The organism is Dactylosporangium sp. NPDC048998 (assembly GCF_043197855.1).
Lineage (GTDB): Bacteria > Actinomycetota > Actinomycetes > Mycobacteriales > Micromonosporaceae > Dactylosporangium.
The window spans coordinates 1-55029 of the sequence record NZ_JBICTV010000034.1; the positions used below are offsets into that span (position 1 = coordinate 1).

Consider the following 55029-nt stretch of genomic DNA (forward strand, 5'->3'; position numbering starts at 1 on the left):
GGGGGTTGCCGCTGCCGGTGTCGACCTCGTACCAGGTGCCGTTGCTGGGTCGGAACATCGCGATGTCGGTCTTGCCGTCACCGTTGTAGTCGCCGACCACCGGGATGTCGCCAGGGCCGCCCCAGCCCGAGGCGAGCGAATGCCCGCCACCCGACCCGTACACCGCCATCCACTCACCCGTGCCCGGCCGGAACAGCGCCGGATCCGACTTCCCATCACCATCGAAATCCGACGTGACACGCCTCGCCGACAAGTTGTCGATGATGTGGATGTACCGGCGGGCGACGTATTCGGAGTTCGGATGCCCGTCGAACTCCGCCGCGGAGATCGAGATGTTGGTCTTGAGCTTGACCGGCGTCGAGCCGAATGAGTAGTAGTCGAAGGCGGTGTGTGAGCTGTCGGTCCATCGCTTGAACAGGATCACGTGGTGTTGTTCGTCGTTGAGGATGTCACCGGGCTGCAGGTCGGAGCGGCTGATCACGTTTGAGATGTTGGCCATGTTGTATGTCGTGTTGTCCGTGCTGGTGTGCCAGGCCATGTCGACGTAGCCGGAGCAGTCACGGCGGTAGTTCCGGGAGCCGGTCGGATCGGGTGAGTATCCGCTTCCGTCGATCGTGTAGGGGCCGGGCTGATGGTCTAGCCAGTACTGTGCGCGTTCCATGACTTCCGAGCGGGTGATGTCGCCGCCGACGGTCGAGGTGAAGGAGGCCTGCGCCGGCGCGGCGAGCGCGGTGAGACCGGTCACCGCTACCACGCTGCCGAGGAGGGCGACGAGGCTGCGCCGGAGATACGAGGTTGGCATGGTTGGCTGACCTTTCGGTTGAGGGGTGGACAGCTGACCGCGGTGTTCACACACGGCCAGGGCTCGTGGGCGGCAGCGGATCAACCGCAGGCGGAGAGCTTCGCGGCGACATCGTCGGGCACGAAGCCCTCGCAGAAGTCGGCACTGCCGAGGTTCAGCGGATGCCAGTGGGAGGCGGCGGCGTCGAAGCTGAAGACGATCTGCGTGGTCTGGTGCTGCCCGTCGTAGACGGTGCCGGCGATGGCGTATCCGTTCGCGCAGGCCGCGTCCTGCAACGCAGCGGGCTTCGCCGCGCGTTGGTAGAACTCCGGACTGTCGCGCAGGGCGTTCAGCAGCGTGGTGACGGTGACGGGGCAGGGATCCGCGGTCGACCTGGTGGGTGGGGCGGCGGTCCCGGACGGATGGGCGGCGGCCGCGGTGCCGGTCGTCGGGTTGGTGATCGCGCCGGTGGGGGTGGCAGGGCCGGTGGAGGTGGAGGGGAGGGCCGGTGCCGTCGACGCTGCCGGGGTGGTCGCGGTGGTGGTGGCGGGTGCGGATTCGGCGGCCGGTCGGCTGTCGGACGAGCACCCGGCGAGGGCGGACAGGCCGACAACGGCCATGGTCAGGCCGGCGGTGGTGGCCAGGAATCGCAGCGAGGTCGGCATCGAGTGCTCCAGTTCATGCGGTGCGGACTGTTGGACGAATGGTCAGGAATTGCTGCCGGTGAGCCGCCAGCCGATGAATGACGGTTGACGTAGCGCATCTCGGCAGATGCGGCGCGCGTTTGTTTCGGCTGTTTCGCGATTGCGTGCCAGGCAGAAGAGTCCGACCTGCAGGCCATCCGGCCCGGCGCGGGCGCTGATGTGTTCCAAGCCGTCGCCCGGCGTCGCTTCCGCCCTGATCGCCTTGACCAGCAGGTTCGGTTCGAGGACCGGGAACGCGGCTCGGGCGGTCCGCTCGATTGCGACGGTGACCAGGAACATCACGTCACCCCCAGATCGCGCCGTCGGGGTGCGCGGGCGGGGTGGTCGACGGGGACGGAGCAGGGTCGGACGGGGTCACCGTGACGCCGTCAGCCCGCGCCGGCCCAGGTCCGGAGGCCGCCGCCGTCTGCAGCGCGAAAAACGCGGCCACGGCCAGGAGCATCGCTGCGATGATGCCGATCCGGCGGACTGAAAAAGACATGGCTTCGCCCCTGTTCGATTCTTGATTGATGTCACCGGAGGCTTTTCCGGTGCTTCACCCGGGGCGTTTTCTCCTCCGGTGAGGACTACTTTTCCGGAACCGGAAGCGGACGGGAAGGCTTTGCGCTTGTCCCCTTCCGGCCTGGCCGGAACCGTCCACGCCGGGGCGGGCGGGTCGACGAAATGCCGGGTAAACGAAGAATGCCGGAATGCTTCCGGCTCACACAGTGATCGACCTCTTGCTCTGCGCTTATGGCGATGGGATGATCATGTCGCTCGATCGGCGCCTGGGCGCCACAGGCAACAACGGGGCAGTGCATGCTCGAGCTTTTCGGTCTGGACACGACCGCAGAAGTTGTCTACCGCCTCATGCTGACCAAGCCTCCTGGGGTGTTGCCGACCTGGCCAACGAGCTGGCCATCGGGCAGGACCAGGTGCGCTCCGCGCCCGACGAGCTCTTCGAGCTCTCTCTGCTTCGCCAGTCGGTCGAGCGGGAGGGCCACCTTCGCGCGGTCAGCCCTCTGCTGGCGCTGCGCGCCCCTGCCTCCCTCACCCTTTCCCACCGGCGCCTGCGGCGCAGGGCGCGCCAGGCCGATTCCTAGCCTGGCGCGCGCTCCGCGCGGGCGCGGCCGGGGGGTTCCCACCCCGGACCCCCCATGCCCGCTCCGCGGGCACCTCTTGCCTGCGCTGCGCGCCCCTGCGTCGCCTCGCCGTGTCCTAACGGCGCCTGCGGCGCGGGGTGGCGGGTTTGCGGGTGGGCGGGTTTGGGGTTTGGGTTTCCGGCTTACGGTTGTGCCCGGCGGGTGGGATCGCCGTTAGGGTGGGGGCGTGATCTTCGGGCGGTCGAAGCGCAAGGCCGGGGACGGTGGCGCGATCGTGGATTTCTGGGCCTGGTGGCCGACCGTCCGGCCGGCCGTCGAGGCGGCTATCTCCTCCGGGGACTGGGGGCGGCTCACCCCGCAGTTCAACCGGCGGATCGAGGCGATCCACCCCGCCCTGCAGTGGGAGTTCTCCGGTGGTACGACCGCCAGGCACGCCCTCGTCGTGTCCGCCGCCGGCGATGCGCAGCTGCGGCCCGTTGCCGCCCGTTGGGGTGCCCTCGCGCCGGGCGCGGACACGACCTGGGAGTACCACACCGCCCGGCAGCCCAGCCCGGAGGTCTTCCAGGCCACGATCGAGCTGGGCCAGGGGGTCAAGCTCGACCTGGCGCGCATGCGGTTCGCCTTCTCCCGCGACGGCGAGGCGCCCGAGATCGACGTCGTGGCCCACCATCCGGGCTTCCACATGCTGGAGGAGCAGGCGCGCGGCCAGGTGACGTTCCTGACGCTGGACTGGCTGCTCGGCGAGGACGGCGTCGAGGAGTGGATCGGCGCGATCTCCTGGGAGACGGACGAGCCGCCGGGCGCGGCGGTCCCGGCCGAGCTCGCCGCGGCGGTCGAGGCGCTGCGGGAGGAGTACAGCACCCCGCAGTGGGTCCTGATGAGCGCCGACCTGCCCGACGGCAGCCCGGTGATCGTCACGGCGCAGCGGCCGCTGCGGCCGGTGCGCTGGCCGCGCTTCGACACGCACGTGGCGATCACGCTGCCGTACCGGCACCGCAACCCCGCCGGGCTGCCCGAGACGGAGTCGCTGGCGGCGCTGCGCGAGTTCGAGGACACCGCCCTGAGGACGGCGGCCGGCGACGACGGCGTGCTGCTGGCCCACGAGACCAGCCGCGGCACGCGGACGCTGCACTACTACGTCGACGCCGACTCCCCCGCCGCCGACGACCTCGCCGAGGCCGCCGGCTGGTGGCAGGACGGCCGCGCCCGCGTGGAGCGGCACTTCGACCCGTCGTTCGAGCGGATCATGCGGTTCCGCTGACCGCCGCGTTCACCCCCCGGCGCCGCCGCTGCTCACCGCGCTAGCCGGTCGCCAGGCCCAGGGCCAGGGTGGCCGCGGCCAGCGCCAGGTACGCGCCGGGGAAGGCGATGTTGTGGTACACCCAGGCCCGCGCGTGCGTGGCGAGCGCGCCCACGAAGAAGAGCACGAGGCCCACGGCGGCGGCGAGGCCGATCAGCGGTACCCAGGCCAGACCCAGCACGAGCCCGGCCGCGCCGGCGGCCTTCAGCGCGCCGAGGCCCGGCACCCACGAGCGGGGCACGCCCACCTCGGCGGAGTTGGCGAGCACGAACCGGGCGCCGGCGAGGTCGGCGACGGCCATGCCGGCGTTGGCGAGCACGCTCGCCAGCGCCACGGTGACGTAAAGGGCCTGTAGGCTCATCGGACGGTCTCCTGTCCTGCGGCGGCACACGGGTATCGGCTTGGTCGCCCCCCATGACGTCCGGCAAGTGGGAAAGGTGACCTGTGGACGGCGAAGTGCTCGCGGCGCGGTTCGCGCACGACCGGCCGCACCTGCGCGCGGTCGCGTATCGGCTGCTCGGTTCCCTCGACGACGCCGACGACGCGCTGCAGCAGGCGTGGCTGAAGGCGGCCCGCGCCGACCTTCGCGGCGTGCACAACCTCGCCGGGTGGTTCACCACCGTGACCGCGCGCGAGTGCCTCGATCTGCTGCGCGCACGCGGGCGGATCGCGGCCGTCGACGTGGTGGCGGGGCGGGGAGTGCCGATCGCGGTCGGTAGGGTGCTGCGGTGAACAGGCAGCGGGTCGCCAGGTGGCTGACCGAGGCGTTCGCGCCGGCGGTGCTCGTTTCGGTGCTGCTGGTGCTGCTCGGGGTACACAGCGAGCCGGGACTCGCCCGGGGCCTGGCGCTCGGCGCGGTGGCGGCGCTGTTCGAGAGCGTCCTGCCGTACCTCTACATCCTGCGCGGGGTGCGCACCGGCAGGCTCACCGACCACCACATCGGCGACCGGCGGCAGCGGCTGGTCCCGCTGCTGGTCGGGATGGGCTCGGTGCTGGCCGGGTTCGTGGTGCTGCTGCTCGCCCACGCGCACCGGCAGCTGGTGGCCGCGGTGGCGGCCGGCGGGGTCGGGCTGGTCGTCGCGGCGGCGATCAACCACTGGTGGAAGATGTCGATCCACGCGGCGGTCACGGCGGGTTCGGTGGTCATCATCGCGCTGGTGTACGGCTGGCCGCTGCTCGCCGCCGCGCCGCTGGTCGGCGCGGTCGGGTGGTCCCGGGTCGAGCTCAAGGACCACACGTGGGCGCAGGTCGCGGTCGGCACCGTCGTGGGCGCTCTGGTGGCCGGTGGGGTGTTCTCCGCGCTGCGCTGAGCGGGTGGATAGCATCGGGGTGAAACCGACCTACCGAACCCTGGGAGCAGCCCGTGTCCGCAGCGCGCTCGAATACCGAAGCCCCACCGCGCATCGTGGTCACGGCGGGCACGACGGCGGCGGCCGCGGTCGCCGCGGCGGGGCTGCCCACCAGCGGCCCCAAGGCGATCGTCGTGGTCCGCGACGGCGAGGGCCGGCTGCGCGACCTCGACTGGGCGCCGGAGGCCGACGCCGAGGTCGAGGCCGTCGACATGTCGAGCCCTGACGGGCTCAACGTGCTGCGCCACTCGACCGCGCACGTGCTCGCCCAGGCGGTGCAGGACATCTTCCCCGAGGCGAAGCTGGGCATCGGCCCGCCGATCGAGAACGGCTTCTACTACGACTTCAAGGTCGACAAGCCGTTCCACCCGGACGACCTCGGCAAGCTCGAGAAGCGCATGCAGGAGATCATCAAGTCGGGCCAGCGGTTCCGCCGCCGTCGCTTCGACTCGGTGGAGCAGGCGAAGACCGAACTGGCCGACGAGCCGTTCAAGCTCGAGCTCGTCGACGTGAAGTCCGACGGTGGTTCCGGCAGTGGCCAGGCGCTGGACACCTCCGAGGTGATGGAGGTCGGCGGCGCCGAGCTGACGATCTACGACAATCTCGACGCGCAGTCGGACAAGGTCTGCTGGTCCGACCTGTGCCGCGGCCCGCACCTGCCCACCACCCGGCTGATCCAGGCGTTCAAGCTGACCCGTAGCGCCGCCGCCTACTGGCGCGGCTCGGAGAAGAACCCGCAGCTGCAGCGCGTCTACGGCACGGCGTGGCCGACCCGGGACGCGCTGAAGGAGTACCAGCGGCTGCTGGAGGAGGCGGCCCGGCGCGACCACCGCAAGCTCGGCGCCGAGCTGGACCTGTTCAGCTTCCCCGACGAGCTCGGCTCCGGCCTCGCGGTGTTCCACCCGAAGGGCGGGATCATCCGCCGCGAGATGGAGCAGTACTCCCGGCATCGCCACCACGAGTCGGGGTACGAGTTCGTCAACACCCCGCACATCACCAAGGCCAACCTGTTCCAGACCTCGGGCCACCTGCCGTACTACGCCGACACGATGTTCCCGCCGATGGAGCTCGAGGGCGCGGAGTACTACCTCAAGGCCATGAACTGCCCGATGCACAACCTGATCTTCCGGGCGCGCGGCCGCTCCTACCGCGAGCTGCCGCTGCGGCTTTTCGAGTTCGGCACGGTGTACCGCTACGAGAAGTCGGGCGTGGTGCACGGCCTGACCCGTGTGCGCGGCATGACGCAGGACGACTCGCACATCTACTGCACCAAGGAGCAGATGCCCGGCGAGCTGCGCTCCCTGCTGCAGTTCGTGCTCGACCTGCTGCGCGACTACGGCCTCGACGACTTCTACCTCGAGCTGTCCACCCGCGACGACTCGCCGAAGTTCATCGGCGACGACGCCGACTGGGAGGAGGCGACCGAGGCGCTGCGCGCCGCCGCCGAGGCCTCCGGCCTGGAGCTCGTCCCCGACCCGGGCGGCGCCGCCTTCTACGGCCCGAAGATCTCCGTGCAGGCCAAGGACGCGATCGGCCGCACCTGGCAGATGTCGACCATCCAGGTGGACTTCAACCAGCCCAAGCGGTTCGGGCTGGAGTACCAGGCCTCCGACGGCTCCCGCCAGCAGCCCGTGATGATCCACCGGGCGCTGTTCGGCTCGATCGAGCGCTTCTTCGGCGTGCTGACCGAGCACTACGCGGGCGCCTTCCCCGCCTGGCTCGCCCCGGTCCAGGTCGTCGGCATCCCGATCCGCGCCGACCACACCGACTACCTGTTCGACTTCGCCGACCGCCTGCGCAAGGAGGGCATCCGGGTCGAGGTCGACCACTCCGACGAGCGCATGCAGAAGAAGATCCGCAACGCGCAGCAGCAGAAGATCCCGTTCATGGCGATCGCCGGCGACGACGACGTCACGGCGGGTACGGTCAGCTTCCGCTACCGCGACGGCTCGCAGCGCAACGGCGTCCCGCTCGACGAGGCGGTGGCGCACGTCGTGTCGGTGGTACAGTCCCGCGCCAACGCCGGCCCGTCCGCCGCCGCGGATGCATCCCCGGACGGTGCGCCGGGCGCTTCCGCCGACTCGGCCGACTCGACAGCACTCGGCTCGCCGCCCGCCGCTGCCGGCTCGGCCTCGCTCGGGTCGCCGGCGTGACGAACCCCGGTGAACCGGACGAACTGGAGCGCTTGTGGACGCCCCACCGGATGGCGTACATCAAGGGTGAGGACCGCACCGACGACCACGACCAGCCGGCCGGGTGTCCGTTCTGCCGGGCGCCGGGCCTGCCGGAGGACGAGAGCCTTGTGGTTGCGCGGGGCTCGGTCGTCTACGCGATCCTGAACCTGTACCCGTACAACCCCGGCCACCTCATGGTCGTCCCGTACCGGCACATCGCCGACTACACCGACCTGACCGGCCCGGAGACGGCCGAGGTGGCGTCGTTCACGCAGACGGCGATGCGAGTGATCCGCAAGGTCAGCGGCGCGCACGGGTTCAACCTGGGCATGAACCAGGGCGCGGTGGCCGGGGCCGGGATCGCGGCGCACCTGCACCAGCACATCGTCCCGAGGTGGGGCGGCGACACCAACTTCATGCCGGTGGTGGGCCGCACGAAGGTGCTGCCGCAGCTGCTCACCGACACGCGCAAACTCCTGGCCGAGGTCTGGTCGTCGACCTGAGCGTGTAGATCAGTAGATCAAAGGTCCGGACCTCTTCCTCGAAGGTCCGGACCTTTGATCTCTACACGCGGGCCGAGCGGCGGCCTGCCAGAACGGGTCAGCGCTTCCAGAACGCGCCGCGCGACGGCTGCGACGCGGCGCCCGCGGCCTTGTCCAGCTCCTCCAGCACGAACTGCCACAGCTCGGCGAACGGCCGGGCCGCGATCGCCTGCGGGGTCAGGGCCTCCGCCAGGGCCCGCAGCTGCGGGAGCCCCAGCGCCGCCAGCCGCGAGCCCAGGTCCTCGAGCAGCTCGCGCCGCTCGTACTCGGGCCGGCCCTCGGCCTCGCGCAGCCGCGCCGCCTCCTGCGCGGCGAGGTCACGGGCGTCGACGGCCGCCGGGCGTTCCTCCTGGAGGCGCGCCCGGGTCGCGGGGGGCATCATCATGCGCGAGCTGCCGCGCCCGACCGACATACGGCCGCCGGCGCGCCCGCCGTACGACTGCGGGGCCGGCGCGGCCTTGGGCGCCGCCATCGGGGCGGGCATCGCCGGGTGCGGGGGCCCGCCGGGCGCCGGGGGCAGCGCGGCGCTCGTCAGGGTGTACGCGGACGCCGGGTGCAGGGGCGGCGGCGGTACCGGCGTGGGCATCCTCCAGCCCGCCGGGCTCTCCACCGGCTGGGTCACCTTCCGCGGCTCGTCGCCGTCGGTGACGATCCGGCTGTCCACCGCGACGAACGCCGTGAACCGGCACAGTACGCCGAAGCGCAGCGACGTCTCGGTGATGCGGGTCTCGAGCGGGACCGTCTCGTGGGTACCGGTGACGTACTGGTCCTCGAGATCGCGCAGCAGCGCCCGGGCCCACACCGCGCTCAGCGCCGTGGAGTCGTGCCGCTCCGCGGTGACCGTCGCCGACCACGCCCGGCCGTCGCGGGTGGTGCCGGCGACGGTGAGCGCGCCGGCGACCGGGCCGCGGTACCGGCCGGCGACCACGAAGGGTACGCCCGGGAATACGTCCGGCAGGCGCGCCGGGGTGCGGGTGCCGTCGAGCAGTTCGAGGCCCTCGGCGTCGATCGTCACCGCGGTGACGACGGGCGCGCCGATGCGCCGGTGGATGTGGTCCATCGCCTCGTCCAGCCGGTCCTCGCTCTCGACGAGCTCGCACCGGCCGCCGCCGGCGATCGCGAGCCGGCCGAGGAACCCAGCGTTCACCGCCTGGTCGATGCCGACCGTGTGGACCCGCACGCCGCGCAGCGCCGTCGACACGGTACGCAGGATCTGGTCCTCGTTGCCGACCTGCCCGTCGGTGACGAGCACCAGCACGCGGTCCCGCGTCTCGTCCTCGCCGAGCAGGCGCAGGCCGTCCAGCAGCGGCTGGAGCAGCTCGGTGCCGCCGCGCGCGTCCATCCGTGCCAGGTGCTCCACGGCTCGGTAGCGGTTCCGGTCGGTACCGCCGGACAGCCCCGCCCCCAGCGACTCGGGCGTCTCGACCCGGTCGTCGAAGGCCAGGACGGCGAAGCGGTCGTGCGCGTCGAGCGTGTCGACGATCCGGGCCGCGGCGCGCCGGGCGGCGACCATCTTCCAGCCGCCCATGCTGCCGGAGCGGTCGAGCAGCAGTACCACGTCCTTGGGCCGTGGCGGGGCGTCGACGGCCGGCGGGAGCACGGTCAGCCGGTAGGTGCCCTCGTCGCCCTCGGCGTCCGGGGCGAGCGCGAGGCTCTGCGTGCCCGCCCCGTACGCCAGGCGCAGCACGAAGTCGCGGTTGGCACGGTCTCCCGGCAGTACCGACACCTGGTTTTCGGTTTTGGAGACGGCGTGCAGGCTCGACCGCACGTCGCCGAGCGGCAGGCCGGCCGGGTCGATGTCGACGTCGATCGACAGGCGCAGCGGGTTGGGGAATCCGGGCAGCAGCACCGGAGGGCTGATCCGCGAGGCGTCCGGCACGGCGTCGGTGTCCAGCGCGAACCCGTCGCCGACACTGTCACCGTCGAGCAGGCCACCCGGGATGTACCGCGGGGCGACGACGAGCGGGAAGCGGTACGTCGCCTCGCCGTCCTCGAAGGCCAGGGGCCCGACCAGCGAGAGCCGCACGCTGACGCGCTCGCCCGGCAGGATATTGCCGACCCGCATGGTGAACACGTCGGGCCGCTCCTCCTCGGCGATCGAGGCGCGCTGCCCGGCGGCGATGGCAGTGTCGTACGCCTCGCGGGCGGCGCCGCGCTCCTGCAGCTCCGCCTCCACGACGCGCTCGTCGGCCGTCATCGCCATCCGCACCACGGCGGCGCGGTCCGGCAGCGGGAAGATGTAGGTCGCCTCGAGCGGCTCGCGGTGTACGTTGACGAACTCCTGCGTGACGTCGGTGCGGGCGACCAGCCCGGTGATCGAGGCCCGCACCTCGAGCCGGTCGAGCGGAAGGTTGCCGCGCTCGGTGCGCAGCGCACCCAGCCCGGCCTCGTCCGTGGGCGCGGCGACCACTCGCGCCTCGTCGTCGGTCATCGTCGCGAGTCTCATGCGGCGCTTCCTCTCTTCTGCGTCGGACCGGCGGGTTTCGTGTCTTCGTCGGTGTCGTCCCGTTGCGTACCGCTTTGCTGTCCCACCCTGCTCTTCCGCGCCGTCCCGGCCTTCTCGGCCGTTGATTTCGTGCCCGGCGGCGGCTGGGTCTGTGCCTCCGTGGGTTCTTTCGTCTGTGTCGCCTCTTTCGCCTTTGTCGCCTCTTTCGCCTTCGGTGGCTCTTTCGTTCTCGTCGGCCGCTCGGGGGTCTGTTCGGGTGTCACTGCGGCGAGGCCGCGGGCGGCGAGGAGGTCCATCAGGTCCCGGGCCGCGGCCCGGATCAGCGGCAGGTCTTCCGGGGTTGGCGTCGCAGGCAGCAGCAGTACCGCTCCCCCGCCGAGCGGCACCCCGGTCAGCAGCCGTTCCGTGGTGCCCCCGGTCGCCGTGTCCATGTCTCCGGCCGCGTCTCCCGCCGCTGGGCCCGTGTCCTCGGTCGGCGCGTTCGGCGCCGGCTCCGGTTGCGGCCGCACGTACTCGCTCGGCGGCTCCGTCCAGAACCGCCGCGGCGGCGAGTCGACGGAGTGCGGCGCGATGGCCGCCAGCCGGTCCGTCGCAGTGCGCGGCACCCGGAAGGAGACCCCCGGCGGCAGATCCGCGATGCGCAACAGCACGTCATCCGGCGCTTCGGCGAGCTCGGCCTGAATCTCGGCGATCTTGTACCCTTGCGACTGCCGCCGCTTGATCGCCACGAGCTGCAACAGGTGCCGCGGGCCGTACAGCGCGGTCCGCCCGCGCATGTAGGGTCGATCGACGAGCCCGATGGTGGAATACCATCGGACCGCTCGGGCGTCGGGCACTTCTCGCACCCGCCCGTTCGGCGCCCCCGCGTAGGCGGTGCCATCGAGCAGAGCGGCAACCCTGCCGATCAACTCCTCGAGAGTCCATCCCGTAGCGGCCATACCTCCGATACTGACACTGTCACCGTGACACTGTCAACGTTATTTGGGGGGCCCGCCGTTGGGCGGCGACACCCCACGACCGGCAACAGCGCACTGCCCCACAGCAACATCACGTGACACTGTCAGATAACAGTGTCACGTGACGGTGTCGGATGGCCCTGTGGCGTGGTCATCGGGGTGGCATGTTTCCGGGAGCAAACGCGTTCTCGCGGGTCCTAACGTTCTTGGCAACGGCGACAACGAAGACTCAAGGGGATACAGATGAGCGACATCGACACCGGCTACGACGGCGGGCACGACGCGGACTACGGCCACTACGAGGCCAGCCAGGAGCACGACGCCCTTGACCAACTGCACCAGGCCCACGGCTCCGAGGCCGACTACGGCAGCCAGTACGGCGTCTACGAGAACGACCACCACGCCGCCGAGTCCACCGACTTCTCGCAGGGTCACCACGTCGAGTACGACCAGCCGGGTGCGGTGCACTTCGAGTCGGACGACTACACCAACTACAGCCACAACGCCGAGGTCGACGACCACGTCTTCGCCGCCGAGGGCAGCGAGCACGCCCACCAGGCCGACTTCTCCCAGCTCGACGCCCTGCAGCACCGCTTCGACGCCGCCTTCGCCGAGGGCACCCAGTTCCACGGCGGCGCCGGCGAGCTCGGCATGGCCTCCAACTGACTCGGCCTGGCCTCCAATTCCACAGGCGCTTCGACGGCCGGTCACCCGCTGCGGGTGGCCGGCCGTCGCGCGGATTGCGCAGAGCTCAGCTGGCCAGCGGGAGGGTGATCGACGACGGGGCGATGATCTCCTGGCGGACCGGACGCAGTTCCAGCTCGTGGCCCAGGGGCGCGCCGGTGCCGGGGTTCCTCGAGAAGCGCGGGTGGGCGCCGCCGCTGATCTGGACCCTGACACTGCGGCCGGGTGCGAAGCGGTGGGCGGTCGGCCAGAGCTCGACGCGTACCGGGTCGTCGGGGTCGTGGTTGTTCGCGGCGCGGGCCAGGCCGTCGCAGATGTTCCACGAGCGGCCCTGTTCGTCGACCTCGCACAGGCGCACGAAGACGTCGAAGTGGGGGGAGGGTGTCCGCGCGGTACCGTGGCGGGCCAGGCTGGTGGCGCGGACCCGGATGTCGGCGTGCACCGGGCCCACCACGTCCAGCGGCTCGGTCAGCGGGGCGGACGTGAAGGTCAGCACGTCCGGGCGGGCCTCCAGAGGGCGGTTGTCGCGGCGACCGGCGATCTTGCCGACCAGGCGCGGGCCGCCGAGGGCCGGGGTCGGGTCCTTGGGGTTGTACACGAACGAGTCGAGCACTCGGCCCTCGGCGCCGGGTTCCGGGGTGAGTCGGGCGCCCTGTTCGAGGTACCACCGCTGGGGTTTGCTCTTGGGCGGCGGCCAGTCGGCCAGTTCGTGCCAGCCGTCGGCGCCGCCGACGTGCACGCGGACCGGGCGCTCGCGGATGCGCTCGGGGCCGCCGGTGTGGGCGCGGAACCAGGCCACGGCCTCCGCCGCGGACTGCTGGAACAGGCCGGCGCTGCCGTGGTTCCAGGGGCCGATCGTCAGGTACGGCTGCTGGCCCGCCGCTCGTAACGCCGTGTAGTCGGCCAATTGCCAGGGCAGGAAGATGTCGTACCAGCCGCCTATCATGAGGACCGGAGCGGTGACGTGCGGCAGGCGGTGGGCGTGGCCGCGCTGCGTCCAGTAGGGCGATGCGGGATCGGCCTCGGCGAGCCAGCGCTGGTAAAACTCGATCTCGACGCCCGTGGTGATGCGGTCGGCCTCCGCCATCGGCACGCGGGCGAGGCCGCGCTGCAGCCTGGGCTGGCCGCGGAGCAGTTCGACGGCGTTGTCCAGCCTCGGGCCACGCTGCGCCTCGATCAGCGCCGACCAGGTCAGCACAGTGTCGAGCGAGAACGCTCCGCCGGCATAGGTCGGCGGGCCGAAGTCCGACGCAGTCACGATCGTGGCCATCGCCTTGAGCTCGTCGCCGGCCTCGGCGGCGAGCGCCCACTGCACGAAGCCGACGTAGCTGGGGCCGTAGGTGAGCAGGCGCCCGTCGTACCACGGCTGGCGGCGCAGCCAGTCCAGCGTGTCGAGGCCGTCGTCGCGCTCCTGCAGCAGCGGCTCGAACGTGCCGCCCGAGTCGCTGGTGCCGCGGCAGGACTGGATGAGCACGTTGAAGCCGCGCTGGGCGACCGCTCGGCAGAGGACGCTGACGGGAGCGCCCCGGCCGTACGGGGTGCGCACCAGCACGGTCGGGATCTCGGCATCCAGGGCGGGCGTGTAATGGTCGGCTCGGAGGATGGCGCCGTCGCGCATCCGGACCGGGATCGTTCGCGTCACCCTGACCCGGCCGGCCACCGCGGGTGGCAGTTTGAGTAAGCGACCAACCGGATCAAGCCTCATGCGTCCCGAGCGTAGCCGTTTGATCTCCGCACGGCGGTCGGCCCCGATCCCCGGCACGGCGCACTGCGCCGATCCGGCCGCCGCGACCGTGACGGTGATCGGGGCGGTGCTAGTCCAGGCCCTTGACGTCCGCGGAGTCCAGGCCACGGGCCGCCGCTACCGTCTGGGCCTCGGAATCCACGCAGCGGCGGGTCGCGGCGGTCAGCGGCAGCCACGGTGTCACTGTCAGCTCGAGGCGGCTGCGCACCAAGCGGGCGCGCCACGTTCCGGAGATCTCGCCGTCCAGCAGGAGTACGCCGGGGTTGCCCAGGATGCGCCACACCTCCTTGGCCTGGGCCTTGTCCGGCACGAGCACCGAACGGTCGCGGGCCTGCAGGAACGGGTCCGACGGTGGCAGCAGGCGTACGCCGCGGATCGGTGGCGCGGCCAGCAGTGCGTCGACGTCCTCGGGCGGCAGCCACGCCTTGCGGCCGTCCACGGAGACCTCGGCCAGGTCGCCGGGCCAGGCGGGCCTGAGCGCGCCGACCGTCGTCCCGATGTACTTGGCCGCGTCGCCGGGGGTGGCGGGGCCGAGCAGGCGCAGGTAGGCGCGGACGAATCCGGCCGTACCGAACGGGAAATCCGGGATCGAGGGGCGCGGGTGGGCGGGGACGAGCACGGTCTTGGCCGCGTCCTCGTCGAGCGCCACGCCGCCGGCCAGGCCCGCCTGCTGGAACAGGCCGCCGGAGATGTGGCGGGCGCCGCAGGGGCGGCAGTCGTACGTGAGCTCCGCCGGGACCTGGGCGCTGACCGCGCGGCTGACGTCGCCCTTCGCCGAGGGGGCGCGTACGACCGCTTGGAAGGCGGCGGCCGTGGCGCGGAAGGCCTCGACGCCGAGCTTGCCGGCCTCCGGCGGCAGCTGGCCGGTAGCGAAGCGGGCGGCGGCGTCAGTGTCGCCGAGCGGCCACAGGGCCGCGGCGAGGGCCGGCAGGTCGGCGGGGCGGTGCAGGTGCAGGGCGCCGCGGGTGGACCAGGCCAGGGCCAGGTCGCCGTCGAGCGGGCGGGTGCAGCGGGCGGCGAGCGCCTGCCGGGCGGCGCCGGCCGGGACGTTGGGCACGCCCAGGTCGAGTACGCCGAGGGTGTCCGGGCCGCCGTCGAGGCGCTCGTGGAGAGCGTTGGCGATTCTTCGGTACGCCAGGACCTGCCCCCGCCCGACCTTCGGCGCGCTGCTCATGACCGTCATTCTCGCCAGTGCCCGGTCTTCTTGCGCGCTTTGGCGCGGCGGGTGCACGATCGGTACATGGCGGAAGAGCGGTTCACGGATGCGGAGCTGGCGTTCCTGCGCCACGTTCGCTTCGGCGAGCTGCCGGAGCGGGTGCTGCCGGAGGACCGGGTCGAGCTCGCCGAGACGGAGTCGGCGCGCAGCTGGCCCGACCTGGCGCCGAGCCGGGAGCAGCAGCAGGCGTTGTACCCCAACGGGGCCTGAGCGTCCCGTTCAGATCTCGTGGCGTGAGCCGTCGGGATCGGGCATCTGCGTCATGTCGGGCGGCGTGTCGCCCGGGGGCGTCCACTCGGAGTCCCGCTCGGCCTCGAGGGCCTCGTCGATCTCCCCGTCGGTGGCGCGGCCGGCGGCGCCGGAGCCGATGGTCGAGTGCTTCGCGACGTACTCGTCAGCGTCCGTTTCCATTTTTATTGCCTACCCCGGGCGCTGAGGGGCAAACCCGCACAGCCTGTGCGACCGGCGGCGCCGCATGCCTGGCTGAATCGAGCCTTGTGAGCACGGTGCAGCAATTCGCGTACGGCTGGATCACGCCGTCGCTGGCCCTCGTCCTGTCGATCCTCGGCTGCCTGCTGGGCACGTACCTGGCCGGTCGCGCCCGGGCCTCGACCGGCGGCAGCCGGGCCCGCTGGCTGACACTGTCAGCCGTCGCGATCGGCGGCTCCGGCACGTGGGTACCGCACTTCATGGCGATGCTGGGCGTCGACGTGCCGGGGACGGTCGTGCGGTACGACGTCGCCACCACGGCGCTGGGCCTGGGCGTCGCCGTGGCCGTGTACTGCCTGGGCCTGTACATCGTCGGCTTCGGGCGCCCGAGCGCCTGGAAGATCCTCCCGGCGGGGGTACTGACGGGGCTCGGGCTGACCACGGTGTACGCAACCGGGCCACTGGCCATGCGCGTCGCCGGGACCGTGGCGTACGACCCGCGCACCCTGCTGGCCGCGGCCGGCGCGGCGATTGTCGGGGCGACGGTGACACTGTGGTGCGCCGGTGTCGTGCGCGGCGGGCCGGCGATGGTGTGCGCGGCGGCGATCATGGCACTGGCGGTGTGCGGCACCCATTACACGGTCATGGCGGCGGTACGCGTGCAGCCCGCCCCGATCGGCGCGCAGGTCCCCGGCGTCACGCTGCTCGCACTGCTGACGCCGGTGTGCGTGCTGGCCTGCCTGCTGCTGTCCGGCCTGGCGTACAGCACTGTCGGCTTCTCGGTGCGCCAGGACACCGCGACGGAGGAGGCGCTGCTGCGCCGCGCCCGGGACATGTACTCCGTGGCGACCCTCGCCCGCGCGGCCGAGCACCGGCGCCGGGAACGGGAAGGGGACCGTGGCGCGGCGGCCACGGTCCCCTCCCGGCGTTGAGCCTGAGCGGCGACTACTTCAGTGCGGCGGCCGGGTCGGCGGCCACCTGGGTGAGCCGCTCCGGCGTGACCGAGCCGATGAGCACCCGGCCGTCACCGGTGAACAGGACGCTCACCAGCTTGCTGTTGAACGTGCGGCCGCCGCTGCCCTGGGGCAGCTGAGCGATCGCGTCCTGCGCCTTCTTCTGCTCCTCGGCGCTGGCGCCCTGCGCGCCGTCCGAGGTCCGCAGCACCAGGACCGACGTCCATCCGGTACCGATGACGGTGCTCTTCGGCTTGTCGGCGGCGCCGCCGTTGTGCTGCTGCGCCTTGTCCTGCTGCTCCTGGTGCGTCTTCGCCGGGTCCTGCTCCGTGACCTTGGTCCCGGCCGGCGGGTTGAACGTGAATTCGGCGTCATCCGGGCGGGCGAAGCTCACCTGCGTGAACGCGACCTCGAACGCCGGGTTGGCCGTGCCGCGGGGCAGGACCTGCACCCGCAGCGGCAGCTTCTGCTGTGCGTCGATCGCCAGGCGCACCTCACCGACGAGCGACGAGGTGTCGCGCGGGCGGAGGATGAGCTCGTAGGCGTTGCGTCCGGCGATCTTCGCCGAGTTGCCGGTTGTGACCTGCGTCGTCGGGTCGATCGCCTTCAGCGCCAGGTCGGCGGCCTCCTGCGGCGACTTCGGCAGGTCGGACGGGGACGCCAGGACGCCCGGAACACCCGGAACGCCCGGGCCGCCCGTCTTGTCCTTCTCCGGCTGCCCGGTGAAGTGCTGCGCCTCCTTGGTCTGGCTGTCCCAGATCCAGGTGTCGTTGCCGTTGTGGATGACGTCGCTCTGACCCTGCGTGCCCAGCAGTGACACCCGGCCCTTGTCGGGGCCGGAGTACCACACGCGCAGGGTGTGCTTGCCGGACACCAGCGACGTGAGCTTGGCGCTCTGGTCGCCGGTCAGCAGCGGGATCGCCGGTAGGCCGAGATCGGCACGCTCGACGACCGTGCCCGACAGCCCGTCGAGACGGGCGGTCTGCAGGTCGACCAGCAGCTGCGCGGCGGTGCGCGGCGGCAGGTCGGGTTCGGCCGCGACGGCGAGGGTCTTCGCTGCCACGCCAGCACCGACCACAGCGACCGCAGCTGCCGCGGGCACCGCCCACCGAAGGACGGGTCGTGACGTGAAGTTGGACATTGGTACACCTCCTGACGACCATGGTGCTCGGAGCCGCCTGTGACATCGCTGAGACTGCCTGTGCCGCAGCACAGGCCGGCGTGCCACGCTGTATCGCGTGCGGCTGCTGGTGGTAGAGGACGAGATTCGCATGGCGAACGCGCTGCAGCGCGGGCTGCAGGCGGAGGGTTTCGCCGTGGACGTGGCCGGCGACGGCCCGAACGGCCTGGAGATGGCCCGGCACGGGGGCTACGACGCGGTGATCCTGGACATCATGCTGCCCGGGCTGTCCGGATACCGCGTGGTGCAGACGCTGCGCGCGGAGAAGAACTGGGTGCCGGTGCTCATGCTGTCGGCGAAGGACGGCGAGTACGACCAGGCCGACGGGCTCGACTGCGGCGCCGACGACTACCTGACCAAGCCGTTCTCGTACGTCGTGCTCGTCGCGCGCCTGCGCGCCCTGCTGCGCCGCGGGGCACCGGAGCGTCCCAGCGTGCTCACCGTCGGTGAGCTGACCTTGGACCCGGCCCGCCGGCGGGTCACCAGCGTCGGCGAGGAGATCGTGCTCACCGCGCGGGAGTATGCGCTGCTGGAGTACCTCATGCGCCGCCCCGGCCAGGTCGTGTCCAAGACCGAGCTGCTCGACCACGTCTGGGATGCCAGCATCGACACCGCCCCCAACGCCGTCGAGGTGTACGTCGGCTACCTGCGCCGCAAGCTCGGCCGCGACCTGCTCGAGACCGTCCGCGGCGCCGGATACCGGCTGCGCACATGAAGTGGTGGGCCTCACTCTCCCTGCGCGGGCGCCTCGTCCTGCTCGGCACCAGCGGGCTCGTCGTCGGCCTGTTCATCGCCGGCATCGCCATGGCGACCGCGATGACGTACAGCTTCCGCGGCTCCCTCGACCGCTCCGCCGACGGCACCGTGACGGAGATCGCCGCCCTGCTCGACGAGGGCGGCCGGCTGCCCGAGACCCTGCCGGCCCCGTCCAACCAGGTCGTGCAGATCCTGGACCCGCAGAACCGGAGCGTCCTGGCGGGCGATCGAAGTGCCGATTTATTGGTACCGCTGTTGCGTGGCTCCGAGGTCGACCGGGCGCTGGACGGCGAGCGGATCGAGGTCCCCGGCGACCGCGCCGTGCAGCCCGACACGCTGCGGGTCACCGCCCACCGGGTCCCCGACGGCCGGATCATCCTCGTCGGCGTGCCGCTCGGCGACTTCCACCGCAGCCTGGATCTCCTGCGCAACGCACTGTGGGTGACGTACCCCGCGCTGGTCTTCGTCCTCGTCGTCATCGCCTGGCGCGTCGTCGGCGCCGCCCTGTCTCCGGTCGACCGCCTGCGCCTCGGCGCCGAGCGCATCACCGGCGCCGCCACCGACGAGCGCCTGCCCGTGCCCCCGTCCAGCGACGAGATCCAGCGCCTGGCGATCACGCTCAACCACATGCTCGACCGATTGGCCGTTTCCCGGGCCCGGCAACGCGCGTTCATCGCCGACGCCGCGCACGAACTGCGCAGCCCGCTCGCGTCGATCCGCATCCAGATCGAGGTGGCGCAGAAGCTCGGCGACTGGGCCGCGGTCTCCGACGACGTCATCGCCGACCTGGACCGCCTGAGCCGCCTGGTCGACGACCTGCTCCTGCTGGCCCGCGCGGACGCGTCGGACCCGCGCCGGGCCGCGCTGGAGCCGGTCGAACTGCGCACGCTGCTGACGTCGCTGGCGAAGCGGTACGACACTGTCACGGTCGAGCCGGGCGAGTCCCTGTGGACCGAGGGCGACCCGGACGCGCTGCTTCGCATCGTGCTCAACCTGGTCGACAACGCAGTGCGCCATGCCCGGACACGCGTGGTCCTGGCCGCCTCCCCCGAGGGGTCGTCGGAGGTCCTGGTGACAGTGACGGACGACGGCGAGGGCATCCCGGCCCCGCTGCGCGAGCGCGTCTTCGACCGCTTCGCGCGCCTGGACGACGGCCGCGCCCGGGACGCGGGCGGCAGCGGCCTGGGCCTGGCGATCGTCCGCGAGCTGGTACGCCGCCACAGCGGCACGGTCCGCCTGATCGACGCCCGCCCCGGCATCCGCGCCGAGGTCCGCCTGCCCCGCCTCCCGGACAGCACAATGTGACACCGCCACGGTCCCCGACCCCGACACTGTCACCGTCCGGCCGACTGCCACTGTCACCGTCGGCCACCGCCACTGTCACTGTCCGGCCCACTGTCACTGTCACCGTCGGCCACCGCCACTGTCACCGTCCGGCCGACTGCCACTGTCCGACCCACTGGTCACTGTCACCGTCCGGCCAAACCGTCACTGCCACGGTCCCGGCCAAACGGTCACTGCCACCGTTCCGGCCAAACGGTCACGCGGACGCGGGCCGGGGGCTGGCCGGGGGCTGGCCGCCGCCGCGGTCACGGCCGGCGGCCGGGCGGACTCGGGTCGGACCGATCAGGGCACCTCGGCCGGGGCGAAGGTGACGTCCTTCGTCTCAACTGTGCCGCCGCGGCGGCCCGGGGCGGTCTGCCAGTCCCAGTACATGTTGGTGTGCGCGATGACTTGCTCCGGGGACGGGGCGCCGTACTCACGAAGGTCCTCGGTCGTGTGCGCGTCCCCGACAAGGGTGGCGTCGTAGCCGCGTACGAGGGCACCGTGCAGCGTCGAGCGGATGCACGCGTCGGTCTGGGCACCGGCGACGATGATCCGGCCGACCCCGCGCTCGGCCAGGCGCTCTTCGAGGTCCGTATCCTCGAACGAGTCGAAGTAGCTCTTGTGCACGAGGGGCTCGGACTCCCGGCGGACCAACTCCGGCACGTACTGCCAGTTCTCGCTGTCCCGGGGCAGGTTCTCGTCGGAGTGCTGGACCCACACGACCGGCACGTCCTCGGCGCGGGCCTTGTCCAGCAGGGCGTTGATGTTGGCGATCACGCTGTCCCGGTTGTGGGTGCCGTTCACCGTGCCGTTCTGGACATCAATGACGAGCAGCGCAGTGTTGGGTCGATCGGGCAGGTTCGTCACGATATCTCCCAGTTTTCGTCGCGTGTCTGACCACCTTAGAGCGACCGTCAACTGGCTGGCAGCGGCAGTCCGCGGGCGATTCTCCGTAATCATGCGCGAGGCGGCGGCGGTGCGCGGGGTTCGTCATGATCATGGAGTGAACGTGCTGCTCCTTGTACATTTCCACTCCGTGATCATGGAAACCCGGGGTGTTCGGCCGTCGACTGCTGCATAATCGCGGAAACGTTGTGCCGAAACCCCATGGCGCCGATGGCTTCCAGATCCAGTCCCAGCACAGGCGGAAATGGGGCAAAGCCCATGATACGGAACGACATGGACAAACCCTACGGCGGAAGTGCCCGGCACAACGCCCACGCCGCCGGGCCGGGCCGGGACGGGACGGGACGGGACGGGACGGGGCTGGGCCAGCCCGGGGCCGGGGTCGGGCGGGGCGGGGTCGGCTGGGCCGGGGCCGGGCCAGCCCGGGGCCGGGGTCGGGCGGGGCGGGGTCGGCTGGGCCGGGGCCGGGGTCAGGTTTGGATCAGGGGGCGGTACTCCTCCTCGGTCAGGCCGAACGTCCATGCCACGCCCTCGCGGGCGGTGCGGGTCTGGGGTGGTACGCGCAGCCAGTAGACGCGGCTCGTGCCGTCCGGCTCCGGGGTGCTGTTGATGACCTCGACCATCGTCAGCGGCTCGTCGTCGGCGAAATTCAGGCGCCACAGGATGCCGCACTCGTCCTGGGCCACCTTGTGGGCGCCGGCCTCGCGCAGGTAGCGGTCGTAGCCGAAGTGCTCCAGCATCACGCGGCGCAGCTCGGCGTTGCGCTCGTCGGCGATCTGGCGATATGTCAGGTGGGCCAGCCGGTCGACCAGGTCCGACGGGATCGGCATGCCGCGCCACGCGTGCAGGGCATAGCCGTCGCTGTAGTGCAACGCCGGGGCGTCGGCGGCGTGCAGGCGGCCGATGTTGTCGCGGTGCAGGGTGTCGGGGCGGTCGGTGAGGATCGCCACGTTGGCGTAGGGCCACCACCACGACGAGGAGCGCGCCACCCCGGCCAGGCCCGCCAGCCGCTGGACGGCGTGCAGCGCCGCCTCCCCCGCGCCCAGGTTCGCCCAGACCGCGCCGACCGGCCCTGCACTGAAGACCGGGGCCGCGCCGCCGGGGCCTACACCCAGGCCCGATCCCGCGCCGACCGGACCCGCGCCGATGCCCGAAGCCGAGCCGGAGGCGGCATCGGCGCCGCCGGAGCCTGCGGCGGAGACCCACGCGGCGGCCACCGGGCCGGCGGTGAAGACCGGACCTGCGGCGGGGGTGCCGCCCGCGGCGGCCGGGGGCGCGCCGGGCACCGGGGCGGCGGCGTCGAACGCGGCCAGCCACCCGGCGTCGTGCTGGCCGCCGACGGCGTCGAGCAGGACGGCCCGGGCGTGGACGGGCAGCTCGCCGCGCAGGTGGGTGCGCAGCGGGGTCGCGATGCGGTCGTTGACGAGCCGCCAGACGTCGGCGCCGCACGCCGCCCACAGGCCGGCCCAGCCGTCGGGGCCGAGCAGGTCGTGGGCCTCGGCCCGGGCCGCGGCCCAGGGGGCGGTGCGGACCGCGGCGCGCACGGAGGCGCCGGCGCTGCCGATCACCGGCGGGCAGCCCTGCCCGCGCAGCTGCGCGGCGATGGCCTCCTCGGCCGGGTCGGGGGCAGCGCCGGGCAGGTCGCGGCGGCCGGTGAGCAGCGCCGCGGCCCGCGCGCCCGCGAGGGGCGAGGCGAACCAGACGACGTGCCGGGGCTCGGGCAGGCCGGCCGAGCGGTAGGCCAGCCGGGCCGCCTCGGCGGCGGCCTGGCGGTCGGCGCGGGCGGTCGAAAGGCCGGCGGCGAGCCACTTGGCGGAGACGGCGCCGAGGGCGGCGGCCCGCGACTCGGCGGCGGTAGGGGCGGCCATCAGTCGGCCACGTACCGGTAGGCGCCCGGCACGTATTCGCGCTGGCGGACGATGCGGTAGGCCCCGGCGGGGACGGTGATCGTGCCGTGCTCCTCGTGGACGACCCGGGCCCGCGTAACGATCTTCACGAAGAGCCGGTCGACGTCGTCGCGGTCGGCGAGCAGGACGGTGTCGGGGCCGACGATCACGTGGGCGTGGCCGGTCGCCTCGCCGCGGGCCAGCACCATGCGGCCCGCCCGGTCGCGCGGGGCCGGGACCGCGGTCGCCGGCACCTCCGCGACGGACACGGGAATCAACAGAACGTCACCTTGCCGATACACGATCGCACTCCCCTCGGCGGCCTGGCGTGAGTGAGCGTTGAAAGAACGCCCGATCAACCGCTGTCGAGCAGCACGATAGACGGGGGGTACGACAATTTTTCGGCCCCGCGCGTTCAGACGCGGCAACCTGATGGACAATGGTTGCCGAGCAACAGGAGGGGAGTATTCCCTCGCGACGGTTGTCGTCAGCACGGTGCCCCACGGTGACGCGGGGATCACACCCGGCGCCGTCGGTCACCCGGTAACCATGGGTGGCGGAAGAGACCTCCGGTGTCAACTGCACAGTCCGCGCGTCCCTGTAGGGTCGGCGCGGCCTGTGGTGTGTCTACCGGAGGTTTCTGCACGTGGACGTTGCCGGCTGGATCTGGACAGCGACTCTCGTCGGTCTGGGCGCCATTCTCCTGTTCGATCTCGCGATCGTGGCCCGCCGCCCGCACGAGCCGTCCATCAAAGAGTCGACGATCTGGGTCACGGTGTACGTCGGGCTCGCGCTCGCGTTCGGACTGTTCGTCCTGCTGCAGTGGGGTGGCACCTACGCCGGGCAGTTCTACGCCGGGTGGCTGACCGAATACAGTCTGTCCGTCGACAATCTGTTCGTCTTCGTGATCATACTGTCGCGGTTCAAGGTGCCGCGGCAGTACCAGCAGAAGGTCCTGCTGATCGGCATCGTGCTCGCGCTGGTCATGCGCGGCGGGTTCATCGCGGTCGGGTCCGCGGCGATCAGCCGGTTCTCGTGGGTGTTCTACATCTTCAGCGCGTTCCTGATCTACACCGCGGTCAGGCTCGCCGTGCAGGGCGAGACCGAGCAGAGCGACTTCAAGGAGAACGCGCTGATCCGGTGGTCGCGGCGGGTGCTGCCGATGACCCCGCAGTACCAGGAGTCGCGGCTCACGGCGCGTGACGAGCGGGGCCGCCTACACCTGACGCCGATGATCGTGGTGCTCATCGCGATCGGCACCACCGACCTCATCTTCGCGCTCGACTCGATCCCGGCGATCTTCGGCCTGACCTCCGAACCCTATCTGGTGTTCACCGCGAACGTGTTCGCGCTGATGGGCCTGCGCCAGCTGTACTTCCTGATCGGGGGCCTGCTGGACCGGCTGGTGTACCTGTCGATCGGCCTCAGCCTGGTGCTCGGCTTCATCGGCGTGAAGCTGTTCCTGGAGGCGCTGGCCGACAACAACCTGCCGTTCGTCAACGGCGGCGAGCACGTCGAGTGGGCCCCGCACATCAGCATCGAGCTGTCACTGGCCGTCATCATCGGCACCCTCGCAGTCACGACCGTCGCTTCGCTGGTCAAGTCGAGGCACGATGCGCGTGCACAGAACGCACAACCGGATAAAACTCACAACGCGTCCTAATGCCGTGTCGGGGCTCGCGCTGAGCGTGAATCAGCGCGAATATGAGGTACCACGGCGGGCGGGTGATGCATCTTGCACGAAATGACGCAGCGGGGCCTACTGGCGTCCCCGGCGGTGCTGTGCCCGTTCGCACCGCGGATCTCACCGCACGCCGGCGCGGTGCAGCGCTGGTCGCTGCAGTGGGCGACCCGGCACGGCCTGCTCGAGCGGCCCGGGGCCCGCGCGGCCTTCGCCCGGGCCCGGTTCGCCAACCTGATGGCCCGGGCGCACCCGGACGCCGGCGAGGCCGAGCTCCGCCTGGCCACCGCCTGGCTGATCAGCATCTTCGTCCTCGACGACCTGCTGGAGCGCGCCCTGGTGCGCGACCCCGAGCCGGCCCAGGCGGCGGTCACCGAGGTCGTACGGCTGCTGCGCGACCAGCAGCCGGCGCCGATCCTGTCCACCGCGCTCGGCCGGCCGCTCGCCAGCGCGCTGCGCGAGGTGTGGCGGCGCACCGAGCCACGGGTCGGCCCGGCGTGGCGGGAGCGCTTCGTCGCGCACGTCGCGGACTACCTGGCCGGCACGCTGTGGGAGGCCGGCAACCGGGCCGCGGACCGCCCGCCGCTGCTGGAGGAGTACGGCCGGATGCGCCACCACAGCGCGGCGACGGACATGTTCTTCGACCTCATCGAGCCGATGCACGGCATCGAGCTGCCGCAGCCGCTGCTCGACGACCCCGACTTCGTCACGGCGCGGCGGACCGCCGGCACGGTCATCGGGATCTTCAACGACCTGATCTCGTGGCCGAAGGAGGCCGCGATCGGCGACCATCACAACATCGTCTTCGCGTTCCAGCACGAGCGGCGGCTACCGCTGCCGGACGCGGTCGCCGCCGCCGTCGCCGAGCACGACGAGCGGATGCTCGAGTTCCAGGTCGCCCGTGACCGGCTCGAGACCCGCTACTGGGACGACCGCACGGCCGTCATCGGCATCGGCGACCTGGTCCACTGGATCCGCGGCAACGTGGACTGGTCGATGGAGTCGGGCCGCTACGCCGCGGCCGAGCCGCCCGCCCAGCGGCCCCACGCCGACTGATCCTCAGGCGTGCGCCCGCTTGCGGGCCACGCGCTCGCGGTCCTTCTGGTCGAGCATGACCTTGCGGATGCGGATCGCCTCGGGCGTGATCTCCACGCACTCGTCTTCGCGGCAGAACTCGAGCGCCTGCTCCAGCGACAGCTTCCGCGGCGGGATGAGCTTCTCGGTCTCGTCCGCGGCGCTGGAGCGCATGTTGGTGAGCTTCTTCTCCTTGGTGATGTTGACGTCCATGTCGTCGGCGCGGGAGTTCTCGCCGACGATCATGCCCTCGTACACCTCGGTGGTGGGCTCGACAAACATCGACCCGCGCTCCTGCAGGTTCATCATCGCGAACGGCGTGGCGACGCCGGAGCGGTCGGCGACGAGCGAGCCGGTGGCGCGGGTGCGCAGCTCGCCGTACCAGGGCTCGTAGGACTCGAAGACGTGGTGCAGGATGCCGGTGCCGCGGGTGTCGGTGAGGAACTCGGTGCGGAAGCCGATCAGGCCGCGCGCCGGGACCAGCCACTCCATGCGGATCCAGCCGGTGCCGTGGTTGACCATCTGCTCCATGCGGCCCTTGCGGGTGGCCAGCAGCTGGGTGATCGCGCCGAGGTACTCCTCCGGGGCGTCGATCGTGAGCCGCTCGCTCGGCTCGTGGACCTTGCCGTTGATCTCCCGGGTGACCACCTGCGGCTTGCCGACGGTCAGCTCGTACCCCTCGCGGCGCATCTGCTCCACCAGGATCGCCAGGGCCAGCTCGCCGCGGCCCTGCACCTCCCAGGCGTCAGGGCGCTCGGTCGGCAGCACCCGCAGCGACACGTTGCCGACGAGCTCGCGCTCGAGGCGGTCCTTGACCAGCCGGGCGGTGACCTTCGCGCCCTTGACCTTCCCGGCCAGGGGGGAGGTGTTGGTACCGATGGTCATCGAGATGGCCGGCTCGTCGACCGTGATGCGCGGCAGCGGCACCGGGTTTTCCGCGTCGGCGAGCGTGTCGCCGATCATGATTTCGGCGATGCCGGCCACGGCGATGATGTCGCCCGGCCCGGCCTGCTCGGCCGGCTTACGCTCCAGGGCCTCGGTCATCAGCAGCTCGGAGATGCGCACGCTGGTCTGGGCGCCGTCCTCGCGGCACCAGGCGACCGTCTGGCCCTTGCGGATCGTGCCCTGCCGCACCCGGCACAGCGCCAGGCGGCCCAGGAACGGCGACGCGTCGAGGTTGGTCACGTGGGCCTGCAGCGGCGCGTCCTCGTCGTAGGCGGGCGCCGGGATCGTGTCGAGCAGGGTGCGGAACAGCGGCTGCAGGTTGTCGCTGTCCTCGGGCACGGTGCCGTCCTTGGGCTGGGACAGCGACGCGATGCCGTCGCGGGCGCAGGCGTAGACGATCGGGAACTCGATCTGCTCCTCGTCGGCGTCGAGGTCGAGGAACAGCTCATACGTCTCGTCCACGACCTCCTTGATCCGCGCGTCGGGCCGGTCGACCTTGTTGATCACCAGGATGATCGGCAGCCGGGCCTTGAGCGCCTTGCGCAGCACGAACCGGGTCTGTGGCAGCGGCCCCTCGCTCGCGTCGACCAGCAGCACGACGCCGTCGACCATGGTCAGGCCGCGCTCGACCTCGCCGCCGAAGTCGGCGTGGCCCGGCGTGTCGATGATGTTGATCGTCACCGGCTCGCCGCCGTCCTGCGGGACGTAGCGCACGGCCGTGTTCTTGGCGAGAATGGTGATGCCCTTCTCGCGCTCGAGGTCCATGGAGTCCATAACCCGGTCGGTGAGCTCGGCGCGGGCGTGGAACGCGCCGGCCTGCCGCAACATCGCGTCGACGAGGGTGGTCTTGCCGTGGTCGACGTGAGCGATGATGGCCACGTTGCGGAGGTCTGAACGGGTCTGCATGTTCCCCATTGTTCCAGGCACCCTCCGCCGCCCGTGCCCCGCTACGGCCGATGTGACCTGACGCGCCGTGTCATCGATCCACGGGGCTGCGAGCGTCTCTTCATACGGCTAGCCTGACCAGTACGGGGGAGGAGACTGGCATCGATGAGCTACGACTTCTACGAAGAGGATGACACCGCGGAGTTCGAGCGGCCGCGCTCCAAGCGACGGCTCGGCGTGATCCTGCTCAGCGTCGCGGTGGCCGTGGTTTTGGCCGGCTGCGGCGTGATGGCGACGCTGGTCAAGGGCGTCGACCACGACCGGGCGCCGGCGGCGGCCAACGCCTCGAAGGACGCCTGGTCCACGCCGATCGCGTCGGCCTCCGCGCCGCCGACGACCGAGGAGCCGGCCGCGCTCACCCAGACGTCCTCGGCGCCGCCGAGCCGGGCCCCGTCACCGACGAAGAAGCCGAAGTCGACCGAGGCCGTGCCGGCGCCGAAGCACTCGACCCCGCCGGGCTGCACCCCGAGCAAGGGCCCCAACCAGCTGCCGAAGGCAACCGTCAAGGGTTACCTCGACAAGGCGGCGACCACCCACTTCTGGGGCACCAAGACCAAGGTGGAGTATGCAGACATCCTCGTGCCGCAGCGGCTGCTGTACGCGATCGCCGAGCAGGAGAGCGGCTGGCAGTCCGACATCAAGGCCTGCGACGGCGGCCTGGGCCTCATGCAGATCATGCCGAGCACCCAGACGTCCGTGAACAACCGCTTCGGCACCGGCTGGGATCGCACGAAACCGTCCGACAACGTGATGCTCGGCGCGAACTACCTCGCCTGGCTCATCGCGTACTACGGCGACAAGATCGCCGCGCAGCACGGCACGGATGCCAGCTACGACGCGTCGAACCCGGAACTGCTCAAACCGGTCATTTCAGCGTACAACTGGGGCACAGTCGGCGTTGAGCCCGGCATGGGCGCCTTCCCCAACGGGACGTACGTCCAGAACGTGCTCTACCTGATGGACCACAGTCGCGCCGGCAACTACTGATCGTCGAACGTCGAGGGGCCCACGTCGGTGTAGCGGCCGGCGTCGGCGTCCCACTCGAACTGCCGCCCCTCGGAGCCGGCGCTGACGATCTTGCCGAACGCCGGGTAGCGCTCGACGAGCCACTCCAGGTCGGGCATGAGCAGCTCCCCCGCGTCGGCCAGCTGCTCGTCGGTCTCGTCCCCGACGAGCAGGTTCCAGCCGCTGGCCCGGCGCCCGTCGGGGGCGGGCGGCAGCGTGGCGTCCTCCGGGTCGTGGTACACGTATCCGGGGGTCAGCGACTCGTCCTCCACCAGCCGCCGCGACGCGAACGCGATCAGGTAACTCATGCTGACAGTATGGCCCTCGACGCGTCGCACCCGTCCGCCGAGGAGGCCTACTTGAGCACACCCGCCGGCGACCACCGCGCCACCGCCGCCCGCTTCACCGAGCTCGTGCGGGGCACGACCGACTGGGAGGCCCCAGCCCCGTGCGCCGGCTGGACGGCCCGCGACGTGGTGCGCCACCTGGTCGAGTGGCTGCCCGGCTTCCTGCGCTCCGGCGCCGGCGTCGAACTGCCCGTCGTGCCCTCCGTCGACGCCGACCCGGTCGCGGCCTGGGAGGCGCACGCCGGCGCCGTGCAGGCGGTCCTGAACGACCCGGCGAGCGCCGCCGTCATGTTCCGCAACCCCCACACCGGCAACCTGCCGCTGCCGGCCGCGATCGCCACCTTCTACACCTCCGACGTGTTCCTGCACACGTGGGACCTCGCCCGGGCCACCGGCCAGGACGAGCGCCTGGACCCGCAGCGGTGCGCGGCGATGCTGGAGGGCATGCTGCCGATGGACGCCCTGCTGCGCTCCAGCGGCCAATACGGCCCGCGGGTCGAGGTGCCCGAGGACGCCGACCCGCAGACGAAGCTGCTCGCCTTCATCGGCCGGGACCCGCTGCCGTAGCCGCGAGCGCGGCCGCCGGAACCGACCACAGTGGACGCTGGTGCGGGATCCGCTCCAGCACGCCGCCGGCGAAGACGTCGTACAGCGGCAGCGTGCGCAGGTGGACGTAGCCGATGTGGCAGTCGCAGGTGACGTTGGGGCAGGGCCGGGCGCCGCGGCGGGCCGTCCACGACCCGTCGTACAGGTTGCCCAGCGGCTCCGGCACGAAGTGGCAGCGGCGCACCGTGCCGTCGCCCAGCACCGAGACCACGTCGTCGCCGGTGCGGCAGTCACGGCCCAGCGACTCGTGCGGTCGCACGCTGAAGCCGAACAGCGGGTCGATCATGGTCCACGCCGCCTCCTCCGCGGCCGTGTACGCGTGGCCGTCGGCGGCGTTGACCCAGAGGTACACCTCGGGGGGCAGGCTCGTGCGGAGGGCGGTCGCGTCGCCGAGGTGCTCCGGCAGGCCGACGATCCCCACGGAGTGGCGGATCCCGTGGCGGTGCAGGGTCGCGCACGCCGCCAGGAAGCGCTCGAGGCTCGTCTGGCCCGGATGGTACGTGCACCACAGCGCCAGCTTCGCCGGGTCCGCGGCGGCGACCCAGCCGAGGCGGGCAGACAGGTTGGTCTGGATCGCGGCCCGGCCGACGTGCGGCATCCGGGACAGCTCGACGAGGGCCTCGCGATACCACGACCGGGTGAGCCCCTCCCCCCACGGGGTGAACAGCACCTCGACCGGCGCGCGGGCCACCGCCGCCGACTCGTCGCGCACCCAGGCGACGAACCGCAGCAGGGCGGCCCGGTCGGCGCGCAGCCGCTCCGGCGGGTCGCGGCGCTTGGCGAACGGGCAGTACGGGCAGTCGTAGTTGCAGCTCGCGAGCGGCCCCCGATACAGGATTCTCATCGCGTCACGTGCCCGGACATGGCGGCGCGGACGCCGGCGGAGATCAGCCAGGGCCCGATCGCGTCGGAGTGCGCGAGCCCCTCGGCGGTGAGGCGGTGCCCGTCGAGGTAGCCGGCGTCGCGCAGCCGGGCCAGGGCCGGGAAGTCGTCGTCGACCGCGGTGCCGAACCGGGCCAGATATCGCTGCGCGTCGAGCCCCTCGGCGCGCAGCAGCGACTTGAGCAGCCAGCGGCGGCGCTGCTCGGCGCCGTCGAGGGCGAAGCCGACCTCGGCGGCGTCGAAGTCCTCCTCCGGCCGGGACAGGTAGTCGTCGAGGATGCCGCGCACCTGCCGCACGCCGACGGCGTAGTCGAACGAGTAGTGCAGGGCCGAGGTGTAGGAGCGGGCGCCGCAGCCGAGGCCGACCATGCCGTCGTCCTGGCAGCAGTACCCGGGCCCGTCCCGTGCCGGCTCGACGGCCGGCTCGACGGCCGCCGCGTCGCGCCGCCGGAACTGCCGCATCGACAGCTGCTCGTAGCCGGCTTCGGCGAGCCGGGCGGCGGCGTGGCGGTAGAGCTCGAGACGCTGTGCGTCCCAACGCAGGTCTCCCCCGCCCTCGGCGCGCCGGCCGAGCCCGGTCATCGGCCGCACGTACAGCGGGTAGAGGTACAACTCCTCGGGACGCCACCGCAGCGCGGCGGTGAGCGACGCCTCCCAGGTCTCGCGGGTCTGACCCGGGATGCCGTAGATGAGATCGAGGTTGAGGTCGGCGTCCCCGGCGGCGCGGATCGCGGCGAGCGCCCGGTCGACCTCGGCGCGCCGCTGCGGGCGGCCGGCGGCGTGCGCCTCGGCGTCGAGAAAGCTCTGCACGCCGATGCTGATCCGGGTGGAGCCCCGCTCGACCAGCACCGCGAGCCGGTCGGCGGTCGCGGTGGCCGGTGAGGTCTCCACCGACATCGGCACGGCCCGCAGGTCGGCGCCGGTGGCGTCCTCCAGCAGGTCGAACAGCTCGGTCAGCTGGCCGGCGCTCAGGTACGTCGGGGTGCCGCCCCCGATCGCCGCCCGCGTGTAACGGGCCTTGGGGACGGCGGCCGCGACCCGGCGGGCCTGCCGGCGCAGCTGCGCCAGGTAGGCGGCGACCTGCCCCTCGGGCGGGTTGGCCCGCGTGAACAGGTTGCAGAAGCCGCAGCGCATCTCGCAGAAGGGCACGTGCGCGTAGAGGAACAGCGCGCCCGTGTCCTCGCCGGCCCACACGTCGGCGAGGCGGGGCCGCGGGTCGAGCGGCCGGTAGGCGGTCTTGTGCGGATACGCGTAGAGGTATCCCTGGTAGGGCGAGCCGAGGTTCACCATGCGCCGGCCTCCAGCGTGAACTCGGCATACGGCACGGTCCACACGACGTCGTGGGCGAAGCGGTGCCCGGTGTGGCCGTCCTCGCCGTAGGCGGTGCCGTGGTCGCTGCACAGGATCACGCGGCACGGGCGGCCCCGCGACGCGACGAGGTGCAGCAGCGTCGGCAGGTGCCGGTCGACGTACTCCAGCGCCGCCCCGTGCGAGGCGAGACAGTCCTGCGCCGCGCCGGGCCGATAGTGCCGGTTCGGCTGGTGCATGGCGGCGACGTTGACGAACGTGAACACCGGCACGGCTGGAGCTACCGGCGGCAGCACCCGCGCCAGCCGCTCCAGCTGCGCCTCGAAGCACGACGGGTCAGTCACGCCGAACGCCTCCTCCCAGTGCGCCTCGTCGAACAGCCCCGGCAGGACCGTGCCCTGCGCCGAGGTCATCGCGAAGAACCCGACGCCGCCGAGGCAGATCGTGTGGTAGCCCTCGGCGCGCAGAGCGGTGACCACGTCCGGCGCGTCGAACACCCAGGTGTCGGCGCCAACGGTGGTGCTGCCCGGGAAGCGCGCCGCGAACGGCCGCTCGTGCGGCCCCGGCGCGGCGGGCGTGGGCAGAAACCCGCCGAAGAACGCGTGGTGGGCCGCATAGGTGAACGACGCCGGGGTGTGCCGCCGCTCCCACGCCCCGCCGGGCAGCACCCGGGCCAGGTTGGGCGTGCGGCCGCGGGCGAGCAGGTCGGCGGCGACGTCGTAGCGCAGCGTGTCGAGGGTGACGAACAGCAGGTCGTGGCTGCCGAGGAGCGACCTCATGCCGCCACCGCCGCCGTCAGCGCCGCGACCTCGGCCGCATAGGTGTCCTGCCCGTCGACGAGCAGGCCGGGCAGCAGGTCGCCGAACGCGTTGACCTCCGCCACCGCGTGCGAGCCGAAGCCCGGCGCGAACATCAGGTCGACCCCGGCGTGCAGGCTGCCCGGGAAGCAGGCCGCGGCCCGCTCGCACGTTTCCATCGCCTCGGCCCACCGCCGCTCCCCCACCGCGGCCCGGATCGCGGCCAGGTCGCCGCGGGCGTTGCCCAGGTGCAGGTTGGTCAGCGGGGACCGGCTGGTGCGCGCCACCACGTGGCTCGCCCGGCCGGCGATGACGACCACCCGCAGGTCGAACACCCGCCCCTCGTGCGCCGCTTTCGGCAGCCAGCGCTCGACGTGCAGCCCGTCGGCGCCGAGCCGGTCGACGATCGCGGCGACGTGCCGCTCGTCGGTGTAGTGGTGGACGCGCAGCTCGTTGAACAGCCGGCCGCCGTCCAGGGCAGCCGAGGTGTAGGCGCTCACCCGGCCCGGGCCGAGGGCCAGGGCCATCACCCCCGACGCCGAGCTGCCGTGGGCCGGCTTGACGAACACCCGGCCCCACCCGGCCGCGCGGACCTGCTCATAGTCCCGCGCGGCGAACCCGTCGGGCACCGGCACGCCCCGCTCGCGCAGCAGCGCGTGGCAGCGGCGCTTGTCGAACATGACCGCCAGCTCGCCGACCGGCGGCAGTAGCGGGCCGCTCGCGCGGCGCTGCACCCGCCGGGCCGCCTCGAGAAAGCCGTCGTACCAGGCGGCGAGGCCGACGATCTCGCCGTGCTCGGCGGGGCGGTCGGCACCCCGCAGCAGCCGGTCGACCTCGGCGTCCTCGCCCGGCGACTCCAGCCGGACCGTCGAGCCGGGCGCGATGTCGAACCGGTCGGCGCACACGTCGCGCCAGTCGACGAACACCGGCTCGGGCAGGCCGGCCGCGACGGCGGCGGCGCGGAACAGTTCCACCCGCCGGTGGCCGCGGATCCCGACCACCGTCATCGGCGTCGTCATGGTGCTCACTCCGTGACCGACACGTATCGGAAGCCGTCCTCCTCGGCCTCCTGCTCGTCGGAGACGTCGACGGCGACCCCGGGCAGCTCCTGCTCGAACCGCGCGGCGACGTCCTCGGACATGAAGTGGTGGGACAGGTCCAGCGAGCGCAGGTGGGTCAGCGGCTGGCCGAGCAGCAGTGCCTCGGCGCCGGCGTCGGAGAGCGCGCCCATCGACAGGTCCAGGCTGCGCAGCCGGGCCACGACGGGCGCCGCGGCGAGCGCCTCCGCGAGCTGGTCGGCGATCTCGGCGTTGCGCAGGGCGAGGCGGCGCAGCGCGGGCAGCTCCGCGCCGGACAGGATCGGCGCGAAGTTCTCGACCGTGGCGTCGGCGCCGTACTCCTGCACACCCAGCCACAGCTCGAGGTCCTCCAGCGCCGGGAACGACGAGTCGCAGAGGCCGCGGACGAACGCGGCCGGCAGGCCGCCGCTCTCCACGCTCAGCTCGCGCAGCCGCCGGTGGCGCACCGGGGCGAGCCGCAGCCCGTCGGCGCCGCGGATGTGCAGCACCTCCAGGGCCGGGAACGCGCCCAGCAGCGGCGCGTACTCACCCTGGTTGATCCACGAGATCTCGCACTCCTCGTAGGTCATCTCGCCCACGAACAGCGCCCGCAGGTTCGGCAGCCGGTCCCGCGCGGCGATCAGCAGGGGCAGCGGCGGCCCGTCGGACTGCGGCTCGCCCCACGACCCGATCACCAGCGCCCGCACCGTCGCGCCGCCGACCGCGTCGAGCAGCGCGTCGAGCGTGGCGGCGAACCGGTCCTCGCCGTCGCCGTAGTCGACGCCGATGCGCCACGCGACGTCCCGGCCGGCCCGGCGGGCGTCGCGGCGGCCCGCCGGGCCGGGCTCGAAGCGCCGCACGGGAAGGCCCGCGAACGAGGTGATGTTGCCGCCGATCGTCATGGCCGGGACGTTAGCAGGACCCCCCGACAATTCCGGGCGCGTCGGCCGGGAGCAGCGGCGATGCAAGATCCCAGCCCTCGGCGAGCAGCTCGTCGCAGGCCCGCACGGCGCGGGTGAGCCGCTCCCGGTACGGCCCCGTCAGCTCGATCCACGCCACCCCGGACGCGGCGAGCTCGGCCCGGAACCGGCCGGTCATCCAGGCGCGCAGGTGCTCGCCGTCGCGCATGCCGTCGTCCTCGAACGGCACGCCCTCGTCACTCGTCAGCAGGTACAGCGCGGGCCTGCGCGCAGCGTGACGGACCGCTTGCGATGCGCTGCCGAGATAGCGCTCCTCCCAGATCGCCGTGGCGAAACTGTCGGTGTCGCAGAGCAGAATGGGGCCGCCGGAGCGGGCGGCGGCGTCCTCGGCGGCGTTCTGTTCCCGTGCGACGGTCACGAAGTCCTCGCGCGTCCAGACGACGTCGGCCACGCCCTGTCCCGGCGCCAGTCCGGCCATCTTCAAGGAGGTCAATGTGCGGCCGTACTCCTCGACCCAGGCGGTACCGCTGAAGGCACCCGCGCGCAGGCGAAGATGCGCGGCCAGGGCGCGGGCCAGCGTCGTGGTGCCCGTCGACTCGGCGCCGACGACCACGACCCGCCGGGCGAACCAGGCGCGCACCGGCGGCGCCAGGAACGCCCAGTTGGCGACGGGGTCGGCGCGCACCGCGGTGCCGGACACGGGCACCGCGACCCGGCCCGGGTCGACCGGCACGTGCTGGGCGCCGAAGCGGCGGGCCAGCTCCTCGCCGTACGACTCGGAGGAGAAGACCCGGTCGACGCGGCGGCGGCCGGCGGCGGCCCGGAACAGCGCGCAGTGGGCCTCCCACGCCTCGGCCGACCCGTAGTCGATCGGCAGATCGTCGTGGACACCCACAAACCGCACGTGCGGGTCGGCGGCGTGCACCTCGCGCAGCCACGCGAGCCGGTCGGCCAGCGGGATCGACTCCACTGTGGACGGCGCGACGACCACGGTCACCTCGTCGCAGGCCCGCGCGGCCGTGTCGATGAGGTGATGGTGCCCGGCGTGCGGCGGGTAGAACTTGCCGACGATCAGTCCGTGGACCACGCCGGTCTCTCCCCGCCCAGATCCCCGTCCAGAACCGCGGCCTGGTCGCGCAGCTGCGCACGCCAGGCCCGCAGGCCCAGCACGCACAGGGCCAGGAACACCAGGTACAGCAGCGCGGTGAGCCACAGGTCCTTGTAGCCGTAGAGGGGGACGTAGACGACGTCGACGGCGATCCACAGCCACCAGCTCTCCACGAGCCGGCGGGTCTGCCCGTAGGTGGCCAGCAGCGACACCGCGGTCGTGGCGGCGTCGGGCCAGGGCACGGTCGACTCGGTGAAGCGGTCGAGGTACCACCACAGCAGCACGGTGAGCAGCACACCCGCGCCGGCGAGCCACCACCATTCGGCCCGGGTCGTCGCGCGCACCCGCTGCTCGACCGCGCCGGTGCTCCAACGCCACCAGCCGTAGGCGCCGAGCACGACGTACACGACCTGCAGCCAGGCGTCGCCGTAGAGGCCCACGTGCCAGAACGCGATCATGAGCAGCAGCACGTTGGCGATGCCCAGCGGCCAGTTCGCGATGTGCTGGCGCACGACGAGGTAGACCGTGAGCAGGCCGCTGGCGAAGCCGAGCAGCTCGGCCCAGGTCGTCGGGGCGCCGAAGGCGTGGAAGGCCTCGGAGGTCAGCCAGTCGAGCACGGTCTACCCTTATCCGATGGTTCTGGAAGTCGCTCTGATCGACGTGCAGGAAGGCCGCGAGGACGAGTTCGCCGCCGCGTACCGCAAGGCCCATGAGGTCCTCGCCACCACCCCGGGCCTGCGCTCGGTGCGCATGACCCGGGGCGTCGAAAGCGCCTCGCGCTTCGTGCTGCTCGTGGAGTGGGACTCGGTGGAGGCGCACCTGGACAACTTCCGGGCCACCGAGCGCTTCACCCAGTGGCGCGCGCTCATCGGCCCGTACTTCGACGGCGCGCCTCGCGTGGAGCACTTCACCGACGTCGAGCCCTAGTCGCCGGCCTTCTTGTAGACGATGAAGTCCAGGTTTGCGGAGTAGAGCGCGCCGGTGACCAGCTCGCCGGCGCGGGTCATGAACCACGCGTACCGATCCTCGCTGGTGCGCACGCAGACCTTCGAGCCTGGCAGGAGGCTCGCCAGGACCACCTGGCCGGTCCACTGGGCCGCCGGCACCGCCGAGCAGGCGGCCAGCGACGGGGTGTCGGCGGTGAGCAGGACCGCGAACCTGGCGCCGTTGGCGGCGGACAGGCCGATCGCGCCGGCCGTCACGTCCGCACCGGCGGTCTGCTTGGTGCCGCTGTCGAAGTCGTACGCCTCATCGGGCTGCCCGGCCAGGACTGCGAGCTGCGCCGTCCCGGTGCGCAGGATGCCGGTGGCCGGCGGCGCGGCGGGCGGCGCGGACACGCCCGCGCTCGGGCCGGCCGCGGCGCCGCTCGCCGGGCCGCTCGGGTCGGCGGTAGTCCCGGCGGTCGCGGAGGCGCCGCCCGCGCCGCCGCCCGCGCCGCCGCTCGACCCCGCGGTCCGTTCGGCCACGGGTACGACCGGCTCCCCCGTGGTCGCGTCCGTCGTGGCGGCAGTGGCGTCGGTGCCGTCCTTCGTGGAGTCGTCGCGCGTCGCCAGCACCCCACCGGCGACTGCGATGACGAGGACGACCAGCCCGACGAGCAGGACGGCGATCCGCCCCTTCCGCAACGGTTGCGTCGCGGGCTCCGGTTCCTCCGCGGGCGCCGGGGCCGGGGCGGCCTCTTCCGCCGGCGCGGCGGGCTGGCGCGGCACGATCGCGTATGCCGACGTCGGCCAGCCGGACCCGCCGTCCAGCGGCGAGTCGGACATCCAGCCGCGCCGGCTCTTGGGCCGGGGCGGCGAACCGTTCACCTGGTCGTGGCTGTGCTCCGTCGGCGGATCCTGCCGTGGGGGGTGTCCCGGCTCCATGCAGCGCGTCCTTCTGGTCCTGGCAGATGGGCAGTTGCCCGGCAGAGTATCGCTGACCGCCCACGGCTTGCGCCACGGCAGAAAGGACCCTCTCAGCGTGCCAGCATCTGCACGACCGCCGTCGCGCCCGTGGCCGTGTACCAGCCGCTCACGGCGAGTACGCCCAGCACTGCCACGGCGGCGAGGAACGGCATCGCCTCGGCGGTCGACTGCCGTCTCGTGCGCATGCGGCGGTGCCTCGCGCGGCGCGCGGGACGGCGACCTTCCGCTGCCGGACCGCTACCGTGTGGTATGAAGCCTGCCCAGTCGCGGCGCGCCAGGCCCGGCCGGCCCAGGCTGTGTCGCCCTACTGTCATGATCGTCCCCCGAATCTCGCTTGAGTCGGAAGATATCTTGACAAACCTCGCAATTCGTGCAAACCATGCCGGAGTACCCCGGCGCGGGCGCTCGATTCACCTTCCGGTGTGATTGCGTGGTGAAGATGGTTGGGCTGACCGGCGGCATCGGCGCCGGCAAGAGCGCGGTCGCGGCCCGGCTGGCGGCGCTCGGCGCGGTGATCGTGGACGCCGACCGGCTGGCCCGGGAGGTGGTCGCGCCGGGCACGGAGGGGCTGGCCCGGGTCGTCGAGGCGTTCGGCCCGTCGGTGCTCGCTGCGGACGGCTCCCTCGACCGGGCAGCGCTGGCGCGGGTGGTCTTCGCCGACGACGACGCCCGAAGGCGGCTGGAGCAGATCACGCATCCGCTGGTGCGGGAGCGGACGGCCGAGCTCGTCGCGGCGGCGCCCGGCGACGCGGTCGTGGTCAACGACGTGCCGCTGATCGTGGAGAAGGGCATGGCCGGCCTGTACGAGCTGGTCGTCGTCGTCTTCGCCTCGCTCGAGACGAGGCTGGAACGATTGACGCGGCTGCGCGGGATGAGCCGGGACGAGGCGATGACGCGGATCGCGAAGCAGGCGACGGACGAGCAGCGCCGAGCGGTCGCGGACATCGCGATCGACAACGACGGGACGCCGGAGGAGCTGGATCGGGCGGTCGCGGCCGCCTGGGAGCGCATCAGGTCCGCTTGACGCGTTTTCCGCCAGTTGTACCTCGTGATGCGCGCTTTCCGTCCTCCCCCTCGTTGCCCTCAGCGCGCTTTGACTGCCTCATATTGGCGCGATTTGCCATCGTTTGCCATCTCTTCGGCCATTTGGTTGCTGCTCGTTCCGTTTTACGTGGTCTGGTGTGGGCCGTGGCTTGTGTGCGGGCGTGGCTTAGGCGCTCGCGGCGGCCGGTCGCGCGCTGCGCGCGATCCCCGCCTCGGTGCGCTCGCCGGCCGTGACGGGCCGGGGCTGCAACCGGGCGCCGGGAGGGCCGGCGTGATGGGCCGGCCTGCTCTCCGGTCGGCCGCCGCGAGCGGCCTACGACGTCTACCGTAGACCGGTGATGTTTCCCACACAATCGTCAGGCTGAATACGATCGAGCACCCAGGGCGAGGACCCGGAAAGTTGTCATACCCCCCGCGTACGGTTGAGGTCATGGCGCTCGACATCCCACGCTTGGACCGCCGTTTCGAGGTAGTCAGCGAGTACAAGCCCTCCGGCGACCAGCCCGCGGCGATCGACGCGCTCGCCAAGCGGGTGCGGGCCGGCGACCGGCACACCGTGCTGCTCGGCGCGACCGGCACAGGCAAGAGCGCGACCACGGCCTGGCTGGTGGAGCGGCTGCAGCGCCCGACGCTGGTGCTCGCTCACAACAAGACCCTGGCCGCGCAGCTGGCCAAGGAGTTCCGCGATCTGATGCCACACAACGCGGTGGAGTATTTCGTCAGCTACTACGACTACTACCAGCCCGAGGCCTACATCCCGCAGACCGACACCTATATCGAGAAGGACTCGTCGGTCAACGAGGAGGTCGAGCGGCTGCGGCACTCGGCGACGATGAGCCTGCTGACCCGCCGCGACGTCATCGTGGTCGCGACCGTGTCGGCGATCTACGGCCTGGGCACGCCGGAGGAATACCTGGACCGGGCCGCGAAGGTCAGCGTCGGCGAGGAGATCGAGCGCGACAAGCTGCTGCGGCGCCTGGTCGACATCCAGTACACGCGCAACGACCTGGCGTTCAACCGGGGCACGTTCCGGGTGCGCGGCGACACGCTGGAGATCATCCCGGCCTACGAGGAGCTCGCGATCCGCATCGAGTTCTTCGGCGACGAGATCGAGCGCCTGTCCTACCTGCACCCGCTCACCGGCGACGAGATCCGCCAGACCGACTCGCTGCTGATCTTCCCCGCGACGCACTACGCGGCCGGCCCCGAGCGCATGGAGCGGGCGATCGCCGCCATCGAGGTGGAGCTCGAGGAGCGCCTCGCCGAGCTCGACCGGGAGGGCAAGCTGCTCGAGGCGCAGCGCCTGCGGATGCGCACCACCTACGACGTCGAGATGATGCGGCAGGTCGGGTTCTGCAACGGCATCGAGAACTACTCCCGCCACATCGACGGCCGGGATGCCGGCAGCCCGCCGCACTGCCTGCTCGACTACTTCCCCGACGACTTCCTGACCGTCATCGACGAGTCGCACGCCACCGTGCCGCAGATCGGCGGGATGTACGAGGGGGACGCCTCCCGCAAGCGCACGCTCGTCGAGCACGGCTTCCGGCTGCCCAGCGCGCAGGACAACCGCCCGCTGCGCTTCGACGAGTTCGAGGAGCGGGTCGGCCAGACGGTGTACCTGTCGGCCACGCCCGGCCCGTGGGAGCTGGGCAAGACCCAGGGCGAGTTCGTCGAGCAGGTGATCCGCCCGACCGGCCTGGTCGACCCCGAGGTCGTGCTCAAGCCGACCAAGGGCCAGATCGACGACCTCATGCACGAGATCAAGCTGCGCACCGAGCGCGACGAGCGGGTCCTGGTCACCACGCTGACCAAGAAGATGGCCGAGGACCTCACCGACTACCTCCTCGAGCACGGCATCCGGGTCCGCTACCTGCACTCGGAGGTCGACACGCTGCGCCGGGTGGAGCTGTTGCGGGAGCTGCGCCGCGGCGAGTTCGACGTGCTCGTCGGCATCAACCTGCTCCGCGAGGGCCTCGACCTGCCCGAGGTGAGCCTGGTGGCGATCCTCGACGCGGACAAGGAGGGCTTCCTGCGCTCGGGCACCAGCCTCATCCAGACCATCGGCCGCGCGGCGCGCAACGTCTCCGGTCAGGTCCACATGTATGCGGACAAGATGACCCCGTCGATGGCCCTGGCGATCGACGAGACCAACCGCCGGCGCGACAAGCAGATCGCGTACAACAAGGCCAGCGGCATCGACCCGCAGCCCCTGCGCAAGAAGCTGGGCGACATCCTCGACGACATCTACCGCGAGGCCGAGGACACGGCCGGCGTCGTGAGCGGCCATGGCCCGGGCGGCGCCGTCGTCATCGGCGGCGGGCGCCAGATGAGCCGCGGCAAGTCCCCGGAGGGCACCCGCGCCCGCCAGAAGGGCGGCGGCACCAAGGGCGCGGCAGCCACCGCCGGCGCCCCGTCCGCCCCCGCCCGCGCAGGCATGGCCCGCGCCGAGCTCGCCACCCTGATCCAGGACCTGAACGAGCAGATGCTGTCCGCGGCCCGCGAACTCCAGTTCGAACTGGCCGCCCGCATCCGCGACGAGGTAGCCGAACTGAAGAAGGAACTCCGAGCCATGGACGTAGCCGGCGTGAAGTAGCCCGCCCCCGCGCCCACCGCGCGCCAGCCAGGCCGCGGGGCCGCCGGGGCGGGGCGGGCCGGGGCGGGGCCGGGGTAAAGGAAAAGCCCCGGACCCTTGCGGGCCCGGGGCTTTCGCTATGGCGTTGCTGGTGTCAGCTCTTGCCGCCGGCGAGCTTCTCGCGCAGGGCGGCCAGCGCCTCGTCCGTGGCCAGGGTGCCGGACGGCTCCTCCGGGGCGCGGGCCGCGGTCGGGGTCGACGTGGACACCGAGCCCGTGGCCGGGGCGGCCGCGGCCGGCTCGGCGGTGGCGTCGGCCTGGCGGGCGGTCTGCACCTGCTTGGTGTGGGCCTCCCAGCGCTGGCGGGCTTCGGCGTACTGCTGCTCCCACGCCTCGCGCTGCTTCTCGAAGCCGGGCATCCACTCGGCGGTCTCCGGGTCGAAGCCCTCCGGGTAGATGTAGTTGCCCTGCTCGTCGTAGGTGGCCGACATGCCGTAGAGGGTCGGGTCGAAGTGCTCCTCGCCCTCGACGAAGCCCTCGTTGGCCTGCTTGAGCGACAGCGAGATCCGGCGCCGCTCCAGGTCGATGTCGATGACCTTGACCATGACGTCGGAGCCGACCTGCACGACCTGCTCCGGGATCTCCACGTGGCGCTCGGCCAGCTCGGAGATGTGCACCAGGCCCTCGATGCCGTCGTCGACGCGGACGAAGGCGCCGAACGGGACGAGCTTGGTGACCTTGCCGGGCACGATCTGCTGGATGGCGTGGGTCCGGGCGAACTGGCGCCACGGGTCTTCCTGGGTCGCCTTCAGCGACAGGGAGACGCGCTCACGGTCCAGGTCGACGTCGAGGACCTCGACCTCCACCTCCTGGCCGACCTCGACCACCTCGGACGGGTGATCGATGTGCTTCCAGGACAGCTCGGAGACGTGGACCAGGCCGTCGACACCACCGAGGTCGACGAACGCACCGAAGTTGACGATCGAGGACACGACGCCCTTGCGGACCTGGCCCTTCTGCAGCTTGTGCAGGAACTCGGTGCGGACCTCGGACTGGGTCTGCTCGAGGTAGGCGCGGCGCGACAGGACCACGTTGTTGCGGTTCTTGTCCAGCTCGATGATCTTCGCCTCGAGCTCACGGCCCACATACGGCTGCAGGTCACGCACCCGCCGCATCTCCACCAGCGAGGCGGGCAGGAAGCCGCGCAGGCCGATGTCGAGGATGAGACCGCCCTTGACGACCTCGATGACCGAGCCGCGGACGACGCCGTCGTCCTCCTTGATCTTCTCGATCGTGCCCCACGCGCGCTCGTACTGCGCACGCTTCTTCGAGAGGATCAGGCGGCCTTCCTTGTCCTCCTTCTGCAGGACCAGGGCCTCGATGTGGTCACCGACCGACACGACCTCAGCAGGGTCGACATCATGCTTGATCGACAGCTCGCGCGAGGGGATGACACCCTCGGTCTTGTAGCCGATGTCGAGCAGGACCTCGTCCCGATCGACCTTGACGACGGTGCCTTCGACGATGTCGCCGTCATTGAAGTACTTGATGGTCTCGTCGATCGCGGCGAGGAAAGCCTCCTCGGAACCGAGGTCGTCGATGGTGACCTTGTTGCTGCTGGCGCTCGAGGTGGCCTCGATGCTGCTCGTCATGTGGGCTGTTGCTCCGGTCGGTGGATTTGCCTGGTGAACCTGCGCGCTCCCGCGGACCCGTCGTCGGGCACAACCCGCCTTTCGCAGTGCAGGATCAGTGCATTGGAAGCTCAGGATGTGTTCGACGACCGTGAGCCTGCTCCATGCCGAGGCGCACAAACCCACGAGTGCACCGATCAGCCTACCCTGCGCAATACCACATGGTCCAACCCTCCCCCAGACCCGATCTGCCGACTTTGCCAGGGCCTACCGTTGCTCCCCATGGAATCGTCACCTGACGCAGGCGTCACACGACGTGCCGTGAGTCCCGCCGAGAGCCGCCGGGCCAGCCGGCGATGGTGGGACGGCGACGCCGACTCCTACCAGGAGGAACACGGTTCCTTCCTGGGCGAAGTGGACTTCGTGTGGTGCCCGGAGGGGCTGCGCGAGGCCGACGCCCGCCTGCTCGGCGACGTGGCCGGCAAGCGCGTGCTCGAGATCGGCTGCGGCGCCGCGTCCTGCTCGCGCTGGCTCAGGACCCAGGGCGCGGACGTCGTCGCGTCCGACCTGTCGGCCGGCATGCTCCGGCACGCCCGCGGTGGCGCCACCCGATCGGGTGTCGTGGTACCCCTCCTGCAGGCCGACGCGACCGCCCTGCCGTTCGCCCAGGGCGTATTCGACATCGCCTGCACGGCCTTCGGCGCGGTGCCGTTCGTAGCCGACTCGGCTCGCGTCATGCGCGAGGTCCACCGTGTCCTGCGCCCCGGCGGCCGCTGGGCCTTCTCCATCACGCACCCGATGCGCTGGGTGTTCCTCGACGACCCGGGCGAGGGCGGCCTGGTCGCGGTCCACTCCTACTTCGACCGCCGCGCGTACGTCGAGGAGGACGAGCGCCACGTCGCCACCTACGTCGAGCAGCACCGCACCCTGGGCGACCGCATCCGCGAGCTGGTCTCCGCCGGCTTCGTGCTCGACGATCTCATCGAGCCGGAGTGGCCCGACCATCACAAGCTGACCTGGGGCCAATGGAGCCCCCTGCGCGGCCGGATCTTCCCGGGCACGGCGATATTCGTCGCCACCAAACCCGCATGAAACCGGAAATCTCAGATTCGTTCCGGCCAATTCGCCCGGCCGCCCAAAGCCACGAAGGCGAAGGCAAGCCCCCGAAACCACGAAGGTAAGGAACGCGACACCACGGAGGCGAGCACGCCACGAAGGCAAGCGGGCCGCACCACCCGAAACATCATCCATTGACCGCCGACTCCGACCGAGCCGGCGGCCCAGCCGGGAACCAGCCCGCCGCACGCCCGGAGAAGAACGAGCCGAGGCCGCACGACAGAGAACACGACAGAGAACCGGTCGGCGGGTGGGCCGTCGGAGGACGAGCCGACGGCCCACTCGGCCGAACCGGAGAGAGCGACACGGGGGCCGAGGAGCGTCAGTGGTCGGCGGCGTTCCAGTCTCTTCCGACGCCCACGGAGACGCCGAGCGGTACGTCGAGCGGGTAGGCGCCGCCCATCTGCTCGCGCACCAGGGCCTCCACGGCCTCGCGCTCGCCCGGGGCGACCTCGAACACCAGCTCGTCGTGGACCTGCAGGAGCATGCGCGAGCGCAGGCCGGAGGCGCGCAGCGCCGCGTCGACGCGCAGCATCGCGACCTTGATGATGTCGGCCGCGGAGCCCTGAATCGGGGCGTTGAGCGCCATCCGCTCGGCCATCTCGCGGCGCTGGCGGTTGTCGCTGTTGAGGTCCGGCAGGTATCGCCGGCGGCCGAGCACCGTCTCCGTGTAGCCGTCGCGGCGCGCCTGGGCGACGATCTGGCGCAGATAGTCGCGCACCCCGCCGAACGTGGCGAAATACTCCTCCATGAGCACGGTCGCCTCGGCCGGGCTGATGCCGAGCTGGGTGCCCAGGCCGTAGGAGGACAGCCCGTAGGCCAGGCCGTAGTTCATCGCCTTGATCTTGCGGCGCTGGTCGGGGACGACCTCGCCGACGGGGACCGAGAACACCGACGAGGCGGTGGCGGCGTGGAAGTCGAAGCCGGAGTTGAACGCCTCGATCAGCGCCGCGTCCTTCGACATGTGCGCCATGATGCGCATCTCGATCTGGCTGTAGTCGGCGGTCAGCAGCGTCTCGTACCCCTCGCCGACGATAAACGCCCGGCGGATGCGCCGCCCCTCCTCGGTGCGGATCGGGATGTTCTGCAGGTTGGGGTCGGTGCTGGAGAGCCGGCCGGTGGCGGCGACCGTCTGGAAATACGTCGTGTGGATGCGCCCGTCGTCGCTGATCGACTTGAGCAGCCCGTCGACGGTGGTCTTGAGCTTGGCCACGTCCCGGTGGCGCAGCAGGTGCTCCAGCAGCGGGTGCTGCGTCTGCGCGAACAGCCCCTGCAGCGCGTCGGCGTCGGTCGTGTAGCCCGTCTTGATCTTCTTGGTCTTCGGCAGCCCGAGCTCGTTGAACAGGATCTCCTGCAGCTGCTTGGGCGAGCCGAGGTTGAACTCGCGCCCGATCACGCCGTAGGCGCTCTGCGCCGCACCCTTCACCCCGGCCGCGAACTGCGCCTCCAGTTCGCTGAGGTATTCGGTGTCGGCGGCGATCCCGACCCGCTCCATCTCCGCGAGCACGTTGACCAGCGGCAGCTCGACCTCGGCCAGCAGTCCGGCCGAGGAGTCGCCGTCGCGGTGCAGCTCCTCGTCGATCGCCTCGGCCAGGTCGAGCGTGGCCCGGGCGCGCAGCATCAGGTTTTCCTCGGCCTCGCCGGTGTTGCCGCCCAGCCCGTCGAGGGTGAGCTGGCCGTTGTCGGGCGCGTCGACCCGCAGCTCGCGCTTGAGGTAGCGCAGGGCGAGGTCGTTGAGGTCGTAGGAGCGCTGGTCGGGCCGGGCGAGATAGGCCTCCAGGGCGGTGTCGGAGGCCACGCCGTTCAGGTCCCAGCCGCGGGCCAGGAACGCGAGCCGGGCCGGCTTCACCTCGTGCAGCACCTTGAACCGGTCCTCGGCGGCGAGCCACTCGCCCACGGCGGCGTCGTCGGCCGCGTCGAGCTCGGTCGGGTCGAACCACGCGGCCGGCCCGTCGGGGGCGGCGAGCGCGATGCCGGTCAGCGAGCCGGTGCCGCGGCCGAACCGCCCGGCGACGGCGACGCCGACCCGTTTGCCGGCCGGGGCATGCTCGCCGAGCCAGGCCCCGACGCCGCCGCGCAGCACCTCGCCGGACAGGTCGAAGCCGGACTCGGCCTCGGGCTCGACGGCCTCGAGGTACTGATACAACCGGTCGCGCAGCACCCGGAACTCCAGCGAGTCGAACACCTGGTGCACGGCCTCGCGATCCCAGCCGCGCCAGCGCAGGTCCTGCGGGTCGACCGGCAGCTCGAGGTCGCCGACGAGCTGGTTGAGCTCATAGTTGCGCATGACCTCGGCGAGGTGGGCGCGCACGTTCTCCCCCGCCTTGCCCTTGATCTCGTCGACCCGGGCGATGATGCCGTCGAGGCCGCCGAACTGCACGATCCACTTGGCGGCCGTCTTGTCGCCGACGCCGGGGACGCCGCTGAGGTTGTCGCTGTCCTCACCGACGAGCGCCGCCTTGTCCCGATACAGCGACGGCGGGATCCCGAAGCGCTCCTCGACCCTCGCCGGGGTCATGCGGTCCATCTCGGTGACGCCGCGCTTGAGATACAGGACGGTGACGGTGTCGTTGACCAGCTGGAACGAGTCGCGGTCACCGGTGACGACCGACGTGGACATGCCCTGCTCGGTGGCGAGCCGGGCGAGCGTGGCGATCACGTCGTCGGCCTCGTAGCCCGGCTTCTCCACGAACGGGATGCGCAGGGCGTTGAGGACCTCCTTGATGAGGTCGATCTGGCCGGAGAACTCGGGCCGGGTGGCGGACCGGTTGGCCTTGTACTCCGCATACTTCTCCAGCCGGAACGTCTGCCGGGAGACGTCGAAGGCCACGGCGATGTGCGTGGGCTGCTCGTCGCGCAGCATGTTGATCAGCATCGACGTGAAGCCGAAGACGGCGTTGGTCACCTGGCCCGTGGCCGTGGAGAAGTTCTCCGCGGGCAGGGCGAAGAACGCCCGGTAGGCGAGCGAGTGCCCGTCGAGCAGCAACAGCCTGGAGTCAGTCGAACCCGTCACGCCTGGCGACTCTAGTCGCCCCCTCTGACATTTTTCCGCGACCCCGCGCCGCGGAAACCCCTCGGAACCCTCCAAGGCGGCGCGGCCGGTGCCGCGCCGCCCGGCGGAGCGCGGTCAGAGCACCTTGGCCAGGAAGGTCTTCGTCCGCTCGTGCCGCGGGTTCGCGATGATCTCGCGCGGGTTGCCGGCCTCGACCACGACACCGCCGTCCATGAAGACCAGCGTATCCCCGACCTCGCGGGCGAAACCGATCTCGTGCGTGACGACCACCATGGTCATGCCCTCCCGGGCCAGATCCTGCATGACGTCGAGGACCTCACCGACCAGCTCCGGGTCCAGCGCGCTCGTCGGCTCGTCGAACAGCATGAGCTTCGGGCGCATGGCCAGCGCCCGCGCGATCGCGACCCGCTGCTGCTGGCCGCCGGAGAGCTGGTTCGGGTACGAGTCGACCTTCTCGGCCAGCCCGACGCGGTCGATCAGCGCCAGCGCCCGCTGCCGCACCTCGGACCTGGACTCGCGGCGCACGCGCAGCGGCGCCTCCATGACGTTCTCCAGCACCGTCATGTGCGGGAACAGATTGAACCGCTGGAACACCATGCCGATGTTCCGCCGCTGGATCGCCACCTCCCGGTCGCGCATCTCGTACAGCTTGCCGCCGCGCTCGCGGTACCCGACGAGCTCACCGTCGACCCAGATCCGGCCGGCGTTGAGCCGCTCCAGGTGGTTGATGCAGCGCAGGAACGTCGACTTGCCTGAGCCGGAGGGGCCGATCACGCAGCAGACCTCGCCCGGCCGGACCTCCAGGTCGATGCCCCTGAGCACTTCGAGGCGGCCGAAGTACTTGTGGACGTTCTCCGCCCGCACCATCGCTTCGCTCATGCCGTCACCTCCGCTTCGCTCCGGCAGCGGCACGAGCTGAACCTGCGTTTCTGATGAGCGGCCACTCCGCTTCGCTCCGTACCGCTCATGCCGCGGTCACCCGGCCTCCGGTCTCCGCGCCCAGGTCACGAAGGCGCGCGCGGGCCTTCTGGCTCCGGTTGTACCCCTTGGAGAAGTACCGCTCGATGTAGTGCTGGGCGACGAGCAGCACGCTGGTGAGGACGATGTACCAGCCGCAGGCCGCGACGAGCATCGGGAACACCACGAAGGTCCGGTGGCCGACCGCCTGCAGCTGGAAGAACAGCTCACCGGTCACCGGGACATACGCCACCAGCGAGGTGTCCTTGAGCATGGCGATCGTCTCGTTGCCCGTCGGCGGGACGATGAGCCGCATCGCCTGCGGCAGCACGATGCGCCGCAGCACCTGCCCGCGGCTCATGCCCAGCGCCTCGGCGGCCTCGGCCTGGCCCGGATCGACGGACTGGACGCCGGCCCGCACGATCTCCGCCATGTATGCCGCCTCGGACAGCGCCAGGGCGAGCATGCCGGCGACGAAACCGGACAGGAACGTCCGCGCGTCCACCCCGAACAGGCGCACCCGCAGGTCGTCGATGCCGAAGAGCCGGCCGATCTGCGTGTCGAACGGCAGGCCGAACTCCAGCCGTGCCCACAGGATGCCCAGGTTGCCGAAGAGCACGGCGAGGACCAGCCGGGGCATGGCCCGGAAGATCCATGTGTACGTCCACGCCACCCCGCGCAGCACCGGGTTCGGTGACAGGCGCATGATCGCGATGAGGACGCCGAGGAGCACGCCGATGACCATCGAGAAGATCGTCAGCAGGATCGTGCCGCGCAGCCCATCGATGATCGGCGGCCGGAACGCGTTGTCGACGATGAACGCCCACTGGAAGTGGTCGTTGGTGACCAGCAGGTGGACGAACATCGCCACGAGCACGGCGAGGACGGCGACCAGGACCCAGCGCCAGGGGTGCCGGACCGGCACCGCCTTGATGGGTTCAGGCGGTGCCGGCGCCGGGACGGAATCGAGTGCCATCCGCGCAGGTTACGGGTTGATCGCCGGGTCGGTGCTCAGCGCACCCGCGTCGACGCCCCATTTGGCCAGGATCGTCTTGTAGGTGCCGTCGGCGATGAGCGCCTTGACCGCGTCGCGGATCGCCTCGGCGAGGGCCTGCTGGTCGCTCTTCACGACGTAGCCGTACGGCGCCGAGTCGTAGATCTGGCCGACGAGGTCCAGCTGGCCGTTGGTCTGCTTCACCGCGTATGCGCAGACCGGCGAGTCGGCGAGCATCGCGTCGTCCTTGCCGCTGATGACCGCGGCGGTGGCGTCGCTCTGCGCCTGGTACGAGTCGACCTTGATCTCCGGCTTGCCGGCGTCCTTGCACGCCTTCTGCCGGACGGGCAGGTCGTCGGTCTCCTGCACGGTGCCGGTCTGCACCGCGACCTTCTTGCCGCAGGCGTCGTCCGGGTTGATGGTGGAGCCCTTCTTGGCCGCCCACTGCGTGCCGGCGGAGAAGTAGCTCACCATCAACGCCTGCTTCTTGCGGTCGTCGTTGATGGTGAACGAGGAGACGCCCACCTCGTACTTGCCGGACTGCACGCCGGGAATGACGTCGTCGAACTTGGCCGACTGGAACTCCGCCTTCAGCCCGAGCTTGCCGGCGACGGCGTTGAACAGGTCCACGTCGAAGCCGACGACGGTCTTGCCGTCGGTGTCGAGGAACTCGCTCGGGGCGTAGGTCGAGTCGGTACCGACGGTGAGCTTGCCGTCGGCCTTGATGGCCGCGGGCACCTTGTCGGCGAGCGCCGAGTCCGAGGAGACGCTGGCCGCCGCGGAGCCGCCGGCGCCGGGGGTGGTCTCGTCCTTCTTCTCGCCGCAGGCGGCCATGGAGAGCACGAGGGCGGCGGCGCCGGCGAGGCCGACGGCCGCGCGCCGCCGGGAGGGCGTCAGAAACATCCGGAGATGCCTTCTTTCCTATGTTTGTGTCGCGATGACAGTTCGTGCCGCGTCGGTGACGGTGCCGCCTCAGGCGACACCGAGGTACGCCTCGGCGACGGCGGGGTCGTGGAGCAGGTCCGCGCCGCTACCGGTCTTGACGATCCGGCCGGTCTCCAGCACGTACGCGCGGTGGGCGCGGGACAGCGCCTGCTGCGCGTTCTGCTCAACCAGCAGGATGGTGGTGCCCTGCTGGTTGATCTCGGTGATGATCGAGAAGATCTGCTGGATGAGCATCGGCGCGAGGCCCATCGACGGCTCGTCGAGCAGCAGCAGCTTCGGCCGGGTCATCAACGCCCGGCCGACGGCGACCATCTGCTGCTCGCCGCCGGAGAGCGTGCCGCCGGGCTGCTTGATGCGCTCCCGCAGCCGGGGGAACAGGTTCAGCACCCGCTCCATGTCCTCCCGGATACCGGCCACGTCGCGGCGCGTGTAGGCGCCCATCTCCAGGTTTTCGCGGACCGTCATGCCCGGGAAGAGGCCCCGGCCCTCCGGCGACTGGCCGATGCCCCGGACGACCCGCAGGTCGGAGCGCAGCCGGCTGATGTCCTCGCCGTTGAAGCGGATCGCCCCGCCGTGGATCGGCCGGAGCCCGGAGATGGCCCGCATGGTGGTGGTCTTGCCGGCGCCGTTGGCGCCGATGAGGGCGACGACCTCGCCCTCGTCGACGGTCAGGCTGATGCCGTGCAGCGCCTGGATGCGGCCGTACAGCAGGCTGACGTTGTCCAGCTCAAGCAGCATCTGCCGGCACCCCCAGGTAGGCCGCGACCACGGCCGGGTCGTCACGGACCTCGGCCGGGGTGCCCTCGGCGATCTTCTTGCCGAACTCAAGCACCACGATCCGGTCGGTGACGCCCATGACCAGGCGCATGTCGTGTTCGATGAGCAGCACGGTCACGCCCCGCGCCCGGATGGCGCGGATCAGCGCGAGCAGCTCGACCTTCTCCGCCGGGGTGAAACCGGCGGCCGGCTCGTCGAGGCAGAGCAGGGTCGGCTCGGTGGCGAGCGCACGGGCGATCTCCAGCCGCCGCTGCGCACCGTACGGCAGGTTCCGGGCGAGGTCGCCCGCCCGGCCGGCGATGCCGACGAACTCCAGCAGCGCCATGGCCTTCTCCCGGCCCTCGCGCTCCTCGCGCCAGTGCCGCGGCAGCCGGAACAGCGCGCTGAACACGCTGGCCTTGTGCCTGGAGTCGGCGCCGACCATGACGTTCTCCAGCGCGGTCATCTCCGGGAAGAGCCGCACGTTCTGGAACGTGCGCGCGATGCCCATCCGGGTGATCTCGTGCTTCTTGCGCCCGGTGACCGTCTCGCCGGCGAACCGGATCCGCCCCGAGGTGGGGCGGAAGACGCCGGTCATCGCGTTGAAGCAGGTCGTCTTGCCGGCGCCGTTCGGCCCGATCAGCCCGAAGATCTCGCCCTTGCGCAGGGTGAACGAGACGTCGTTGAGCGCGACGACACCGCCGAAGCGCAGCGTCACCTGGTCGACCTCGAGCAGCGGCTCGCCGTCGGGGACGTCGTCACCGCGCTTGCCGGAGGTGAACGGCCGCTCGTGGAACTGCAGCGGCGACGCGCCCGCGTGCTCGCCGGTCGGCACCGGCGAGTCGATCGGGGTCTCCGCCCCGGCGGCGGTGTGCTCCTCCCACTGGGTCTCGCTCATGCCTGCACCTCCTTCGCACGGTCCTTGAGCTCCGCGGCCCGCCGGCGACTCGGGATGATCCCCTGCGGCCGGAAGATCATGATCAGGATGATCAGCAGACCGAAGATCAGGAAGCGGTACTCGAAGGCGTCCGTGCCGAACACCTCGACGTTGCGCAGCCGGTCCGGGATGTAGGAGATGAGCACGCCGCCGAGGATGGCGCCCGGGATGTTGCCCGAGCCGCCCATGACCACGCCGGCCAGCACCAGGATCGAGAACAGCAGCTGGAAGGTCGAGGAGTTCACGAAGCCGGGCTGACCGGCGAACAACACGCCGCCGAAGCCGCCGATCGAGGCGCCGATGGCGAACGCCCACAGCTTGAACTTGACGGTACGCACGCCCATCACCTCGGCGGCCTCCTCGTCCTCGCGGATCGCGAGCCAGGAGCGCCCGACCCGGCTGCGCTCGAGGTTCCGCGCGCCGATCACCACCAGGATGACGAGCGTGAGGCCGAGCCAGAAGTACGGCGTGGCGTCGATGATGCCGAAGATGGGCTTGCCGTTGGAGTGGTTGCCCGGCGGGTGCGGCAGCTTGGTGAAGCCCCGGTCGCCCCGCAGGAACTCGCTGCTGTCGGCGGCAGTGCGGATGATCTCGGCGAAGCCGAGCGTGACGATGGCCAGGTAGTCGCCGCGCAGCCGCAGCGTCGGCCAGCCGAGGATCAGGCCGCTGACGACCGACAGAGCGATCGCGACCGGCACCGCCGCCAGCCACGACCACTTGGTCTGCAGCTGGCTGTCGGGCGAGGTCAGCACCGCCACGGTGAGCGCGCCGACGGCGAAGAAGCCGACGTAGCCCAGGTCGAGCAGGCCGGCGAAGCCCACGACCACGTTGAGCCCGAGGGCGAGCAGGACGTAGTACGACATGTAGAACAGGGCAGTGGGCCAGTCGATGCCGGTCGTGATGATCTGCGGGCCGATCAGGGGGATGTCCCCGACGTACGGCAACAGGTAGGCCAGCGCGGCGAAGACGGCGAGCACCGCCCACCTGGCCGGCCGGGGCAGATTCGCGTACCAGCCGCGCAACGGCAGGCGACGGGCCTGCTTGGTCACTTCGGACGTCTCGCTCATGCTCGTGCCCTCCCCAACGACTCACCGAGCAGGCCGGTCGGGCGGAACAGCAGGATCAAGACGAGGGCGACGAACGACACGACGTTCAACCACTGGGTGCCGAAGAACCCGGCCCCGTAGTTCTCGACCAGGCCCAGGAGCAGGCCGCCGAGCAGCGCGCCCCGCAGGTTCCCGATGCCGCCGAGCACCGCTGCGGTGAACGCCTTGATGCCGAGGTAGAACCCGGCGTCGAAGCGGGTGGTGCCGATCTTCACCATGTACATCACCGCGGCGACGCCGGCCATCAGCCCGCCGAGCAGGAAGACCAGCGAGATGACCCGGTTCTTGTTCACGCCCATGAGCGCGGCACTGTCGGGGCTCTGCGCGACCGCGCGGACGCCGCGGCCCAGCCGGGTGCGGTTGATGAACAGGTCGAGCACGACCATCATCACCAGCGCGGTGACGATCAGAATCAATTGCACGTTGGTGAGTGAGGTGTTGCCGATCTTGATCAGGTCGTGCGGGTGCACGAAGATCGGGCTGCTGCGCACGCTGCGGTGGCTCAGGACGCCGACCAACTCGGACAGCACGGTCGAGGCACCGATCGCGGTGATCAGGAAGACCAGCGGCGGCGCGTTCTTGCGCCGCAGGGGGCGGTAGGCGACCAGTTCGACCACCATGGCCGTGCTGCCCGATGCGATCACCGCGACCACCAGGCCCACCAGCAGGTACAGCACGATGGCGCCGACGCCGTTGACGTGGGAGTTCTGGTCCAGGCCGAACGCGCTCCAGGTCAGCACCGCGCCGAAGGTGCCGACCATGAAGACCTCGGAGTGCGCGAAGTTGATCAGACGCAGCACGCCGTAGACCAGGGTGTAGCCGAGTGCGAACAGGGCATAGATGGCGCCTTGGGCCAGCCCGGTGGTGGTCAGCTGTCCGAAGTCCCGGAACAGGCTGCTGAAATGTTCGGAGAGGTAATGCAAGGACGGCTCCCGGCTGGAAACGGTCGGTGCGGCCGGAAAAGCGATTCCGGCCGCACCGGTCGATCGACGTCGTGCGTTTCAGGAAAACGTGCTCAGCCGATCAGCTCAGCTCTTGGGCGCCTCGACGTCCGGGACGACCTCACCGTTGGTGACCTTGAAGGCCCAGACGACGATCTGCGACGGGTCCAGCTCGCCCTTGTCCGTGAACTTGTAGGTGTTCGCGATGCCCTTGTAGTTCACGGTGCTCAGGTAGGTGTTGAGCTTCTCCGCCGTGGTGTTGCCGGCGTCGATGCCCTGCAGGAACATGTTGGCCGCGTCGTAGGCCACGTCGCTGTAGGTACCAGCGTCGATGTTCCACTTCGCCTTGTAGTCGGCGACGAACGTGCCGCCCGACTTCGAGGCCGGGGCGCACGGGCAGGTCAGGATCGAGCCCTCGGCGGCGTCGTTGCCGGCGGCCTTGATGTAGCCGGGGTCGTTGACACCGTCACCGGCGACCAGGGTGCCCTTCCAGCCGGCACCGGTGAGCTGCTTGCGCAGCAGGCCGGCGTTCTGGTAGTAGCCGCCGTAGAACAGCGCGGTGGCACCGCTCGACGTGATCTTGGTGACCGTCGCCGAGAAGTCGTTCTGCTTGCCGTCCGCCTGGACCTTGTCCGTGTCGACGACCGCGCCGCCGAGCACCGTCTTGACCTGGTCGGCGAGGCCGGCGCCGTAGGCGGACTGGTCGTCGACGATGAAGACCTTCTCCGCCTTCAGGACCGACTTGATGTAGTTACCGGCGGCCGGACCCTGCGCGCTGTCGTTGGCGACGGCGCGGTGGAAGACCTTCCAGCCGTTGGTCGACAGCGACGGCCGGGTCGCCGACGGGGTGATCAGCGGGATGCCGGCCTCCTCGAAGATCGGGTCGGCGGCCTCCGACTCACCGGAGAACGGCGGGCCGATGATGCCGACGATCTTCTTGTCCTGGATCAGCTGCCGGGCGAGGCCGGGCGCGACGTCCGGGCTGCCCTGCGAGTCGAACTTCTTCAGGGTGACCTGGCAGTCCTTGTGCTTATCGTTGTACTGAATGATCGCGAGCTCGGCGCCCTGCTCGATGTTCACACCGAGGTTCGCCGCCGACCCGGTCAGCGCGCCGAAGTACGCAAGCTCAAGGCCGCACTTGTCGCCCCCGCCCGACGAGCTGTTGTTGTTGCTGTTCGTGCTGTTGCACGCAGCTGCTCCGGCGAGCAATGCCGTAGCGGCGGCGATGCCACCTACGACGCGTACCAGTCGTTGCCTCAAGGCCTCGAACCCTCCTCCGTCGAAGACCTCGCGCTCGCCCCCGCGGGTAAGCGGGATCACGCGGCGCAAGGGCCAAACCGTTCTAAGCGGCCTGCGGGCGGGACGTTATCCCACGTTCGGTCCGCGCGGTAGATTCTTCGATAGGGGGTTTACCCGACCGTTACCCAGCGCGTATGGCCCGGGCCGCGGGGATGTTCTTCGCCCCGGCGCCGGTCATTACGCAAAAATCACCGTCAGCTTTCCGCGGTGACCGAACCGTCACCGCCGCTGGTCTCAGCGATGATGCGGTCGGCGACCTCTCGCATCGTCATGCGGTGGTCCATCGCCGTGCGCTGAATCCATTTGAATGCCTGCGGCTCGTTCATGCCGTAGGTCGCCATCAACTGCCCCTTGGCCCGCTCGACGACCTTGCGGGTCTCCAGCCGCTCGGTGAGGGTGGCCACCTCGGACTCCAGGACCGACAACTCCGCGTAACGGGACACCGCGATCTCCACGGCCGGCACCAGGTCGCTCTTCTGGAACGGCTTGACCAGGTAGGCCATCGCCCCGGCGGCCCGGGCCCGCTCGACGAGGTCGCGCTGGCTGAACGCGGTGAGGATGACGACCGGCGCGATCCGCCCGCCGGCGATCTTCTCCGCCGCCGCGAGGCCATCCATGATCGGCATCTTGATGTCCAGGATGACCAGATCGGGCTGGAGCTCCTCGGCAAGGCGCACGGCAGTCTCGCCGTCGCCGGCCTCGCCGACGACGTCGTAGCC

General features: G+C 71.2%; 53 protein-coding genes and 3 pseudogenes (1 of these 56 only partly in view). 19 read left to right on the forward strand and 37 right to left on the reverse strand.

The window, feature by feature from the left end; all coding sequences use genetic code 11:
• From ACGFI8_RS40260 to ACGFI8_RS40275, 4 genes and pseudogenes are all read right to left on the reverse strand, one after another.
• Positions 1 to 802, reverse strand: a pseudogene (locus ACGFI8_RS40260) (hypothetical protein); the annotation flags it as partial.
• A gap of 80 nt (positions 803 to 882) precedes the next feature.
• Positions 883 to 1446 carry a hypothetical protein gene (locus tag ACGFI8_RS40265; protein ID WP_392812787.1) on the reverse strand — a complete coding sequence of 188 codons (564 nt, stop codon included), beginning with the start codon at positions 1444 to 1446 and terminating at the stop codon, positions 883 to 885.
• 42 nt (positions 1447 to 1488) lie between these two features.
• The gene (locus ACGFI8_RS40270) at positions 1489 to 1764 is read right to left on the reverse strand and encodes a hypothetical protein (protein WP_392812789.1); all 276 of its coding nucleotides are present in this window, start codon (positions 1762 to 1764) and stop codon (positions 1489 to 1491) included.
• 4 nt (positions 1765 to 1768) lie between these two features.
• Positions 1769 to 1966 carry a hypothetical protein gene (locus ACGFI8_RS40275; protein ID WP_392812790.1) on the reverse strand — a complete coding sequence of 66 codons (198 nt, stop codon included), beginning with the start codon at positions 1964 to 1966 and terminating at the stop codon, positions 1769 to 1771.
• Between the two features lie 226 nt (positions 1967 to 2192).
• Here ACGFI8_RS40275 and ACGFI8_RS40280 point away from each other — a divergent pair, with 226 nt between their 5' ends.
• Together ACGFI8_RS40280 and ACGFI8_RS40285 are read left to right on the forward strand one after the other, a co-directional pair.
• The gene (locus ACGFI8_RS40280) at positions 2193 to 2567 is read left to right on the forward strand and encodes a hypothetical protein (RefSeq protein ID WP_392812792.1); all 375 of its coding nucleotides are present in this window, start codon (positions 2193 to 2195) and stop codon (positions 2565 to 2567) included.
• A gap of 226 nt (positions 2568 to 2793) precedes the next feature.
• Positions 2794 to 3828: a DUF695 domain-containing protein gene (locus ACGFI8_RS40285; protein WP_392812794.1), complete on the forward strand. Its 1035-nt coding sequence runs from the start codon at positions 2794 to 2796 to the stop codon at positions 3826 to 3828.
• Between the two features lie 40 nt (positions 3829 to 3868).
• Here ACGFI8_RS40285 and ACGFI8_RS40290 read toward each other — a convergent pair whose 3' ends face one another.
• Positions 3869 to 4228, reverse strand: a complete 360-nt coding sequence (locus ACGFI8_RS40290) for a DoxX family protein (protein WP_392812795.1) — start codon at positions 4226 to 4228, stop codon at positions 3869 to 3871.
• A gap of 83 nt (positions 4229 to 4311) precedes the next feature.
• Here ACGFI8_RS40290 and ACGFI8_RS40295 point away from each other — a divergent pair, with 83 nt between their 5' ends.
• From ACGFI8_RS40295 to ACGFI8_RS40310, 4 genes and pseudogenes are all read left to right on the forward strand, one after another.
• Positions 4312 to 4599, forward strand: a complete 288-nt coding sequence (locus ACGFI8_RS40295; protein ID WP_392812796.1) for a sigma factor — start codon at positions 4312 to 4314, stop codon at positions 4597 to 4599.
• Complete coding sequence (locus ACGFI8_RS40300) at positions 4596 to 5177, forward strand: phosphoesterase PA-phosphatase (RefSeq protein ID WP_392812798.1); 582 nt, start codon at positions 4596 to 4598, stop codon at positions 5175 to 5177. The genes ACGFI8_RS40295 and ACGFI8_RS40300 overlap by 4 nt, the downstream gene beginning before the upstream one ends.
• 53 nt (positions 5178 to 5230) lie before the next feature.
• Positions 5231 to 7255: pseudogene (gene thrS, locus ACGFI8_RS40305) on the forward strand (threonine--tRNA ligase); the annotation flags it as partial.
• 164 nt (positions 7256 to 7419) lie between these two features.
• Positions 7420 to 7893: an HIT family protein gene (locus tag ACGFI8_RS40310; protein ID WP_392812897.1), complete on the forward strand. Its 474-nt coding sequence runs from the start codon at positions 7420 to 7422 to the stop codon at positions 7891 to 7893.
• Between the two features lie 97 nt (positions 7894 to 7990).
• On the opposite strand, the gene ACGFI8_RS40315 is transcribed toward ACGFI8_RS40310, so the two are convergent.
• Positions 7991 to 10378 carry a VIT domain-containing protein gene (locus ACGFI8_RS40315; RefSeq protein ID WP_392812800.1) on the reverse strand — a complete coding sequence of 796 codons (2388 nt, stop codon included), beginning with the start codon at positions 10376 to 10378 and terminating at the stop codon, positions 7991 to 7993.
• The gene (locus ACGFI8_RS40320) at positions 10375 to 11316 is read right to left on the reverse strand and encodes a MerR family transcriptional regulator (RefSeq protein WP_392812802.1); all 942 of its coding nucleotides are present in this window, start codon (positions 11314 to 11316) and stop codon (positions 10375 to 10377) included. Before ACGFI8_RS40320 ends, ACGFI8_RS40315 begins: the two co-directional genes overlap by 4 nt.
• 261 nt (positions 11317 to 11577) lie before the next feature.
• Here ACGFI8_RS40320 and ACGFI8_RS40325 point away from each other — a divergent pair, with 261 nt between their 5' ends.
• Complete coding sequence (locus ACGFI8_RS40325; RefSeq protein WP_392812803.1) at positions 11578 to 12000, forward strand: hypothetical protein; 423 nt, start codon at positions 11578 to 11580, stop codon at positions 11998 to 12000.
• An 85-nt stretch (positions 12001 to 12085) separates the two neighbouring features.
• Here the strand turns inward: ACGFI8_RS40325 and ACGFI8_RS40330 are convergent, their stop codons facing one another.
• Both ACGFI8_RS40330 and ACGFI8_RS40335 read right to left on the reverse strand, forming a co-directional pair.
• Positions 12086 to 13723 carry a CocE/NonD family hydrolase gene (locus ACGFI8_RS40330; RefSeq protein WP_392812804.1) on the reverse strand — a complete coding sequence of 546 codons (1638 nt, stop codon included), beginning with the start codon at positions 13721 to 13723 and terminating at the stop codon, positions 12086 to 12088.
• A gap of 109 nt (positions 13724 to 13832) precedes the next feature.
• On the reverse strand, positions 13833 to 14936 hold the full coding sequence (locus ACGFI8_RS40335; protein WP_392812806.1) for a winged helix DNA-binding domain-containing protein: 1104 nt from the start codon (positions 14934 to 14936) through the stop codon (positions 13833 to 13835).
• Between the two features lie 66 nt (positions 14937 to 15002).
• Here ACGFI8_RS40335 and ACGFI8_RS40340 point away from each other — a divergent pair, with 66 nt between their 5' ends.
• The gene (locus ACGFI8_RS40340; protein ID WP_392812808.1) at positions 15003 to 15188 is read left to right on the forward strand and encodes a hypothetical protein; all 186 of its coding nucleotides are present in this window, start codon (positions 15003 to 15005) and stop codon (positions 15186 to 15188) included.
• A gap of 9 nt (positions 15189 to 15197) precedes the next feature.
• On the opposite strand, the gene ACGFI8_RS40345 is transcribed toward ACGFI8_RS40340, so the two are convergent.
• A complete protein-coding gene (locus ACGFI8_RS40345) occupies positions 15198 to 15389 on the reverse strand; it encodes a hypothetical protein (protein WP_392812810.1) in 192 nt (63 codons plus the stop codon).
• A gap of 95 nt (positions 15390 to 15484) precedes the next feature.
• On the opposite strand from ACGFI8_RS40345, the gene ACGFI8_RS40350 reads away from it, so the two are divergent.
• Positions 15485 to 16339, forward strand: a complete 855-nt coding sequence (locus tag ACGFI8_RS40350; protein ID WP_392812811.1) for an MHYT domain-containing protein — start codon at positions 15485 to 15487, stop codon at positions 16337 to 16339.
• Between the two features lie 13 nt (positions 16340 to 16352).
• Here ACGFI8_RS40350 and ACGFI8_RS40355 read toward each other — a convergent pair whose 3' ends face one another.
• Positions 16353 to 17501: an outer membrane lipoprotein carrier protein LolA gene (locus tag ACGFI8_RS40355; RefSeq protein WP_392812812.1), complete on the reverse strand. Its 1149-nt coding sequence runs from the start codon at positions 17499 to 17501 to the stop codon at positions 16353 to 16355.
• Between the two features lie 97 nt (positions 17502 to 17598).
• Here ACGFI8_RS40355 and ACGFI8_RS40360 point away from each other — a divergent pair, with 97 nt between their 5' ends.
• Both ACGFI8_RS40360 and ACGFI8_RS40365 read left to right on the forward strand, forming a co-directional pair.
• Entirely contained in the window at positions 17599 to 18255 is a 657-nt protein-coding gene (locus ACGFI8_RS40360; RefSeq protein ID WP_392812813.1) for a response regulator transcription factor, read from the forward strand.
• Positions 18252 to 19601, forward strand: a complete 1350-nt coding sequence (locus ACGFI8_RS40365) for an ATP-binding protein (protein ID WP_392812814.1) — start codon at positions 18252 to 18254, stop codon at positions 19599 to 19601. The genes ACGFI8_RS40360 and ACGFI8_RS40365 overlap by 4 nt, the downstream gene beginning before the upstream one ends.
• Before the next feature lie 321 nt (positions 19602 to 19922).
• On the opposite strand, the gene ACGFI8_RS40370 is transcribed toward ACGFI8_RS40365, so the two are convergent.
• From ACGFI8_RS40370 to ACGFI8_RS40385, 4 genes are all read right to left on the reverse strand, one after another.
• Positions 19923 to 20489 carry a cysteine hydrolase family protein gene (locus ACGFI8_RS40370; protein ID WP_392812815.1) on the reverse strand — a complete coding sequence of 189 codons (567 nt, stop codon included), beginning with the start codon at positions 20487 to 20489 and terminating at the stop codon, positions 19923 to 19925.
• 173 nt (positions 20490 to 20662) lie between these two features.
• Positions 20663 to 20803 (reverse strand): hypothetical protein, encoded by a 141-nt coding sequence (locus ACGFI8_RS40375; RefSeq protein ID WP_392812816.1) that lies wholly within the window; start codon positions 20801 to 20803, stop codon positions 20663 to 20665.
• A 195-nt stretch (positions 20804 to 20998) separates the two neighbouring features.
• Positions 20999 to 22396, reverse strand: coding sequence for a DUF6745 domain-containing protein (locus tag ACGFI8_RS40380; RefSeq protein ID WP_392812817.1), 1398 nt, complete (start codon positions 22394 to 22396; stop codon positions 20999 to 21001).
• A complete protein-coding gene (locus ACGFI8_RS40385) occupies positions 22396 to 22683 on the reverse strand; it encodes a hypothetical protein (RefSeq protein ID WP_392812818.1) in 288 nt (95 codons plus the stop codon). Before ACGFI8_RS40385 ends, ACGFI8_RS40380 begins: the two co-directional genes overlap by 1 nt.
• 377 nt (positions 22684 to 23060) lie before the next feature.
• Between ACGFI8_RS40385 and ACGFI8_RS40390 the strand changes: the two genes are divergently transcribed.
• Together ACGFI8_RS40390 and ACGFI8_RS40395 are read left to right on the forward strand one after the other, a co-directional pair.
• Positions 23061 to 24077: a TerC family protein gene (locus tag ACGFI8_RS40390; protein ID WP_392812819.1), complete on the forward strand. Its 1017-nt coding sequence runs from the start codon at positions 23061 to 23063 to the stop codon at positions 24075 to 24077.
• An 81-nt stretch (positions 24078 to 24158) separates the two neighbouring features.
• Positions 24159 to 25151: a hypothetical protein gene (locus tag ACGFI8_RS40395; RefSeq protein ID WP_392812820.1), complete on the forward strand. Its 993-nt coding sequence runs from the start codon at positions 24159 to 24161 to the stop codon at positions 25149 to 25151.
• A gap of 3 nt (positions 25152 to 25154) precedes the next feature.
• Here ACGFI8_RS40395 and typA read toward each other — a convergent pair whose 3' ends face one another.
• Positions 25155 to 27020 (reverse strand): translational GTPase TypA, encoded by a 1866-nt coding sequence (typA, locus tag ACGFI8_RS40400; RefSeq protein ID WP_392812821.1) that lies wholly within the window; start codon positions 27018 to 27020, stop codon positions 25155 to 25157.
• Between the two features lie 144 nt (positions 27021 to 27164).
• Between typA and ACGFI8_RS40405 the strand changes: the two genes are divergently transcribed.
• A complete protein-coding gene (locus tag ACGFI8_RS40405) occupies positions 27165 to 28046 on the forward strand; it encodes a transglycosylase SLT domain-containing protein (protein WP_392812822.1) in 882 nt (293 codons plus the stop codon).
• Here the strand turns inward: ACGFI8_RS40405 and ACGFI8_RS40410 are convergent.
• The gene (locus ACGFI8_RS40410; protein ID WP_366228942.1) at positions 28040 to 28372 is read right to left on the reverse strand and encodes a hypothetical protein; all 333 of its coding nucleotides are present in this window, start codon (positions 28370 to 28372) and stop codon (positions 28040 to 28042) included. The genes ACGFI8_RS40405 and ACGFI8_RS40410 overlap by 7 nt on opposite strands.
• Positions 28373 to 28423: 51 nt before the next feature.
• Between ACGFI8_RS40410 and ACGFI8_RS40415 the strand changes: the two genes are divergently transcribed.
• Positions 28424 to 28978 (forward strand): TIGR03086 family metal-binding protein, encoded by a 555-nt coding sequence (locus ACGFI8_RS40415; RefSeq protein WP_392812824.1) that lies wholly within the window; start codon positions 28424 to 28426, stop codon positions 28976 to 28978.
• Here the strand turns inward: ACGFI8_RS40415 and ACGFI8_RS40420 are convergent.
• The 7 genes from ACGFI8_RS40420 to pnuC are packed head-to-tail and all read right to left on the reverse strand — an operon-like array spanning position 28953 to position 35707.
• The gene (locus ACGFI8_RS40420) at positions 28953 to 29861 is read right to left on the reverse strand and encodes an STM4011 family radical SAM protein (protein WP_392812825.1); all 909 of its coding nucleotides are present in this window, start codon (positions 29859 to 29861) and stop codon (positions 28953 to 28955) included. The genes ACGFI8_RS40415 and ACGFI8_RS40420 overlap by 26 nt on opposite strands.
• A complete protein-coding gene (locus ACGFI8_RS40425; protein ID WP_392812827.1) occupies positions 29858 to 31189 on the reverse strand; it encodes an STM4012 family radical SAM protein in 1332 nt (443 codons plus the stop codon). The genes ACGFI8_RS40420 and ACGFI8_RS40425 overlap by 4 nt, the downstream gene beginning before the upstream one ends.
• Positions 31183 to 31986, reverse strand: coding sequence for an STM4013/SEN3800 family hydrolase (locus tag ACGFI8_RS40430; protein ID WP_392812829.1), 804 nt, complete (start codon positions 31984 to 31986; stop codon positions 31183 to 31185). The genes ACGFI8_RS40425 and ACGFI8_RS40430 overlap by 7 nt, the downstream gene beginning before the upstream one ends.
• Positions 31983 to 33023, reverse strand: a complete 1041-nt coding sequence (locus ACGFI8_RS40435; protein WP_392812831.1) for an STM4014 family protein — start codon at positions 33021 to 33023, stop codon at positions 31983 to 31985. The genes ACGFI8_RS40430 and ACGFI8_RS40435 overlap by 4 nt, the downstream gene beginning before the upstream one ends.
• A 5-nt stretch (positions 33024 to 33028) precedes the next feature.
• Complete coding sequence (locus tag ACGFI8_RS40440) at positions 33029 to 33964, reverse strand: STM4015 family protein (protein ID WP_392812832.1); 936 nt, start codon at positions 33962 to 33964, stop codon at positions 33029 to 33031.
• A gap of 10 nt (positions 33965 to 33974) precedes the next feature.
• On the reverse strand, positions 33975 to 35069 hold the full coding sequence (locus tag ACGFI8_RS40445) for an AAA family ATPase (protein WP_392812833.1): 1095 nt from the start codon (positions 35067 to 35069) through the stop codon (positions 33975 to 33977).
• Positions 35054 to 35707 carry a nicotinamide riboside transporter PnuC gene (pnuC, locus tag ACGFI8_RS40450; RefSeq protein ID WP_392812834.1) on the reverse strand — a complete coding sequence of 218 codons (654 nt, stop codon included), beginning with the start codon at positions 35705 to 35707 and terminating at the stop codon, positions 35054 to 35056. The genes ACGFI8_RS40445 and pnuC overlap by 16 nt, the downstream gene beginning before the upstream one ends.
• Positions 35708 to 35723: 16 nt before the next feature.
• Here pnuC and ACGFI8_RS40455 point away from each other — a divergent pair, with 16 nt between their 5' ends.
• Positions 35724 to 36017 (forward strand): antibiotic biosynthesis monooxygenase family protein, encoded by a 294-nt coding sequence (locus ACGFI8_RS40455; protein WP_392812836.1) that lies wholly within the window; start codon positions 35724 to 35726, stop codon positions 36015 to 36017.
• Here ACGFI8_RS40455 and ACGFI8_RS40460 read toward each other — a convergent pair.
• Complete coding sequence (locus tag ACGFI8_RS40460; protein WP_392812838.1) at positions 36014 to 36955, reverse strand: hypothetical protein; 942 nt, start codon at positions 36953 to 36955, stop codon at positions 36014 to 36016. The genes ACGFI8_RS40455 and ACGFI8_RS40460 overlap by 4 nt on opposite strands.
• 92 nt (positions 36956 to 37047) lie before the next feature.
• A complete protein-coding gene (locus ACGFI8_RS40465; protein ID WP_392812840.1) occupies positions 37048 to 37182 on the reverse strand; it encodes a hypothetical protein in 135 nt (44 codons plus the stop codon).
• Positions 37183 to 37430: 248 nt separating this feature from the next.
• Between ACGFI8_RS40465 and coaE the strand changes: the two are divergent.
• A pseudogene (coaE, locus tag ACGFI8_RS40470) lies at positions 37431 to 38000 on the forward strand (dephospho-CoA kinase); the annotation flags it as partial.
• A gap of 471 nt (positions 38001 to 38471) precedes the next feature.
• Positions 38472 to 40637, forward strand: coding sequence for an excinuclease ABC subunit UvrB (gene uvrB / locus ACGFI8_RS40475; RefSeq protein ID WP_392812841.1), 2166 nt, complete (start codon positions 38472 to 38474; stop codon positions 40635 to 40637).
• Between the two features lie 133 nt (positions 40638 to 40770).
• Here uvrB and rpsA read toward each other — a convergent pair whose 3' ends face one another.
• Positions 40771 to 42267, reverse strand: a complete 1497-nt coding sequence (gene rpsA, locus ACGFI8_RS40480; protein WP_392812843.1) for a 30S ribosomal protein S1 — start codon at positions 42265 to 42267, stop codon at positions 40771 to 40773.
• 261 nt (positions 42268 to 42528) lie between these two features.
• On the opposite strand from rpsA, the gene ACGFI8_RS40485 reads away from it, so the two are divergent.
• Positions 42529 to 43338, forward strand: a complete 810-nt coding sequence (locus ACGFI8_RS40485; protein ID WP_392812844.1) for a class I SAM-dependent methyltransferase — start codon at positions 42529 to 42531, stop codon at positions 43336 to 43338.
• A 346-nt stretch (positions 43339 to 43684) separates the two neighbouring features.
• On the opposite strand, the gene polA is transcribed toward ACGFI8_RS40485, so the two are convergent.
• The 10 genes from polA to ACGFI8_RS40535 form a co-directional block, all read right to left on the reverse strand.
• Entirely contained in the window at positions 43685 to 46375 is a 2691-nt protein-coding gene (polA, locus tag ACGFI8_RS40490; RefSeq protein WP_392812846.1) for a DNA polymerase I, read from the reverse strand.
• A gap of 114 nt (positions 46376 to 46489) precedes the next feature.
• On the reverse strand, positions 46490 to 47254 hold the full coding sequence (locus tag ACGFI8_RS40495; RefSeq protein WP_392812847.1) for an amino acid ABC transporter ATP-binding protein: 765 nt from the start codon (positions 47252 to 47254) through the stop codon (positions 46490 to 46492).
• Between the two features lie 85 nt (positions 47255 to 47339).
• Positions 47340 to 48308 (reverse strand): amino acid ABC transporter permease, encoded by a 969-nt coding sequence (locus ACGFI8_RS40500; protein ID WP_392812849.1) that lies wholly within the window; start codon positions 48306 to 48308, stop codon positions 47340 to 47342.
• Positions 48309 to 48317: 9 nt separating this feature from the next.
• On the reverse strand, positions 48318 to 49229 hold the full coding sequence (locus ACGFI8_RS40505; RefSeq protein ID WP_392812851.1) for an ABC transporter substrate-binding protein: 912 nt from the start codon (positions 49227 to 49229) through the stop codon (positions 48318 to 48320).
• Positions 49230 to 49298: 69 nt separating this feature from the next.
• Positions 49299 to 50009 carry an ABC transporter ATP-binding protein gene (locus tag ACGFI8_RS40510; protein ID WP_392812852.1) on the reverse strand — a complete coding sequence of 237 codons (711 nt, stop codon included), beginning with the start codon at positions 50007 to 50009 and terminating at the stop codon, positions 49299 to 49301.
• Positions 49999 to 50925 carry an ABC transporter ATP-binding protein gene (locus tag ACGFI8_RS40515; RefSeq protein WP_392812854.1) on the reverse strand — a complete coding sequence of 309 codons (927 nt, stop codon included), beginning with the start codon at positions 50923 to 50925 and terminating at the stop codon, positions 49999 to 50001. The genes ACGFI8_RS40510 and ACGFI8_RS40515 overlap by 11 nt, the downstream gene beginning before the upstream one ends.
• Positions 50922 to 52031: a branched-chain amino acid ABC transporter permease gene (locus ACGFI8_RS40520; RefSeq protein ID WP_392812855.1), complete on the reverse strand. Its 1110-nt coding sequence runs from the start codon at positions 52029 to 52031 to the stop codon at positions 50922 to 50924. The genes ACGFI8_RS40515 and ACGFI8_RS40520 overlap by 4 nt, the downstream gene beginning before the upstream one ends.
• Positions 52028 to 52993: a branched-chain amino acid ABC transporter permease gene (locus ACGFI8_RS40525; protein ID WP_392812856.1), complete on the reverse strand. Its 966-nt coding sequence runs from the start codon at positions 52991 to 52993 to the stop codon at positions 52028 to 52030. The genes ACGFI8_RS40520 and ACGFI8_RS40525 overlap by 4 nt, the downstream gene beginning before the upstream one ends.
• Positions 52994 to 53098: 105 nt before the next feature.
• Complete coding sequence (locus tag ACGFI8_RS40530; RefSeq protein WP_392812858.1) at positions 53099 to 54271, reverse strand: branched-chain amino acid ABC transporter substrate-binding protein; 1173 nt, start codon at positions 54269 to 54271, stop codon at positions 53099 to 53101.
• A 233-nt stretch (positions 54272 to 54504) separates the two neighbouring features.
• Positions 54505 to 55029, reverse strand: the 3' portion of a protein-coding gene (locus ACGFI8_RS40535) for an ANTAR domain-containing response regulator (RefSeq protein ID WP_392812859.1). Its footprint extends 87 nt past the window's final position; 525 of the gene's 612 nt are visible here — the last part of the coding sequence; its start codon lies off the right edge, out of view — the gene reads right to left on this strand; it ends in the stop codon at positions 54505 to 54507.

Excerpts from the sequence above, each read along its gene's own strand:
- ACGFI8_RS40265 (WP_392812787.1), bottom strand. The coding sequence starts at position 1,446 with ATGCCGACCTCGCTGCGATTCCTGGCCACCACCGCCGGCCTGACCATG.
- ACGFI8_RS40270 (WP_392812789.1), bottom strand. The coding sequence starts at position 1,764 with ATGTTCCTGGTCACCGTCGCAATCGAGCGGACCGCCCGAGCCGCGTTC.
- ACGFI8_RS40275 (WP_392812790.1), bottom strand. The coding sequence starts at position 1,966 with ATGTCTTTTTCAGTCCGCCGGATCGGCATCATCGCAGCGATGCTCCTG.
- ACGFI8_RS40290 (WP_392812795.1), bottom strand. The coding sequence starts at position 4,228 with ATGAGCCTACAGGCCCTTTACGTCACCGTGGCGCTGGCGAGCGTGCTC.
- ACGFI8_RS40310 (WP_392812897.1), top strand. The coding sequence starts at position 7,420 with ATGGCGTACATCAAGGGTGAGGACCGCACCGACGACCACGACCAGCCG.
- ACGFI8_RS40315 (WP_392812800.1), bottom strand. The coding sequence starts at position 10,378 with ATGAGACTCGCGACGATGACCGACGACGAGGCGCGAGTGGTCGCCGCG.
- ACGFI8_RS40320 (WP_392812802.1), bottom strand. The coding sequence starts at position 11,316 with ATGGCCGCTACGGGATGGACTCTCGAGGAGTTGATCGGCAGGGTTGCC.
- ACGFI8_RS40325 (WP_392812803.1), top strand. The coding sequence starts at position 11,578 with ATGAGCGACATCGACACCGGCTACGACGGCGGGCACGACGCGGACTAC.
- ACGFI8_RS40330 (WP_392812804.1), bottom strand. The coding sequence starts at position 13,723 with ATGAGGCTTGATCCGGTTGGTCGCTTACTCAAACTGCCACCCGCGGTG.
- ACGFI8_RS40335 (WP_392812806.1), bottom strand. The coding sequence starts at position 14,936 with ATGAGCAGCGCGCCGAAGGTCGGGCGGGGGCAGGTCCTGGCGTACCGA.
- ACGFI8_RS40340 (WP_392812808.1), top strand. The coding sequence starts at position 15,003 with ATGGCGGAAGAGCGGTTCACGGATGCGGAGCTGGCGTTCCTGCGCCAC.
- ACGFI8_RS40345 (WP_392812810.1), bottom strand. The coding sequence starts at position 15,389 with ATGGAAACGGACGCTGACGAGTACGTCGCGAAGCACTCGACCATCGGC.
- ACGFI8_RS40355 (WP_392812812.1), bottom strand. The coding sequence starts at position 17,501 with ATGTCCAACTTCACGTCACGACCCGTCCTTCGGTGGGCGGTGCCCGCG.
- ACGFI8_RS40365 (WP_392812814.1), top strand. The coding sequence starts at position 18,252 with ATGAAGTGGTGGGCCTCACTCTCCCTGCGCGGGCGCCTCGTCCTGCTC.
- ACGFI8_RS40375 (WP_392812816.1), bottom strand. The coding sequence starts at position 20,803 with ATGTCGTTCCGTATCATGGGCTTTGCCCCATTTCCGCCTGTGCTGGGA.
- ACGFI8_RS40380 (WP_392812817.1), bottom strand. The coding sequence starts at position 22,396 with ATGGCCGCCCCTACCGCCGCCGAGTCGCGGGCCGCCGCCCTCGGCGCC.
- ACGFI8_RS40395 (WP_392812820.1), top strand. The coding sequence starts at position 24,159 with ATGACGCAGCGGGGCCTACTGGCGTCCCCGGCGGTGCTGTGCCCGTTC.
- typA (WP_392812821.1), bottom strand. The coding sequence starts at position 27,020 with ATGCAGACCCGTTCAGACCTCCGCAACGTGGCCATCATCGCTCACGTC.
- ACGFI8_RS40405 (WP_392812822.1), top strand. The coding sequence starts at position 27,165 with ATGAGCTACGACTTCTACGAAGAGGATGACACCGCGGAGTTCGAGCGG.
- ACGFI8_RS40410 (WP_366228942.1), bottom strand. The coding sequence starts at position 28,372 with ATGAGTTACCTGATCGCGTTCGCGTCGCGGCGGCTGGTGGAGGACGAG.
- ACGFI8_RS40420 (WP_392812825.1), bottom strand. The coding sequence starts at position 29,861 with ATGAGAATCCTGTATCGGGGGCCGCTCGCGAGCTGCAACTACGACTGC.
- ACGFI8_RS40425 (WP_392812827.1), bottom strand. The coding sequence starts at position 31,189 with ATGGTGAACCTCGGCTCGCCCTACCAGGGATACCTCTACGCGTATCCG.
- ACGFI8_RS40430 (WP_392812829.1), bottom strand. The coding sequence starts at position 31,986 with ATGAGGTCGCTCCTCGGCAGCCACGACCTGCTGTTCGTCACCCTCGAC.
- ACGFI8_RS40435 (WP_392812831.1), bottom strand. The coding sequence starts at position 33,023 with ATGACGACGCCGATGACGGTGGTCGGGATCCGCGGCCACCGGCGGGTG.
- ACGFI8_RS40440 (WP_392812832.1), bottom strand. The coding sequence starts at position 33,964 with ATGACGATCGGCGGCAACATCACCTCGTTCGCGGGCCTTCCCGTGCGG.
- ACGFI8_RS40455 (WP_392812836.1), top strand. The coding sequence starts at position 35,724 with ATGGTTCTGGAAGTCGCTCTGATCGACGTGCAGGAAGGCCGCGAGGAC.
- ACGFI8_RS40460 (WP_392812838.1), bottom strand. The coding sequence starts at position 36,955 with ATGGAGCCGGGACACCCCCCACGGCAGGATCCGCCGACGGAGCACAGC.
- ACGFI8_RS40465 (WP_392812840.1), bottom strand. The coding sequence starts at position 37,182 with ATGCGCACGAGACGGCAGTCGACCGCCGAGGCGATGCCGTTCCTCGCC.
- uvrB (WP_392812841.1), top strand. The coding sequence starts at position 38,472 with ATGGCGCTCGACATCCCACGCTTGGACCGCCGTTTCGAGGTAGTCAGC.
- rpsA (WP_392812843.1), bottom strand. The coding sequence starts at position 42,267 with ATGACGAGCAGCATCGAGGCCACCTCGAGCGCCAGCAGCAACAAGGTC.
- ACGFI8_RS40485 (WP_392812844.1), top strand. The coding sequence starts at position 42,529 with ATGGAATCGTCACCTGACGCAGGCGTCACACGACGTGCCGTGAGTCCC.
- ACGFI8_RS40495 (WP_392812847.1), bottom strand. The coding sequence starts at position 47,254 with ATGAGCGAAGCGATGGTGCGGGCGGAGAACGTCCACAAGTACTTCGGC.
- ACGFI8_RS40500 (WP_392812849.1), bottom strand. The coding sequence starts at position 48,308 with ATGGCACTCGATTCCGTCCCGGCGCCGGCACCGCCTGAACCCATCAAG.
- ACGFI8_RS40505 (WP_392812851.1), bottom strand. The coding sequence starts at position 49,229 with ATGTTTCTGACGCCCTCCCGGCGGCGCGCGGCCGTCGGCCTCGCCGGC.
- ACGFI8_RS40510 (WP_392812852.1), bottom strand. The coding sequence starts at position 50,009 with ATGCTGCTTGAGCTGGACAACGTCAGCCTGCTGTACGGCCGCATCCAG.
- ACGFI8_RS40515 (WP_392812854.1), bottom strand. The coding sequence starts at position 50,925 with ATGAGCGAGACCCAGTGGGAGGAGCACACCGCCGCCGGGGCGGAGACC.
- ACGFI8_RS40520 (WP_392812855.1), bottom strand. The coding sequence starts at position 52,031 with ATGAGCGAGACGTCCGAAGTGACCAAGCAGGCCCGTCGCCTGCCGTTG.